A 55251-nucleotide genomic window follows, 5' to 3' on the forward strand; every position below is an offset into this window, starting at 1 on the left:
TTCAATCCGGGCGACTACTGGGCCGTTGCCGGGACCGGGGATTTCGACGGCGACGGCAAGTCCGACATCCTCTGGCGCGGCCATGGCGGCGAAGTGACGGTCTGGCAGATGAACGGCAACCAGATCAGCGGCGGCGGCAGCGTGGACTTCAATCCGGGCGACTACTGGGCCGTTGCCGGGACCGGGGATTTCGACGGCGACGGCAAGTCCGACATCCTCTGGCGTGGCCAGGGCGGCGAAGTGACGGTCTGGCAGATGAACGGCAACCAGATCAGCGGCGGCGGCAGCGTGGACTTCAACCCCGGTTCCTACTGGTCCATCACCGGGGTGGGGGATTTCAACGGCGACGGGAAGTCCGACATCCTCTGGCACGGCCAGGCCGACGAGGCGGAGATCTGGGAGATGAACGGCTCGCAGCTGACCAGCGGCGCCCAGGTCAGTATCGATCCCGCTTCCCATTGGGCGGTGGTCGGCTGACCTGACGCACCAGGCGTCGCGCCCTGGGCCCGGTCGACGGTGCTCCAGGGCGCGGCCCAACGCGCGGCCTCGGGACCTGCGGGCTTCGGTCCGCTGGGATGAGGCCGCGAGGGCGTCCAGGCGGTGGCCAAGCGACACCGTGATCTGAACCCTCGCCGTCCAGGCTCGTTGACATCGCGCAACCGCCCCGCAGCCCCGGGACGGGCCCAGACCTGGACCGTGCCGCCATGCTTCTCCCCTTCGCCCCCCGTGGATCCGCCCGCAGCCTGCCGCCCGACCTGGCCGGCCGCAGCCCAAGCCTGGTCGCCTTCCGCCCCGGCCAGCGCGACGGGGTAGTCGAAGGCGCCGTCCTGCGCGGCGAGCGCGAGCGCTACACCATCGTCCTCCGCGCCGGGCAGCGGCTCTCGGTCGAGCTGCGCTGCCGCGAGCAGAATGCGGTCTTCGACATCCGCCTGCCGGTGCCCGTCGGCACCGCCCCGATGCTGGCCGATCTCCGCATCTGGAGCGGCATCGCCCCAGTGACCGGCCCCGTCCTCATCGAGGTCAGCCCAGTCTACGGCAACGCCACCTACCGCATGCATCTCCGGCTGGACTAGGGCCCGTTCGACAAGGCCGGCGGTTGAGGGCCGGCGAGGGATTTTTCGGCCGACGCGCCCAGGGCGAAAAAGACCCAGCGGATGGCCCTGGACCGACCCGATCGGCCTTGTCTCACGGAAGCCGCTCTAGCTTGTTGTCTGGACGAGCAAATTACTTCGATCAGGTGATCCCACCTGATCGAAGTTTGCTCTAGGCGGCGCAGTCAGCCCGCCGGGACCGCCGCCATCCGCCGGGCCTTGCGGCCGGCGAGGCCCAGGATCCAGCGCTGCACCGGCACCTCGATGAAGCGCCAGGCGGCCCAGCCCAAGGCCTGGCTGGCGGCGAAGCCGGCCACCATCAGCAGCAAGCGCAGGCCGAGCCCTGGCTGGCCGAGCCGCAGCACGCCGACCAGCACGGCCTCGATGAAGACCCAGCAGAGATAGGTGCCGAAGGACGCCTCGCCGAGGCGCAACAGCAGGTCCGGCCGCACCGGTGCCAGCTGGTCGCGCCCCGCATGCCAGATGGCCGGGATCAGCGCCGCCAATCCGGTGGCGGACAGCGCATCCAGGCCGAGCAGAAGGCCGAGCGGGAGGGCCACCACGCCAGCCCTTGCCGCGGCGGCAGGGATGCATCCCGCCATGGTCGCGCGACCCAGCAGCAGGCCAAGGCCGAATTCCAGGCCGAAGCGAACCAGTCCGAGATGCAGCGTGTAATTCAGCCCGATTCCCGGCTCCAGCAGCGACAGGGCCCAGAGACCGATCAGGAGCAGCCCTGCCGTCCCGAGGCAGGCGGCCAGCGGCAGGCGGATGACGCCAGCCAGCAGCAGCGGGAAGGCCAGATAGCCCGCCCATTCCGCCGACAGCGCCCAGCTGGGGGAGTTCCAGGCCAGCTGCCCGGTTGTCTCCCAGGCATTGAGCAGCGCCAATTGCAGCAGGAATTGGCCCGGGGCGAAGCGTTCAGGCTCCCTGACCTCCGCACCGCAGGCCACCGCAAGGCCGACGAGCGCGGCCAGCGCCAGCAGCGCCAGCGCATGGAGCGGCCAGGTCCTGGCGAAGCGGCGCAGCAGGAAGCGGCCAATGCCAGCGGAACCCTGCGGCGGGCGCGAGCCGTAGCCGAGCCACAGCACGAAGCCCGACAGCAGGAAGAATCCGTCCACCCCCAGATAGCCGCTGCGGATCACGGGCCGGAGCCAGGCCAGGTCCACCGTCACGCGCAGCAGCAGATCGAGGTGATAGAGAACCACCCAGCCGATGAAGAGCAGCCGCAGCCGTGCCAGGCCGGCATGGTGCGGGGGGAGGGCGGCGACCTGCACCGTCACCCGGATGCCGGCCGGACATGGCGCACGACGTCGGTGATGCCGAAGGAGATCTCGAGGACGAGACGCCTCCCCTCCGTCACCAGCGTGCCGGTATGGTAGCCGAAGGGATCCTCGACGAAGCCCGTGCCGGCCGGTCCGGTGATCATCTGCACCGCCTTGCGGCCATAGGCGCCGATGATCTGCCGGTCCGTCTTCGCGCTGAAGAGCGGGAAATGATGGGCGAAAGGACGGTGCGCATGGCTGCCGCGGACATAGAGATGCGGGCCGCCGCGTTCGTCCACATCCGTCAGGTAGAAGAAGAACTTCATCTGATGCCAATCGGCCAGATCGAAGTGGAAGGAGTCCTGGGCCGCGAGGCTCAGATCCGTCCGGCTCGGGGCCTGGCTCGGGAAGCTCCACCACAGCCGGACATCGATGACCCGCGGCTCCGCGCCGAGATAGCGTGCCGCGATGTCCTGGAGCCAGCGATTGCGGACGAGTTCGGCAACCTCGGGGCAGTTCTGCATGGGGTCGCGCAAGGAGCCGACCAGGAGCTTGCACCCGTGCTGCCGCTCCGCCTCGGCATGGCCATCGATGGTGAACGGGGTGGTCCAGTGCCGTCCGCCGTAGCAGGTATTGGTCTCGGCATAGGCGCGGATGCGCGTGACCATATCGGGCGGAAGCCGGAGTCCGGTGGCAATGCCCTCGGCCTTCACCGCGGCGGCGACGGTGGCCGAGTCCCAGGGCGCCAGGGCTTCGCCTGGTCCCGGGGCCGCAACCTGCCTGCGCCGTGCGATGGCGATCAGCCCCTGCACGCCCCGACGCGCCATGGGGCAGCGGCCCAGCACGAAGAACACCAGCCAGGCCGGATGTGCCCTCAGATCCTGCCACAGCCGTGGCAGACGGGCCATGAAGCGTCGAAGACGGCTCCAGCCTTCGTCACCACTGATCGATAGCGAGAGCATCCCGACCCTCCAGTCGCATACCGACCCAATATTACGGCAAGCAAATGCAACCCGCTCTCAATTGAAACGGAGTTCATTGCGGGAGGAGTACACAGCTGCGTGCTTGGCCGGGCGGGCTCGCCCATCTCACGGGCATATCGCCACGCCCGATCGGCATGCCATCCTCCGGCCGAACACCGGAGGAAACGCCATGCCCGAAGGCTCCCTCGCGCGCGGGGCGGCGGCGGCCGTCCATGTCGCCGATGTCCTCGTCCTCGGCGCCGGCTCGGCCGGCTGCGTCATCGCCGCGCGCCTGTCGGAAGACCCGGCCACCCAGGTCGCGCTGATCGAGGCCGGGCCCGCCGCCTGGCGCGACCCCTGGATCCGCATTCCCGCCGGCTTCGCCCGGCTCTATGCCTCCGGCAAATACGACTGGCGCTTCCACACCGAGGCCGAGCCGGGGCTCGAAGGCCGCAGCATCCATTGGCCACGCGGCAAGGTGGTCGGCGGCTCCGGCGCGGTGAACGGCCTCGTCTTCCTGCGCGGCAGCCCGCGCGACTATGACCGCTGGGCGCAGTCCGGCGCGCGCGGCTGGGGCTATGACGACGTGCTGCCCTTCTTCCGCCGGATGGAACGCTGGGCGGGCGAGCCTTCGCCCGAGCGCGGCACCGAGGGCCCGATCCATGCCAGCGAGGCGCGCCACACCTCGCCGGGCGCCGAGGCCTTCGTCGCCGCCGCGCTGGCCATGGGCCATAAGCGGGTGAGGGATTTCAACGGCGCCTGGCATGAGGGCGCCGGGCCGATGCAGATGAATGTGAAGGGCGGCTTCCGCAGCCATTCGGGCGACATGTTCCTCCGCCCCGCCCGCGGCCGGCCCAATCTGCGGATCATGCCGGAGCGCACCATCCTCCGCCTGCTCTTCGAGGGCACGCGCTGCACCGGCGCCTTGGTCCAGGGCCCGGCGGGGCCCGAGCGCTGGGAGGCGCGGCGCCAGGTCGTGCTCTCGGCCGGCGCCATCGGCACGCCGCATCTCCTCATGCTGTCGGGCATCGGCGATGGCGCGCATCTGCAATCGATGGGGATCGAGACGCGGCTGCATGCGCCCGGCGTCGGGCAGAACCTGCAGGACCATTTCCTCCAGCGCATGCGCTACCGGGTGAAGCCCTGCGGCACGGTGAATGAGCTGGTGCGGGGCCCGATGGGCAAGCTGCGCATGGCCGCGCGCTATGCCTTCGACCGGCGCGGCCCGATGAGCATCGGCGCCGCCGAGGCCAACCTGTTTGCCCGCGTGCTGCCCGGCGCCGAGGAGCCGGACATGCAATACCTCTTCGTCAATTTCACCGTCACGACCTATGACCAGGGCCCCGACCCTTGGCCCGGCTTCATGTTCAGCGCCTGCCAGTGCCGCCCGGACAGCCGCGGCACCATCACGCTGCGCAGCCCCGACCCTGCCGACAAGCCGGTGATCCGCGCCAACTACCTGGAAGCCGCGAGCGACCGCCGCCTGATGGTCGAGGGCGTGAAATATGCCCGCCGCCTCGCCGCCGAGGCCCCGCTCGCCGCGCTGATCGAGGAGGAGCTGACGCCCGGCCCGCGGGTGCAGTCCGATGAGGAGATACTGGCAAAAATCCGCCAGGACGGCGGCACCGTCTACCACCCCTGCGGCACCGCCCGGATGGGCGAGGATTCGATTGCCCCGGTGGATCGCCGGCTGCGGCTGAAGGGGGTGGAGGGGCTGATGGTGGCGGATGCCAGCGTCATGCCCCTCATTCCCTCCTCCAACATCCAGCCGGCGGCGCTGATGATCGGGGAGAGGGCGGCGGCGCTGCTCACCGCCCGCTAGGATGCGTCCGCGGCTGAACAGCCCATGACGGTTGGACGCAGCCCCCGGTGATCGGTCGGTGTCGCCTTGCTCCCGTATGGCCCATCGGCATCCGGACGACCCAAGGCTGTTATTGCCAGGGTTCCGAATATCTTTTCGGAATCAGCCCGGGCCTCGCAATCTTGGGAGATTACTTGCCGCAGTTTCATCTGGCGGCCAGCGCCGGATATGACACCCTTCGCCCGCCGGGTATTGCAGCTGCGGCGGTTCACCGCCCATGGCCGGCCACGAAATGGAACGGCTCCAGGCGGACACTCCGGTCCGGCGCAGGGTCGCCAGTGGATCCCCGCCGGCCCCCATCTGATGGAGGCTGGTGGCCAAGCGGTGCGGTCCGTGGCGGGTTACCCACGGATGCCTGATCCCGACACCGCGCGCCCCTCCATGATGGGGATCGGCTCGCCCTACGAACACCTGAAGATCTCTATTCGCTGACACGGTACATGGCGCGGCGGGCCAGGCAGGCGAGCAACGAGAGGCGGCGGGATGGCGCTTGATGCACGGGCCTTCACGGCATTCGAAAGTTCGGCGCATGACCGCATCGCCGGCCGCTACGCGAAGCACTTCGCTCCCCTGACCGGCCTCGCGCTCGGGCCGCTGCTCGACGCGGCGCGGGTTGCGGCGGGGCGGCGGGTGCTGGACGTCGCCACCGGCCCCGGCGTAGCCGCCGCGGCCGCGCTCGGCCGCGGGGCGGCCGTCACGGGCCTGGACGTCTCCCCGGGCATGGTCGCCCTGGCGCAGCAAGCTCATCCCGGCGCCACGTTCCGGGTGGGCGACGTGGTCGCGCTGCCCTTCCCGGACGGTGCCTTCGACGCGGTGCTCGGCAACTTCGCGCTCGGCCACTTCCCCGAGCCCGAGGCGGCGCTGGTCGAGTGCGTGCGCGTCCTCGTGCCAGGCGGCGTGCTCGCCTTCAGCTGGTGGGACCGGCCGGAGCGCCAGCGCGTGCAGGGGTTGTTCAGGGAGGTGATCGCCGAGTTGGGGCTGCCGCCGCACCCGGACGTGCCGCAGGGTCACGACACCCTGCGCTTCTCCGAGCCGGAGGCCTTCGCCAGGCTGCTGCGCGGGGCGGGGCTCGGCGGGGTGGATGTCGCGGCGCACCGCACCACCCACGCCCTGCCGGATGTCGAGGCGCTATGGCGGGCGGGCATGGGCGGCATGGCGGTGACCGCCAGCGCGATCGCGGTACAGGACGCGGCTACCCAGGCGCGGGCGCGGGACGTCCTCGCCAGGCGGGCCGAGGTCTACCGCGGCCCGCGGGGGCTCGACATCCCGATCGCCTACTTCATCGGCACGGGCCGGAAGTCCTGATACGCGAAGCCTAACGGGCTCAGCCTCCGTTCAGTCCCCGAAGCCCTCCAGCACCACCTTGCCGCGCGCCTTGCCGCTTTCGACCGCGGCATGGGCGCGGCGGAGATTGGCCGCGTCGATCCGGCCGAAATTCTCCGCCAGCGTCGTCCGCAGCGTCCCGGAATCGAGCATGCGGCTCACCTCGGCCAGCAGCCGGTGCTGCTCTTCCATGTCGGGGGTGTGGTGCATGGCGCGGGCGAACATGAACTCCCAATGCAGGGAGGCCGATTTCGGCTTCAGCATGCGGAAGTCGGGCGGGACCTTCGGGTCGTCGATCAGGCAGACCGCGCCCTGCGGCGCGACGATCTCGCAGATGGCGGGCCAATGCACCTCGCTATGCGTGGTGGCGAAGACATGGGGCACCGGCAGGCCGAGCGCCCGCACCTGCGCCACCAGGTCGCCGCCATGGTCCAGCACCGCATGCGCGCCCATGCCGCGCACCCAGTCCATCGTCTCCGGCCGGCTGGCGGTGGCCAGCACCTGCAGGCCCGTCAGCTGCCGCGCCAGCTGCACGGCGATGGAGCCGACGCCGCCGGCGCCGCCGATGATCAGCACCGCCTCCTGCCGCGGCGCGGGGTCGCGGGCAATGCCGAGCCGGTCGAACAGCGCCTCCCAGGCGGTGATCGCGGTCAGCGGCACGGCGGCGGCCTCGGCGAAGGACAGGCGGGCGGGCTTCGGCCCGACGATCCGCTCATCGACCAGGTGCATCGCGCTGTCGGTGCCGGGGCGGGTGATGTCGCCGGCATAGAAGACCGCATCGCCCGGCCGGAACAGCCGCGCCTCCGGCCCTACCGCGCGCACCACGCCGGCGGCGTCGTAGCCGAGAACCTTCGGCGTGCCGCCCGGATCGGTCCGCATCCGCACCTTGGTATCGACCGGGTTCACCGAGACGGCGCGCACCTCGACCAGCAGGTCGCGGCCGGTGGGTGCCGCCGGATCGGGCAGGGTCACGTCCTGGAGCGAGCCGGGATCGGCGATCGGCAGGCTGCGGGTATAGGCGACGGCTTTCATGGTCCTGGTCTCCAATGGCGGGCGGCAGGGTGCATCCGCGGAATCGAATTGAAAATCGGGCCCTTGAGCGAAACACTTTCAACCGATGCTCAGCAATCCGCCCTTCGACCTGCCCGATCTCCGCCTGCTGCAACGCATCGCCCAGGCTGGCAGCCTCTCCGCCGCGGCCGGCGCGCTCGGCCTGACCCCGGCCGCGGCCAGCCGGCGGCTGGCGGTGCTGGAAGGGCGGCTCGGCCTGCGCCTGTTTGCCCGCACCACCCGGCGCCTGCGCCCGACGCCCGAGGGCGAGGCCTTCCTGCCGCATGTCGAGCGCATCCTGGCCGCCGCCGCCGAAGCCGAGGCGGCGCTGCCCGGCGGCAGCGGCGCGCTGTCCGGTACGCTGCGCCTCACCGCCCCCGCCACCTTCGGACGCAAGGTTCTGGCCCCGGTCCTGGCCGAGCTGCTGGCGGCCCATCCAGGCCTGCGGCTCGACCTGCTGCTGACCGACAGCCAGCTCGACCTCGTCGCCACCGGCTGCGATGCCGCGGTGCGGATCGCCCCGCTCTCGGGCCAGACCCTGGTGGCGCGGCGCCTCGCCTATAATCACCGGGTGCTCTGCGCCGCCCCGGCCTATCTCGCCCGCTGCGGCACGCCGCACAGCCTCGCGGAGCTGGCGCGGCATGATGCGCTGGTCCTGCACGGGGTCGAGGCCTGGATGCTGGTCCCCGAGGGCGGCGGCCCGGCCCGGCGCGCCCGGCTCTCGCCCCGCGTGGTCAGCAGCAGCAATGAGGCGCTGCGCGAGGCCTGCCTGGCCGGGCTCGGGATCGGGCTGCACTCCACCTGGGATGTCGGGGAGCATCTGCGCCGTGGCGAGCTGGTCGCCCTGCCGCCGAGCCTCGGCCAGCCGGAACAGCTCGGCATCTGGCTGGTCTTTCCCGGCCATGGCGCCGCCCCGGCCCGGCTGCGCGCCCTGACCGAGCTGCTGGTGCGGCATCTCGGCCCCGTGCCGCCCTGGGAGAGGTGAGGTGAGGGGAGGGGGCGCCGCTCAGCCGGGCAGCGCCTGGGAGAGGCTCTGGCCGGCGAGGCGGGCGGTGGCGAGGAGCCGGTCCAGCCCATGCCCGCTGCGGGACTTGGCCGAGAGGCCGGCCATGGTGGTGCAGACGAAATCCGCGAGCCGCTCGGCCTCCGCCGGATGGCGGGCGGCGATGTAGCGGCGGATCACCTCCTCCGCCGCGAGGTTGGTGGCGCAGGCGGCACCGCGCGCCTCCGGGTCGTTGCAGCGGGTGCCTTCCAGGACCAGGCAGCCGGCGGCCTCGGGATCCGCGGCGTAATACCGGGCGGCCGCCTCCAGCAGCGTGGCGAGGCATTCGGCCACCGGCCGGTCGGGCCGCAGGATCTCGGCAAGGGGGATGGCGCCGGCCTCGGCATAGCGGGCGAGGATGCGGGCATAGAGCCCCGCCTTGCTGCCGAAGGCGGCATAGAAGCTGGGCGGGTTGATGCCGAGCGCTTCGGTGAGGTCGGCGACGCTGACGGCGTCATAGCCGCGGGCATGAAACAGGCGCTGGGCGGTGGCGACCGCCTGATCGGGATCGAAGCGGCGGGGCCGGCCGCGGGGGCGGGGAGTATTTGTAGCCATTGATACAAAAATGCCTTGACGGGGCCTTCCTGGGGTTTATGTAGCGGCAACTACGTTAACTCTCAAGGAGGGCCCGATGGCCATGTTTCAAGGGAAGTCCGCGTTGGTGCTCGGCGGCAGCCGGGGGATCGGGGCGGCGATCGTGCGGCGCCTCGCGGCGGAAGGCGCGGGGGTGACCTTCACCTATGCCGGCTCGAAGGAAGCGGCGGAGCGGCTGGCGGGCGAGACCGGCGCCAGGGCCGTGATGACCGACAGCGCCGACCGCGACGCGGTGATCGCCCGGGTGCGCGACAGCGGGCCGCTCGATGTGCTGGTGGTGAATGCCGGCGTCGTCGTCTTCGGCGACCCGCTGGAGATGGACCCGGACGCGGTGGACCGGCTGATCCGCATCAACATCGCCGCGCCCTACCACGCCTCGGTCGAGGCGGCGCGGCGCATGCCGGAGGGCGGGCGGATCATCGTCATCGGCTCGGTCAATGGCGACCGGGTCTCCTTCCCCGGCGTGTCGGCTTATGCGATGAGCAAATCGGCGCTGCAGGGCATGGCACGCGGCCTGGCGCGGGACTTCGGGCCGCGCGGCATCACGGTGAACGTCGTCCAGCCCGGGCCGATCGACACCGACATGAATCCGGCGGACGGGCCATTCAAGGACCTCGTCTACCCCGCCATGGCCTTCAAGCGGCATGGGCGGCCGGAGGACGTGGCCGGGATGGTCGCCTGGCTGGCAGGGCCGGAGGCGGGCTTCGTGACCGGCGCGATGCACACCATCGATGGCGGCTTCGGCGCCTAGCAAGTGCTTCCGGTCAGGCGGAATCGCCTGACCGGAGGGGCTGGTCCGGCCTGCGGTTGGTCCGCGCGGCTTCCCGGCTGCCAGTGAGGTGCGAGCGCAGCGTGGTCCCAGGCCATCGGCGCAACCCCCCATGGTCATGGCGCCAGCGCCGCCTCCGCTTCGACCACGGGATCGTTGAAGGTCCAACGGGGAAGCGTGCGGATGCGGTCGAGGTCGGCGAAGATGCGCGCGATGTCGGCGCCATCCGGCGAGTCCCGGAGCGCGGCTGCGAATTCCTGGCCGAAGCCGTTGAAGCCGCCGGCATCCACCTCGCAGAGATGAATCTGGTTCCAGTCGATCCTGAACGCCGGAGCGCGGTAGAGCACCGCCGCCGTCTCCATGGCCCTGAACGTCCCGAACCTGTTCGCCTGGACGAGCTTCGCGGCGGCCGGACCGCAATATCGGCGCATGACCTCCCGGTATTCGGTGAGATGGGCCGCTTGCACGTCGATATATTCCAGCGACACCGGCCGATCGGCCGAGCCCTGCCAGGCGCGCGGCAGCACGAAGGATGCGGGCGTAGTCAGCAGCAGCTCCGCGCGCAGCAGGTCCGTCCCCGCCGGCTGCGGATCCTGCACGAGGTTGACGATGGCCTCGGCCGGGATCAGCCCGCGGAAGTAGCTCAGTTCGAGATGGCTCCAGACGGGCGCTTCCGCAGCGCTCCGCACGACACTGCGGTGCCGGTAGAGCGCTTGCCCGAGGCAGGTCTCCCCGAAGCGCGTCCAGTGGACGGCGCTGTCCCTGAGCGCGGCCTCCGCTTCGGGGTGCCGTGCCTGCATGGTCCGGGCGAGCACCACGAGGCGGTCCTCGGGCTCGATCCGGACCAGATGCGGCTCACGACGGGGACGGATGATCGCAACCATGGGGCACCTCGGTCATGAGGTTAGCCGCTGTCGGCGCCCCGGTGCCAATCCAGCTCTGCCCACGCGGTGAAGGGCCGAGGCGTGGTGGTGCTGACGGATGGGCGCTGGGCTGGGCTGGTGCTGGCCCGGCCTGCCGCGCCGGGATGGTCCCGGGGCCTGAACGCCGCGGCTGCCTTGCCGAGCACAGGCTAGATGTAGCGACGCAGATGCTGGCCCGGAAGCAGGTCATAGGGTGGTTTCCAGCCGGGCAAAGCGGCGATGCGGCCAAGCCAAGTGGCGATGGCGGGGAAGCGCGCGGCCAGGTCGTAGCCGCTCTCCTCCGGCGGGAACATCAGGTAGCCGCACATGGAGATGTCGGCGACGCTCGGCCGATCGCCGGCGATGAAGGGGCGGGTGGCCAGCTCGCCATCGAGGATGCCGAGGAAGTCGTCGATCCGTCCACGCATGTAGTCCTGCACCCGCGGATCGGGATCGGGGGTGAAGGCACGGCGGTAGCGGTAGGCCGCCATGAAGCCGCTGAGCTTCTGGTTGTCCCAGAACAACCAGCGCAGGATCTCGAATTGCTCCTGCTCTTCCCTGCCGCCGAAGCGGCCATGGCGATCCGCAAGACGGAGCAGTATCGGCGCGGTCTGGGTCAGCCTGGTGCCATTCTCCTCCAGCACCGGGATCTCGCCCATGGGATTGACCCTCGCGCGCCAGGCGGCGGTGCGGGTCACGCCGGCACCGAAATCTGTCCAGACCGGCTCGAACTCCTGGCCGCAGAGGGTGAGCATCAGCGCGAGCTTGTAGCTGTTGCCGGATTCCGGGAAGTAGTGCAGCCGGTACTCGGTCATGGGTGGCTCCGCTCCGCGATGGGACGCGGATGCTAGACGACCGGCAGGACAAGCAGCATTCAGTTCGCGGCCCTGGGGCTTCAGCCTGCTGCAAGCCGGAAGGAGGCCGCTTCCTCGAGCAGCCAATTGCGGAACAGCAGGAAGGCCCGGCTTTCCTCGCGGCCATGGTGGCGGAGGAGATGAAAGCGGCGGGGCAGCGGCACGGCGGGGAAGAGGGGCCTGAGGCGGCCGGCCTCCACATAGGGCGCCACCACGGGCGCCAGGCCGAGCGCGATGCCAAGGCCGGCGGCCGCGGCCTCATAGACGAGTTGCAGGTTGTCGAAGCTCTGGCTCTGCTCGGGGCACGCATCGACGCCCTGGGCGGCGAACCAATCCTGCCAGAATACCGGCTGGTGGTGCGTGCCGATCAGGCCATGCGCCAGGAGGTCTTGGGGGTGCCGGAGCCGCGGCAGGGCGGATACCAGGCCGGGGCTGGCGACAGCGAAGCCTTCCACCGACAGGAAGGCCAGGCCGGTCGCCCCATCCCAGGGCCCCAGGCCGAGGCGGATGGCACCGTCGAGATCCGGCCGCGCTGCGAGGTCGACCGGCTCGGGTGAGGTTTCGAGCGTGAGGGCGATGTCCCGGCAACGGGACTGGAAACGCCCCAGGCGGGGCACCAGCCAGTTTGCGGCAAAACTCGGCATGATGCTCAGCCTGAGGGTATTGGGTTGGCGACGGGCGGCTTCCGTGGCGCTGTGGATGGCCTCCCAGGCGGGCGCGAGCGAGGCGAAATAGGCCTCCCCCGCCTCAGTCAGCCGGAGGCCGCGCGGCAGGCGGTGGAAGAGCGGCGTGCCGAGATGCGCCTCGAGCTGGTGGATGCGGCGGCTGAGGGCAGGTACCGTGAGGTGCATCGCCGTGGCCGCCTTGGCGAGGCTCTGCGACCGTGCCACCACAGCGAAGGCTTCGATGGGTCCGAGGGGAATTCGCCGCATGGACCGAGCCTAGGGCCCGTGGGCGCCTGGGCCAATCGGCTGCGGCGGCTTGGGATGGCGGGCCCCTAGCCCTCCTTCCCCTCCCAATCCTGCTCCGCCTCGATCTCCGCCGCCGTGCCGCGCAGCGGAAAGGCGATCTTGCAGACCAGCCCGGTCGCCTCCCAGGTCATGGTCAGGCTGCCGCCGAGCTGGGTGCGGATGGTGGCGTTCAGCACGCGGGAGCCGAAGCCCCGCCGCTCCGGCGGCGCCGCGGCCGCCGGCCCGCCGCGCTCGGTCCAGCGCAGCCGGAGCTGCTCGCCCTCCACCGCCCAGTCCACCGTGACCAGGCCCTCCGGCGCCGAGAGCGCGCCGTATTTCGTGGCATTGGTCGCCAGCTCATGGATCGCCATGGAGAGGGGCTGCGTCGCCGGCGCCGGCAGGCTCAGGCGCGGGCCATGCAGCGCCGCCTGCGGGCCTGCGCCGGCGCGGTTCAGGAAGGGCGCCAACTCCCCGCGCAGCAGGCTGTGCAGGTCCGCCCCCGACCAGCGATCCGCCGCCAGCAGCACCTGCGCCCGCGCCAGGGCCGCCACCCGGCCCTCGATGGCGCGGATGAAGCTCGGCGTGTCCTCCGCCCGGGTCAGCCGCAGCGCCGCGTGGACCACGGCCAGCATGTTCTTCGCGCGGTGATCCACCTCCCGCGTCAGCAGCGTCTGGCGCTCCGCCGCGCGCACCTCCTGGTCGACATCGACGATCACGACCAGCGCCGCGGCGACCTCCCCCATCGGGCCAAGCACCGGGATGCCGCTGACACGCCGCCAGCGCGCACCCTCCGGCGCGCCGGTATGAAGGAAGTCCAGGTTGAGCAGGGCCTCGCCGCGCAGCGCCCGCGCCGCGGGGTAATCCGCCGGCGCCACCCGCTGCCCGTCCGGATAATAGGCCGTCCATTCGCTGCCGACTTCGGAATCCACCGAGGGGATCATCGGCCGCGGCAGCAGCCGGCGGAATTCCGGATTCGCCACCAGCACCCGGCCATCGGGCGCCACCAGCGCGGCGCCGATCGGCAGGTGCGACAGCACGGTCTTCATCGCCTCCAGCTGGCGCAGCGCCGCCTGCGCCTGCTCGCGCTCCGCCGCCTCGGCCTCCAGCGCAAGGCTGCGCTCGGCCACCCGCTGTTCGAGGTCGCGGTTGCTGTCCCGCAGCTCGCCCAGGACCCGCAACCGCTCCACCGCCGCGGCGAGGAGGTTGGCATAGCTCCGGAGGAAGGCGATGTCGGCGGCGCCGAAATCCCGCCGCACCTTGCTGTCCACCTGGAGGATGCCGAAGGGCGGCCGCCCGGTGGCGCCGAGGATGATCACATTGGCGAAGGCGTGGACGCCGTGCTCGCGCAGGAAATCCGGGCAGCGGAAGCGCGTCTCGGCCTCGAGGTCGGGCGTGATCACCGGCACCTGCTGGGTCAGCGCGAATGCCTCCGAGGTTCCCTCCGACAGGCTCAGCCGGACCTCGCCGACGACGCCCGGCTTCCAGCCGACGCCGGCCCGGACCAGCAGCGTCTCGCCATCCGGCCGCAGCTCGACCACCTTGGCCAAATCGGTGCCGAGCGCCTCCCCGACCAGGCGGCAGGCCTCGTTCAGGATCTCGTCGAGGGACTCGGATCGCAGCGCCAGCTCCCCGAAGCGGGCCAGGGCCCGTTGCTGCCGCAGCGCTTCCCGATGATCGGCATCCTCACCGCCCAAACCGTCCCTCCGATCCATTGCCGGGGCTAACGCAGGTCCCAGGCGGAAGCTCCGCCGTCCCCCTTGGCCCCGCCGCCCCGGCCCCCGCATACTCGGCCCAACCACGAATGGGGAGACGACCGCGATGCTGGGCCTGATGCAGGACCGCCCCCTGCTGATCTCGATGCTGCTGGAGCATGCCGCCCGCAACCACGCAGGCGCAATGATCACCTCCGTTCGGCCCGATGGCAATCTGGTGCGGCATAGCTGGCCCGAAATCGCCGCCCGCGCCGCCCAGCTCGCCCATGCGCTGGCCGCCCGCGGCGTCCGGCAGGGGGAGCGGATCGCGACCCTCGCCTGGAACGACCACCGGCATCTGGAGGCCTATTACGGCATCTCCTCCATGGGGGCGGTGCTGCATACGGTGAACCCGCGCCTCTTCCCCGCGCAGATCGCCTTTATCCTCGCCGATGCCGAGGACACGCATCTGCTGGTGGACCCGACGCTGCTCGCGGGCGCCGAGGCGCTGGCCGACAAGCTGCCGCCCAGCCTCAGGACCATCATCGTCATGGGGACCGAGGCCGACCTGCCCGCCGAATGCCCGCTGCGCGGCCGGTTCGAGCTGCTGGCGATGGAAAGCCTGATCGCCGGCCAGCCCACGACCTATCCCTGGCCCGAGCTCGATGAGCGCAGCGCCTCCTCGCTCTGCTACACCTCGGGCACTACGGGCGAGCCGAAGGGCGTGCTCTACAGCCACCGCTCCACCGTCATCCATGCCATCAGCACCCTGCAGAAGGACTGCTTCAATATCGGCGCGCAGGATGTGGTGATGCCGGTAGTGCCGATGTTCCATGTGAATGCCTGGGGCATCCCCTATTCCGGCGCGGCCGCCGGCGCCTCGCTCGTGCTGCCGGGACCGAAGCTCGACCCCGCCAGCCTGCATCGGCTGATCGAGGAGACAGGCGTCACCTTCTCGGCCGGCGTGCCGACCATCTGGACCGCGCTGCTGAACTGGATGCGCGCCGACCCGGCGCGGCGCTTCACCCAGCCGCCGCGGCTGGTGGTCGGCGGCACGGCGCTGCCGACCGCGATCAATGCCGGCTTCCTGAAGGAATACGGCGTCCCCATCCTGCATGCCTGGGGCATGACGGAGACCAGCCCGCTCGGCACCACCAATGCGCGGAAGCCGGAGAATGCGGATTGGGATGCCGACCGCTTCCTCGACTACGCGCGCAAGCAGGGCCGGCCGCTGTTTGGCGTCGAGATCCGGGTGCGCGACGGCAATGGGCAGGAGATCGCGCATGACGGCCAGGCCTTCGGTGAGCTGGAGGTGCGCGGCCCCTGGATCGCCGCGCAATACTTCAACCGCCCCGGCGATGCCGCCTTCACCGCGGATGGCTGGTTCCGCACCGGCGATGTGGTGACGGTCGATGAGCTCGGCTGCATGGAGATCGTCGATCGCGCCAAGGATGTCATCAAGTCGGGCGGCGAGTGGATCAGCTCCATCACCCTCGAGAACCTGATCATGGGGCACCCGGCGGTGCAGGAGGCGGCAGTGATCGCCATGCCGCATCCCAAATGGGACGAGCGCCCGCTGCTGCTGGTCCAGCCCAAGCCGGGCATGACGCCAACCGCCGAGGAACTGCTGGCCTTCTATGATGGCAAGGTGGCGAAGTGGTGGATTCCCGATGCGGTGGAGTTCGTGGACAGCCTGCCCCACACCGCGACCGGCAAGCTGTGGAAGGCGGAGCTGAAGACGCGCTACCACGACCCGCGCAAGGCAACGGGGTAGGGGGCTACCCCGCGGCGGGACGGCCGGGGAATTCGGTGTCCCGCTTCGGGATCAGGTCATAGGGCAGGGCGAAGCCCGGCAGCGCCGCCAGGCGCCCGGCCCAGCGTTGCAGATGGGGCCAGCGCGCGATCTCGATCCCGCCTTCGGCCATGAAGACCATGCGGCCCCAGCAGCCGATATCGGCGATGCTGGGCGCATCCCCGCCGACCAGCCAGTCCCGCCCATCGGCGAGCGTCCGGTCGAGGAATTCCAGCGCCGCCTCGGCCAATGGCAGGAAGTAGTCCATCACCGCCGGGTCCACCGCGCGGAAGCGGCGGTAGTGCCGGACCTTGGCGATGTTGGTGATCGCATCCGCTTCCCAGGAGAGCCAGGAGCGGGCTTCCCACCGCGCCTGGTCGGTGGCGCCGTCGAACTGCCCGGTCGCGCGCGCCAGGTAGTCGAGGATGACGTTGGACTGGATCACCGTCAGCCCGCGATGCTGCAGGGTCGGCACCTGGCCGTGGCGGTTCAGCGCGAGATACTCCGGCGTCCGCTGCGCCCCCGTCTTCAGGTTCACCGTGCGGAAGCTGAAGGGCAGGCCGGAGAGCGAGAGGAAGAGCATCGGCTTGTAGCTGGAGCTGCTGGTGAAGCTGCCGAAGAGGGTGGGGTGGTCGGGGTCGGTGGGGGCGGTGTTGACCATGGGCTTGCTCCTCAGCGGGCTGCGTGGCCGACGCCCGGTGCTGCGGGCGGAGGAGTGTCGCCGCATTCGCGGCGCCTTGCCCATCCCGGCATCGAGCCGAAGCGGATGCCCAAGGTGCCAGCCGCCTGGCAGCGTACGTCCGGGACTTTCGTTCTGCTGCCGCATCCCAGTCGAACCATAAATAATACTCTATTTCACTCAGTATTGCGCCTGCGCCTGGGGCCCGGGACGTTAAGGCCATCGCAGCGTGTTCGGCGCGTGGTTTTGGCGTTTGTGGTGGGGCGGAGCGCATGTCTTTCAACTATAAAGTTAATCTCAATGACACGGTTGGGTATTCGTCCGATGCTCAACTTGTCGGTGCGCTCAATGAGGCACTCGGTGACTTCTCCGACCATTTGGCGGGAGCGGGCACCCTGGTCGTCCAGCTCAACATCGACGAAACGCCAGCCGGGCGCGCCGAGGCTTCACCCACGGCCAGCATTGCCAATGGCGTCACGGAATCCGGGGCGACCCTGGTTCAGACCAGCGGCGTCTACGCCCTGCAGAAGGGCGAGCACGTGCCGGGGACGACCTCTGACATTACGGTCACGGTCGATCCCGGCTACCTCCCGGAACTCCATTTCGGCGACGGCCCGGTGCCGAACGGCCATGTGGATGCCTCGTCCGTCTTCCGCCATGAACTCGCCCATGGTTTCGGCGTCAGCGGTTTCCTGCAGCAGGATGGCCAGCCCTCGGCGAATGGGCTGTACGTCACGCCGTACGACACCCTCATCGATCGGCATGACGATGGCACGGCCTTCTTCACCGGTCCCACGGCCGAGGCCGTCTATGGCGGCCCGGTGCCGCTGACCACGGTGAGCACCACGCAGAACTTCTACCACCTCGCCAATTTCAGCAGTGACCTCCTGGCCGATGATCTGATGAACGGCGTCTCCTTCGGGGGCCGCTCCTTCCCGATTACCAACCTCGACCTGGCCATCCTCAAGGATGTCGGCGCTCCGGTGACCGACCTGAACGGAGTCGATTTCCACGGTGTCGGGCACGGCACGGACCCGGACATCCAGGCTCCCTCCGGGAATACCGGTGGGGCCGTGCAGGCCAGCCTCGACTGGGACGCCATCGGCGCCGCGATGAGCCATTACAACGAGGCGACCGGAGACTGGTGGAACGGCAGCTACGACATGCTGCTGGCCTGGGATGCCGGGCATGCAGGGTCCAGCGGCGAAGCGCCGCTTCAGGCACCGATCGTGGAGGCCCAACCGGACTGGGACGCCATCGCCGCAGCGGTCACCCAGCACTACCTCGAGACTGGCGTCTGGGCTTGATCCACTGCAGGTGAGGGGCTGGGGGAAGCGCCGAGGGCGCCGGTCATCGTGGCGCCGGTGCCCAAGCCCGGCCGGACTGCAAGCCGCTTCCCCGAGCACTCACTGACTGTCCGGAAGGTCCTGGCGGCGCGCAGCACCGTCCGGTTTCGGGCCACGGACGCGTTTGCAGACGGCCAGTGACCACCATCCGAAAAGTCCAGGCTTGGTCAGTACGGCCTTTATCCGCCGCCGCTCCGCCCTTGCCTTTTCACTTCGTTCCCGATATGTTCTCTCCGCCCCCACCGCCGAGCCCAACCCCATGCTCCTCTTCCGCCGCAAGCGCCGCCGCCCCGATCCCGTCCCACCCGGCATCTTCCCCGTCGATCTCGTCACCCGCCACGACCTGTTCCGCCGCCTCTATCTCGACCCGCTCACCTGCCTCACCCCCGCCCGCCCCTGGGCGCCGATGACGGATGCCGAATGGGCCGAATTGGCGCCCCTCCTCACCCATATGGGCTGCGGCCTCTCCGACCGCGGCCGGCCGCTGGACTGCACCCCGCGCGAGCGGCTGGACGCCATCTTCCGCTGGGCCACCACCAAGCATCGCGGCGGCCGCGCGCCCTGGCGGATGCTGCCGGCCGAACACGGCAAGCCGGATACCGTCAGCCGGTCCTATCGCCGCTGGGCCCGGGCCGGGCTCTGGCCGCGGCTGCTGGTCGCCGTCGCGCTGCATCCGCAGCGCCTGGCGTCGCTTGCGCATCGCATCTGCTGCGCCTTCCGCCGCGCCATCCGCCTCTGCGGCGGGCTGCATGCCATCGTGCTCGCCCGGCGGCTGAAGCTGTTCTCGGCGCTGCCGGCGCCCTCGCAATGCCTGCCCGATCCGGATTTGTCCGAAATCTACCGCCCCATCCATCTGGCCTTCGCCGACTCCATGCTGAAGCGCCTCTGGTTCCCGTCGCGGCGTGTCTGGCGCACCCTGCATGCGATGCACCGCATGGCCGGCGGCCGCGCCCGCATCCCCCGCTGGATGGAACCCGCCTGATGTTCCGCTTCGACCATGTCCATCTCCGCGCCCGCGACCCGGACGCCATGGCCCGCTTCTTCGCGGGCCTCTTCGGCGCCAGCGCGCAGCCGGAGGGGCGGCCTGGCCGCTGGGTCCTCCGCCTCGATGGCCAGACCCTGCTGGTCGGCCCGGCCAATCCGGACCATCCGCCGGCGCCGGCCCCGGCCTTCCCCTATTGCGGGCTGGAGCATATCGGCCTCGGCGTCGCCGATCTCGACGCCGCCCTGGACCATCTCCGGGCGCTCGGCGCCGATGTCGCCATCGGCCCGCTCCAGGCCGGCCCGCTCCGCCTCGCCTTCATCCGCGGGCCGGAGGGGGTGATGGTGGAGTTGCTGGAACGGCGCGAGCACGATCCTTGCTAGGGCAGGGGGCATCCGATGAGGAGTAGCCCGCTTGCGCCTTGCCACCCGCCTCGCCCTTCTCGCCAGCCTGGCCCTGCCATTCAGCGCCGGCGCGCAGCAACCCAAGGTCTTGCGCATCGCGATGACCGCCTCCGACGTGCCCACCACCTCGGGCATGCCGAACAACGGGTCGGAGGGGATGCGCTTCCTCGGCTTCCCGGTCTTCGAGCCGCTGGTCGATTGGGACCTCACCCAGGCCGAGCGGCCGGCCGATATGCGCCCCGGCCTCGCCACCGCCTGGGAACAGGATGCCGCCGATCCGCGCAAATGGCGCTTCACCCTGCGCAGCGGCGTCACCTTCCACGACGGCACGCCCTTCACCGCCGAGAGCGTGGTGTGGAACCTCGACCGCTTCTACAGGAACGACAGCCCGCAATTCGATGCGGCCGGCGCGGCGCTGGCCCGCGGCCGGGTCTCGATCATGACCGGCTACCGCAAGCTGGAGGATGGCCGGGTCGAGATCGAGACCGCCCGCCCGGTCTCCTACCTGCCCTATCTCCTCACCTGGATCCTCTTCACCTCGCCGCAGAGCTTCGAGGCCAATGGCCGCGACTGGGGCAAGGTGGCGGCGGCCGGCGCCGCCGGCACCGGGCCCTTCCGCATCAGCCGCTTCGTTCCCCGCCAATCGGCCGAGCTCTCGCGCAACGACGCCTATTGGAACCCGGAGCGGAAGCCGAAGCTCGACCGCATCCTGCTGCTGCCCATGCCGGAGGCGAATACCCGCCTCGCCGCGCTGCGCAGCGGTCAGGTGGATTGGATCGAGGTGCCGCCGCCGGATGCCATCCCCTCGCTGCGGCAGGGCGGCTTCCAGGTGGTGACCAACTCCTACCCGCATGTCTGGCCCTGGGTCTTCGCCGCGGGCAAGGCGGGCAGCCCGACCGCCGATGTGCGGGTGCGCCAGGCGCTGAACTACTGCATCGACCGCGACGGGATGCTGGCGCTGCTGAACGGCACGGCGGAACCCTCGGTGGGCTTCTACAAGGCGGGCGACCCGCTGTTCGGCCAGCCGCAGAACCGCTACCGGCTGGACGCCGCCCGCGGCAAGGCGCTGCTGGCCGAGGCGGGCTACGGGCCGCAGCGCCCCTTGAAGCTGACCATCGGCATCTCGACCAGCGGCTCCGGCCAGATGCTGCCGCTGCCGATGAACGAGTATCTGCAGCAGAGCCTGAAGGAGAATTGCGGGGTCGAGATCGCCTTCCAGGTGGTGGAGTGGAACACGCTGCTGGCCGGGCTGCGGGCCGAACCGACCGCGCCGCAATGGCTCGGCGCCGATGCGCTGAACATCAGCCTGGTGTCGTCCGACGCCTCGCAGATGGCGCGCTGGTTCCTCTCATCCAATGCGACGCCGGTGGGATCGAATGCGGGGCATTGGCGCGACGCGGAATTCGATGCCGCCTTCGCCGCGGTCGAGACCGAGCGCGACCCGGAGCGCATCCGGGCGGCGCTGCGGCGCGCGCATGAACGCCTCGTGGACGGCGCGCCCTGGCTCTACATCGTCCATGACCTCAACCCGCGCGCCATGTCGCGGCGCGTCCGGGGGTTCGTCTCGGCCCAGTCCTGGTATCAGGACCTGACCCGCGTGGACCTGCAATGACCGCGCGCTGCCGCGCTTTTGGGCAGGGGCGGGTTGCCGGCCCTGCCGCAGGGCCGGGCAGCGCCGCTTGCACGCCGCTTGCATCCCACCCGGGGACCAAACCGGGGATGGGACCACAGATGAAGCGACTGGGACTGATCGGCGGCCTCGCGCTGGCCGCCCTGCTCGGGGCCTCGCCCGGCGATGCGCAGCAGCCGAAGGTGCTGCGCATCGCCATGACCGCGGCCGATGTGCCGACGACCACGGGCGCGCCCAATAACGGGTTCGAGGGGGTTCGCTTCCTCGGCTACCCGGCCTTCGAGGGGCTGGTGCTCTGGGACCTCTCGCGGGCCGACCAGCCGGCGACGCTCCGCCCGGGCCTCGCCGAGCGCTATGAGCAGGATCCGGCGGACCCCAAGACCTGGATCTTCCACCTGCGCCAGGGGGTGAAGTTCCATGACGGCACGCCGCTCACGGCCGATGCGGTGATCTGGAACCTCGACCGCTACTTCAAGACCGACAGCCCGCAATTCGAGCCGGCGGGCAGCGGCATCACCCGCGCCCGCGTCCCCATCATGGGCGCCTATCGCAAGATCGACGACCGGACCGTGGCGATCACCACCACCCGCGTCGCCAGCTACTTCCCCTACATGGCCGTCTATATCCTGATGACGAGCCCGCAGAGCTTCGAGCAGGGCGGGCGGGACTGGGCCAAGGTGGCGCAGCTGCCACCCGCCGGCACCGGGCCCTTCCGCCTCTCGCGCTTCACCCCGCGCGTCTCGGCGGAGCTGTCGAAGAACCCGGAGTACTGGGACCAGGCGCGGGTGCCGAAGCTCGACCGGGTGCTGCTGCTGCCAATCCCGGAGGCGAATAGCCGCCTCGCCGCGCTCCGCTCCGGCCAGGTGGATTGGATCGAGGTGCCGCCGCCGGATGCGATCCCGAGCCTCAAATCGGCCGGGTTCAATGTGGTGACCAACAGCTATCCGCATGTCTGGCCCTGGTTCTATCAGACGGGCGGCAGCACCACCCCCTTCCGCGATGTCCGGGTCCGCCAGGGGCTGAACTACTGCGTCGACCGCGCCGGGCTGGTCGAGCTGCTGAACGGCACGGCGGAGCCGAGCGTGGGCTGGCTGAAGCCCTCCGACCCGCATTTCGGTCGCCCGCAGAACCGCTATGGCTTCGACCCCGCGAAGGGCAAGGCGATGCTCGCCGCGGCCGGCTTCACGGCGCAGAACCCGTTGCGTTTCAAGGTGATGATCTCGGCCAGCGGCTCCGGCCAGATGCTGCCCCTGCCGATGAACGAGTTCCTGCAGCAGAACCTGAAGGAGGCCTGCGGTGTTGAGGTCTCGTTCGAAGTGACGGAGTGGAACACCCTGCTGACCGCGGTGCGCCAGGCCCCGGATGCCCCGATCCTCAACGGCTCGACCTCGGTCAACCCGTCCTCGCCCTCCTCCGATCCGGCGGTGGCGGCGCGCTACTTCCTGCAGGCCTTCGTCCCGCCCAATGGCTTCAACTGGGGCCAGTGGAACGACCCGCAATTCGAGGAAGCCTTCGCCGCGCTCGAGAATGCCCGCGACACGGCGAGCTACGACGCCGCCTATGCGAAGGCGCATGAGCGGCTGGTGGACAATCCGCCCTGGCTTTTCATCGTCCACGACCTGAACCCCCGCGCCATGTCGCGGCGGGTGCGCGGGTTCACCTCCGCGCAGTCCTGGTTCCAGGACCTCGTGACGGTGGACCTGCAATAAGCGGGGCGGGGTGATCGGCGCCCTCGCAACGCTCCTCTCCTGCCAGCTGGCGGGGGAGGTCCTGGCGAGGGCGCTGCACCTGCCGGTCCCGGGGCCGGTGATCGGCATGGTCCTCCTCTTCGCCGCTCTCCTGCTGCGCCGGCAGGAGGCACCGCCGGCGCTGGCGGCCACGGCCGATGCGCTGCTCACCAATCTCGGCCTGCTCTTCGTGCCGGCGGGCGTCGGGGTGGTGCTCTACCTGCCGCTGCTGGCGCGGGACTGGGCGCCGCTCTCGCTCGCGGTGCTGGTTGGAACGCTCGCCGCCATCGCGGTGACGGGGCGGCTGGCGCAATGGCTGCTGCGCCGGCGATGAGCGAGCTCGGCGAGATCTGGGTCTATCTGGCGCGGGAGCCGCTGGCGGCGCTGACGGCGACGCTGCTTGCCTGGATCGGCGCGCTGCGGCTGCAGCGGGCGCTGGGGCGGCATCCGCTGGCCAATCCTGTGCTCTTCGCGGTCGCCATCCTGGCGGCCGCACTGCTTCTCACGGGAATCGACTACCGCGCCTATTTCGAGGGGGCGCAGTTCGTGCACTTCCTGCTCGGCCCGGCGACCGTGGCGCTGGCCGTGCCGCTGCACCGGCAATGGGCGGCGGTGCGGCGCTCGGCGGCCTTGGCGGCGCTCTCGGTCGTCACCGGGGGGCTCTTCGCGGCGGCGGTCGGAGTCGGGATCGCCCTCGCGCTCCGGGCAGCGCCCGAGGTGGTGGCCTCGCTCGCCCCCCGCTCGGTCACGACTCCGGTAGCGATGGGCATTGCGGAGCGGATTGGTGGGCTGCCCTCCCTCACGGCCGCCCTCGTCATCTGCAGCGGCATCACCGGCGCGGCGCTCGGCCCGCTCGTTCTCGACCTGGCAAGGGTCCGCGACATGCGCGCGAGGGGACTCGCCATCGGGACTGCATCGCATGGGATCGGCACCGCCCGCGCGCTCTCGGTCAGCGCCGCCGCAGGGGCCTTCAGCGGCCTTGCAATGGGATTGAATGCCTTGGCTTCGGCCCTGTTGCTGCCGCTTCTGTGGCATCTGGTCTTCGGTTGAGGGCTCCGAAGGGGTTTTCCACAAGAATCCGCTGCCGCGACATCCGCCAGAACTTGTGGCCTCACCACGCGATATCCTACCGTATCTTGTGGGTGGCGACATCTGGTAGGTCGAGGCAGGGGAGAACCACATGGAGTGGACGGCAGAGGCAATCGACCAGCTTCGGGCCTATTGGGCCGAGGGGCATTCGACCGCCGAGATCGGCCGACGCATGGGCATCTCGAAAAATGCCGTCGTCGGCAAGGCCCATCGCCTCAACCTCGATGCGCGCCCGAGCCCGATCCGCCGCGAGGCCGAGGCCGCCGAGCGCCCCGCCGCGCCGCGCCGCATCGCCTCGCCGCGGGAGGTGGCGCCGCGCCGGCCGGAACAGCCCTCCGCCGTGGTGCGGCCCTTCCCGCGCGCCTCGCTGCGCAGCTGCTGCTGGCCGCTCGGCGAGCCGGGCACGCCGGAATTCCGCTTCTGCTCGGCCGAGGCGGCGAGCGGGAAGCCCTACTGCCAGGAGCATGCCTCCGTCGCCTATGTGAAGGCCCGCGACCGCCGCGAAGACGCCGCCTGATCCGCCTCCGCCTGCGCGCCGCGGCTTGCCCCGCGGCGCCGGCGGGGCGATCCTGACGAAATGGTCATCCATTCTGCCAGCCGGTGACCGGCTGGCTTGCCGGGCTGGCGCTGCAGGTGGCCGCGCTCGCCGTCTTCGTCTGCATGGACACGCTGCTGAAGCTGCTGACGGCCCATTACGCCGTGCCGCAGCTGATGTGGGCGCGCTTCCTGTTCAGCCTGATCGCGGTGGCGCTTCTGTTTCGCCTCACTATGGGGCGGCTGCCCTGGCGGTCGCGGGCGCCCTGGCTCCAGGCCTGGCGCAGCATGATGCTGGCCTGCGCGAATTTGATGTTTTCCTCCGCCCTGCCGCATCTGCCGCTGACCGATGCGACGGCGATCGGCTTCGCCTCGCCCCTGCTGACCGTGGCGCTGGCGGCGGTGTGGCTGGGGGAGAGGGTCGGCTGGCGGCGCTGGCTCGGGGTCGGCATCGGCCTTGCCGGCGTGCTGCTGGCGCTGCGGCCGCCCTTCCTGACCGGGGCGGAGCCGCCGCATTGGGCCGCTATCCTGCCACTCGGCAGCGCCTCGGCCTTTGCGGTCTACCAGATTCTTACGCGCCGGCTGGCGGCGATCGATGACCCGCGCACCACCATCCTGCATACGGGCTTTGCAGGCGCGGTGGTGACCAGCCTGGTGCAGCCGCTGGTCTGGACCTGGCCGCCGCTGGGGGATTGGGGGCTGCTGGTCATGCTCGGCCTGCTCGGGGCACTCGGCCATGGGCTGCTGGTGCTGGCCTATGCCCGGGCGCCGGTCAGCCTGCTGGCGCCGCTTTCCTATACCCAGCTGGTCTGGGCGACGCTCTCGGGCGTGCTGGTCTTCGGCGATTGGCCGGATCGCTGGACCTTGATGGGTGCCGCGATCATCGCCGCCGGAGGAATCCTGGTTGCCCTGCCGGACCGGAGGTAACGGCACCCGCTTGCGTCCTGCGCCCCATTGGTCTAGCGCAGGGGCCTGCCACCGGAGGAGAGCGGGGCCATTTCGCACGCCAGGCTGCAACAGCCGCACCGCAAGCCCATCGACCGCGAGGGACATCCCCGGGCCGCACTCGATGCCGGCGCCGTGCGGGATGCCTATCGCCGCTGGGCCGGAGTTTATGACGAGGTGTTCGGCGGCGTGTCCGGCGCCGGACGCCGCCGCGCCGTCGCCGCTGCCAACCGGCTGCCCGGAACCCGGGTGCTGGAAGTCGGGGTCGGCACCGGCCTCGCCCTGCCGCTCTACGATCCGCGCAAGCGGGTGGTGGGCATCGATCTCTCGCGCGACATGCTGCGCCGCGCCCGCGACCGGGTGGCGCGCGAGCGGCTGAGCAATGTGATCGGCCTGGTCGAGATGGATGCCGAGGCGATGGCCTTCGAGGATGCCAGCTTCGACATCGCCGTCGCCATGTTCACCGCGACCGTGGTGCCGGATGCGCGGCGCCTGTTCCGCGAGATGCGGCGGGTGGTCCGGCCGGGCGGGGAGCTGCTCTTCGTCAACCATTTCGCCGCCGAGGGCGGGCTGCGCTGGTGGGCCGAGCGGACGCTCGCCCCGCTCTCGCGCGTGCTCGGCTGGCATCCGGATTTCGCCCTGACGGATCTGCTCGAGGATCCGCGGCAGGCCGTCGAGATCGATCCCTGCCCGCCCTTCGGGCTATTCACCCTGGTGCGCGTGCCGAACCTGTCGCTCGCCTGACAGCGCCCGAGCAGGCGAGGCGCGGCCGGGCCGCGCCGCCGCCGCGCCGGATCACCAGGGAGGGCTGACGACCGGCGGCGCAAAGGCCGACGAGGCTGCGCGCCGCGAGCGGCACCGCCCCGCCCGCCGCCCAGGCCGTGCCGAGCCGCGCCAGCACAACCCGCCGCTGATAGCCGGCGCCGCGTTCCGGATCGGCCGAGTGGTATTGCGCGATGGCGTCCGCCCAATTGCCGGTCTGTGCCCTCAGCGCCTTCAGGAAGCCGATCGCGTAGCGGATATTGGTCGCCGGATCGAAGCCCTCGGCGAGGCCGGGGAAGGCGTCCGGGTGGTGCAGCAGGTTCACCTGCATGCAGCCGATATCGATGGAGCGGCGCCCGCCTTCCTGCGCGGCCCGGACGGCGGCCAGCGCCGCCTCCTTGCTCGGCTCGGCATGGCCTTCGCCGCCGGTATTCCAGCTCCAGGGCCAGGGCTCGAAGCGGCCGCTGCGCGGGTCGCCGCGGCCGGTCTCGACCAGGGCGATGGCCAGCAGCAGGCCGGGCGGCAGGCCGGAGCCGTGCTCGGCGGCCGTAATCGCGCGGCGGCAGGCGGTCCAGTGATCCTCCTGCGCCGCGGCCGCCAGGGGGAGAAGGAGCGGGAGCAGGCCGAGCAGCAGGAGCAGGAGGGGGAGGCGCATGGGGCGCAGCCTACCCCGCCAGGATCCCCCAGAGCAGTTTGAGGTTCAGCGCCACGATCACGACCGTGCTGGCCCAGCCGAGCAGGAGCTGCCAGCGCGGCGCAGCCTCCGCCCCCAGCCGCCGCCGGTCCCCGGCGAAGAGCATCAGCGGGATGACGGCGAAGGGGAGCTGGAGGCAGAGCACCACCTGGGAGAGGACGAGGAGCTGCGCCGTGCCGCTTTCCCCCTGCAGCCAGGTCACCACGATGGCCGGGATGATGGCGACCAGCCGGGTGATCAGCCGTCGCACGACGGGGGGCAGGCGCAGGCCGAGGAAACCCTCCATCACCACCTGGCCGGCGAGCGTCGCGGTGACCGTCGCATTCAGCCCGCAGGCCAGCAGCGCCACGGCAAACAGGGTGGCGGCGAGGGTTGTCCCGACCATCGGCGCCAGCAGCGCATAGGCTTCCTGGATCTCCGCCACCTCGGTGCGGCCGCCGGCATGGAAGACCGCGGCGGCGGTGACCAGGATGGCGGAATTCACCAGCAGGGCGAGGCCGAGGGCAAGGCTGCTGTCGATGGCGGCGAAGCGGATCGCCTCCCGCCGCTCGGCTTGGCTGGCGCCGACCGCGCGGGACTGCACCACGGCGGTATGGAGATAGAGGTTGTGCGGCATCACCGTGGCGCCGAGGATGCCGATGGCGATGTAGAGTTGCGCCTCATCTGCCAGGATCGAGCGCTGCGGGATGTAGCCGGCGAAGACCGCCGCCCAGTCCGGCTGGGCCAGGGCGAGCTGGACGGCGAAGCAGCCGAAGATCATCACGATCAGCCCGGCCACCAGCGCTTCCAGCCAGCGGACGCCGCGATGCTGCAGCCAGAGGATCAGCAACGCATCGAGCGCGGTGAGCACGACGCCGAGGAGGAGCGGGATGCCGAAGAGGAGTTCGAGCGCGATGGCCGTGCCGATCAGCTCCGCGAGGTCGGTGGCGCAGATCGCCACCTCGGCCAGCAGCCAGAGGGCGTAATTGACCGGGCGGGGGAAGCGGTCGCGGCAGAGCTGCGCCAGGTCCCGCCCCGTGGCGATGCCGATCCGCGCCGAGAGGGCCTGCAGCAGCATGGCCATGAGGCAGGAGAGCAGGGCGACCGAGAGCAGCGTGTAGCCAAAGGCCGAACCGCCGGCGAGGGCGGTGGCCCAGTTGCCGGGATCCATATAGCCGACGGCGACCAGGTAGCCCGGGCCGAGGAAGGCGGAGAAGCGGCGCAGCCAGCCCGCGGCATCCGGCACGCGGACGCTGCGGTGCATCTCCGGCAGGCTGACCTCGGGCGGCGGCTCGACGCGGGTCAACATGGGCCATCGGCGGCGCGGATGGCTGAACAGGTCTTCAACTGTTCAGAGGTTCCTTGTTTTTCAGAGGGTTAAGTCAGGATCGCAGTTGCGCTCGCGAGGCTTTCCTGTCAAGGCGCAAGCACGAGGGTGAGGGCCAGATGCGCGGACGAATCCGGATCGGCGACGACCAGGTGGTGGAGCTGGCGGAGATGTTCCGCCTGATGAGCGACCCGACGCGGCTGAAGATCATCCTCGCCTGCCTCGACGCGGCGGCGGCGGTGGGGGAGATGGCGGAGCGCCTGGGCATCTCGGCCTCGCTGGTCTCGCACCATCTGCGGCTGCTGCGCGCGGCGCGGCTGCTCCAGGCCGAGCGGCGCGGCCGGCAGGTCTTCTACGCGGTTCAGGACGAGCATATCCGCTCCATGCTCTCGGATATGGTGGACCATGTGGCCGAGGTCGATGCCGAGGCCGAAGCCGGCAGCTGATTTCTACCGCGCCAGACGGGCGACTTGCGGTTCCGCGGCGGACCCTCACTTGTGCGGTGCGGTGCTGGGCGACTATGGTCCGGCCGGCCGGCGTCCCCCAGGGAATCTCCATGCGGGGGACCTGCGGGCATGGCGGCACTCAGGCGATGCGCGCACCGCGCGCGAGCGGGCGGGATACGGAATGCAGCGGGTCATCGGTCGTTGGTTGGGGTGGGCTTCGGGGCTGGCGCTGGCGGCCCTGCTTGGCATGGTCGGGCCTGCCCTGGCGCAGGGTAGCGGCGCTTCCGGCGGGGTTGTGGGGGAGACCCATACCGATCTGGGCGGGCCGGTCCCCTGGGGGCTGGGGCTCCAGGCCGCGGGCGGCCCGGTGAAGGAAGCGATCCACGACTTCAACACGCTGGTGCTGTGGATCATCGTCCTCATCACCATCTTCGTCATGGTGCTGCTGGCCTATGTGATGTGGCGCTACCGCGAATCGGCGAACCCGAATCCGTCGCGGACCAGCCACAACACGCTGATCGAGATCGCCTGGACCGTGGTGCCGGTGCTGATCCTGCTGATCATCGCCATCCCGTCCTTCCGCCTCATTTATTATGAGGACCGGGCGCGCGATGCGGACCTGACGATCAACGTCCAGGGCCGGCAGTGGTACTGGCACTATGCCTATCCGGACAATGGCGACTTCGCCTTCGACAGCCGGCCGATTCCGGATGAGGACCTCAAGCCCGACCAGCCGCGCAACCTCGCGGTGGACGAGCCGCTGGTGATCCCGGTGGGCGCCAATATCCGGGTCCTGACCACAGGCCAGGACGTGATCCACAGCTTCTTCGTCCCCAGCCTCGGCGTGCAGAAATACACGATCCCGGGCCGGACGCTGGAGACCTGGTTCCGTGCCGACCGCCCGGGCACCTATTACGGCCAGTGCAACCAGATCTGCGGGACCAATCACTGGTTCATGCCGATCATGGTCCGCGCCGTGCCGCAGGCCGAGTTCCAGGCCTGGGTCGAGGAGGCGAAGAAGAAATACGCGGCGGAGGGCAGCCCGGCCGAGACCGGCACCCGCATCGCCGAGCTGAGCCGCTGAGCGGCGGCTGACCTAATCAAGCTACGAGGCGGATCCATGGCGCACGCCACAGACGCACATCACGACGGCCACCACGACCACACGCCCGGTTTCGTGGCGCGCTGGCTGTTCAGCACCAACCACAAGGATATCGGCACCCTCTATCTCATCTTCTCGGTCTTCGCCTCGGTCATCGGCGTCGGCCTGTCGATGCTGATGCGGATGGAGCTGCAGCAGCCGGGGCTTCAGTTCTTCGGCAGCGGCCAGGCCTGGAATACGGTGGTCAGCGCCCATGGCCTGATCATGGTGTTCTTCGTGGTCATGCCGGCCCTGATCGGCGGCTTCGGCAACTGGTTCGTGCCGCTGATGATCGGCGCGCCGGACATGGCCTTTCCGCGGATGAACAACATCAGCTTCTGGCTGCTGGTCCCGGCCTTCCTGCTGCTCGGCGCCAGCATGTTCATCGGCGAGGGCGCCGGCGCGGGCTGGACGATCTACACCCCGCTCTCCGACAGCGCCTACCACCCGGGCCCGTCGATGGACCTCGCGCTCTTCGCGCTGCACCTGGCCGGTGCCAGCTCGATCATGGGCGCGGCGAATTTCATCACGACCATCTTCAACATGCGCGCCCCGGGCATGACGCTGCACAAGATGCCGCTCTTCGTCTGGTCGATGCTGGTAACGGCCTTCCTGCTGCTGCTGGCGGTGCCGGTGCTGGCCGGCGCGATCACCATGCTGATTACCGACCGCAACTTCGGCACGGCCTTCTTCAACCCGGCGGGCGGCGGCGACCCGGTGCTGTTCCAGCACCTGTTCTGGTTCTTCGGCCACCCCGAAGTCTACATCATGATCCTGCCGGGCTTCGGCATCATCAGCCACGTCGTCTCGACCTTCAGCCGCAAGCCCGTCTTCGGCTATCTCGGGATGGCCTATGCGATGACCGCGATCGGCGTCGTGGGCTTCGTGGTCTGGGCGCACCACATGTTCACCTCGGGCATCGATGTGGACACGCGGGCCTACTTCATGGCCGCGACGATGGTCATCGCGGTGCCGACCGGCATCAAGATCTTCTCCTGGATCGCCACCATGTGGGGCGGCTCCATCAGCCTGAAGACGCCGATGCTGTTCGCCATCGGCTTCATCTTCCTCTTCACCCTCGGCGGCGTCACCGGCGTGAAGCTGGCCAATGCCAGCGTCGACGTGATCCTGCACAACACCTATTACGTGGTGGCGCACTTCCACTACGTGCTGTCGCTGGGCGCCGTCTTCTCGATCTTCGCCGGTTTCTACTACTGGATCGGCAAGATGAGCGGGAAGCCCTACCCGGAGTTCTGGGGCAAGGTCCATTTCTGGACGTTGTTCATCGGCGCCAACCTGGTCTTCTTTCCGCAGCACTTCCTGGGCGCCCAGGGCATGCCGCGCCGCTACCCGGACTATCCGGACGCCTTCTGGGGCTGGAACCTGGTCTCCTCCCTCGGCGCCTATCTCTCCACCGCCTCGATGTTCGTGTTCTTCTATGTCTGCTGGAAGACCTTCACCTCGAAGGAGCATCTGGCGGACAACTACTGGGGCGAGGGCGCGACCACCCTCGAGTGGCAGGTGAGCAGCCCGCCGCCCTTCCACACCTTCGAGGAACTGCCGCACGTTCGCTAAGGCAGGACCCGACCACCACCGAAAGCGCCACATCCCGAAGCCGGGGTGTGGCGTTTTCCGCTTCCAAGGCCTACATCGCAGCCATGAGCGACGTCACCGCAGCCGCCCCGCAGCAGGACCTGTCCGAGGTCAAGGACTGGGTCACCCTCCTGAAGCCGCGCGTCATCTCGCTGGTGGTCCTCACCGGCCTCTGCGGGCTGCTCGTGGCACCCGGCCACCTGAACCCGGTGCTGGCCATCGCCGCCGTGCTCTGCATCGCGCTCGGTGCCGGTGCCGCGGGCGCCATCAACATGTGGTACGACCGCGACATCGATGCGGTCATGCGCCGGACCCAGCACCGCCCCATCCCGGCCGGACGGATCGAGCCGGGGGCGGCGCTGGCCTATGGCGTCGGCCTCGCCGTCGCCTCCGTCCTCATCATGGGGTTGGCGACCAACTGGGTCGCGGCCGGAGTGCTGGCGGTCTCGATCGGCTTCTACGTCTTCGTCTACACCGCCTGGCTGAAGCGGCGGACCTCGCAGAACATCGTCATCGGCGGTGCGGCCGGGGCCTTCCCGCCGGTGATCGGCTGGGCGGCGGTGACCGGCGACGTGACGCTGGCGCCGATGCTGCTCTTTGCCATCATCTTCTTCTGGACCCCGCCGCATTTCTGGGCGCTCAGCCTCTTTGCCCATGCCGATTACGAAAAGGTCGGCGTGCCGATGCTGCCCGTCACCCATGGCGCACGGGAGACGCGGAAGCAGGTCCTGCTCTATACCCTGCTGCTGGTGCCGCTGACGCTGCTGCCGACGCTGCTCGGCTTCGCCGGCTGGCTCTATGCCGCGGCGGCGCTGCTGCTGGGGGCCGAGTTCCTGCGCCATGCCGTCGCCGTCTGGCGCGACCGGCAGGATGCCGAAGGGCGCAGCCTGACCAAGGACGCGCCCGCCCGTAAGGCCTTCCGCTACTCGCTGCTCTACCTCGCGCTGCTCTTCCTCGCGCTGGTGGTGGACAAGGCGGTCCTCGGCTGATGACGCCCGAGCAGCGCACCGATCTCGACCGCCGGCGGCGGCAGAAGAACTGGGCCGTGCTTGGCGTATTGGTCGTCCTGGTGGCCCTGTTCTTCGCCATCAGCGCCGCCCGCGTCCTGAGGGGATGAACCGATGACCCCGCGTGACCAGCTTCGCCGCCGCAACCGCCGGCTCGGCCTGGCGGTGGGTGGATTCGTGGCCGGCATGGTCGGCCTCGCCTTCGCCTCCGTCCCCCTCTACGACATGTTCTGCCGCGCCACCGGCTATAACGGCACGGTGCAGGCGGGCGGGCCGGCGGCCCCGGGGGCGGGGGAGCAGGTCATGACGATCCGCTTCAACGCCACCACCCATCCCGGCCTGCCCTGGCGCTTCGGGCCCGAGACGCCGAGCATGCGGCTCCGCGTCGGCGAGGAGGGGATGGGCTTCTACCGGGCGGAGAACCTCTCCGGCACGCCGGTCACCGGCGTCGCCACCTACAACGTCACGCCCGAGGTGGTGGGGAAGTATTTCCACAAAACCGCCTGCTTCTGCTTCGACGAGCAGACGCTGGAGCCGGGGCAGCGGGCGGATATGCCGCTCTCCTTCTGGGTCGATCCGAAGATTGCCGATGACCCGAATACGCGCGGCATCCGCACCATCACCATCAGCTATACCTTCTTCCGCAGCCTCGACGATGCGGCCCGGTCCGGGGCGCTGGCCAATGCCGGCGAACATGTGGGGCCGCGGCGCACCGCAACGCCCTGATCCAGGGCCCAACCGGGCTTGATCCGGCCGGGGTTTTGGGGATTGATGCGCCGCAACCGGCGGGGCCTTCCTCCCGCCCGTGATCAGGACGCGCCATGGCCAGCTCCTCCGATATGACGGCGACCGCGGAAGCCCCGCCGCTGCACAAGCACCCCTACCACCTGGTGGACCCGTCCCCCTGGCCGCTGGCTGGCGCCTTCGCCGGCGGCGCGCTGGTGCTGGGGATCGTCCTGCTGGCGCATTACGGCATCTGGTGGATGCTCTATCTGGGCGTCGCCGGCGTGCTGGCGACGATGTTCTTCTGGTGGCGTGACGTCATCCGCGAATCGCGGACCCCGGGGATGCATACCCCGATCGTGCGGATCGGCCTGCGCTACGGGATGATGCTGTTCATCGCCTCCGAGGTGATGTTCTTCGTCGCCTTCTTCTGGGCCTATTTCCACTTCGCGCTCTATCCGCAGCATGTCTCCGGCGCGACCGAGGCGGTGTGGCCGCCGCATGGGGTGCTGACCTTCGACCCCTTCGGCCTGCCCTTCCTGAACACCATGATCCTGCTGCTGTCGGGCTGCACGGTGACCTGGGCGCATCACGCCCTGCTGCACAACGACCGCAAGTCGCTGATCACCGGCCTGGCGCTGACGGTCCTTCTCGGCCTCTCCTTCACCTCGCTGCAGGCGGTGGAATATGCCGAGGCGCCGTTCAAGTTCACCGGCGGCGTCTATCCCTCCACCTTCTTCCTTGCCACCGGCTTCCACGGCTTCCATGTGATCGTCGGGACCACCTTCCTGCTGGTCTGCCTGATCCGCGCCATGCGCGGCCATTTCACCCCGAACCGGCATTTCGGCTTCGAGGCGGCGGCCTGGTACTGGCACTTCGTGGACGTGGTCTGGCTGTTCCTCTTTGTCTGCATTTACTTCCTGGGCGCCGGCGAGATCGCCGAGCACTAGACCACGATCCGCGGTCATGGGATCGCGGAGCATGGTCTAGTCCGTTGTTTGGTCGCGTGATTCACGCCTTCGGCTGTTCCAGCCTCCGGCGATCACGCTCTGGCCGCCCACGAGGCTTGCCTCCGGCAGGGGCCGCTGTCCGCATCGCGGCAGCGGCCCTTTCTTTTGGCGGCGGCCGCTGTTGCCCCCATATCGGACCGTGATGCGCCGCTTCCTTCCCATCCTCGCCAGCCTGCCGGTGCTGGCCGCGCTGATCGCGCTCGGCACCTGGCAGGTCCATCGCCTGCACTGGAAGACCGACATGCTGGCGCGGATCGCCGCCGCCGAGGCGGGGCCGCCCCGCCCGCTGGCGGCGACGCCCGAGCCCTATGCGAAGGTCGTCGCCACCGGCCGCTTCGACCATGGGCGGGAGGTGCTGCTGGGCATCGAGCTGCGCGGCACCACGCTCGGCGCGCATCTGGTGACGCCGCTGCTGCGGCCGGAGGCGCCGCCGCTGCTGGTGGATCGCGGCTGGGTGCCGCTGGAGCGGGACCGCCCGCTCGACCGGCCGGAGGGCGAGGTGGCCGTCACCGGATATGTCCGGGGGGTCGATACCCGCGACTGGAACAGCCCGCGCGACGATACGGCTGGGCGGCGCTTCTGGGTCTTCGACCCGGCCGTGATCGGCGCCGCGCTCGGCCTACCGCCGCCGGCGCCCTTCGGGCTGGTCGCGCTGGTCGGGCCGGGCGCTCCGGTCGGGCAGCTGCCCGCCGCCGCGCGGAGCCTGCCGCGGCCGGACAACCCGCATCTCGGCTATGCCATCACCTGGTATGGGCTCGCCGCCGCGCTGGTCGGCGTGGTCCTCGCCTTCATCCTCCGCCGCACCCGGGAGTCCGCCGCATGAGCGAGGCCTATGCCCGCCTGAAATCCCGCTTCGCCCGCATCGCCACCCTCGGCGAGGCGAGCGCCATGCTGCATTGGGATGCGAGCGCGATGATGCCGCCCGCGGGCGGCGCCGCGCGGGGCGAACAGCTCGCGGTGCTGGCCGGCCTCGGGCACGAACTGCTGACCGCGCCCGAGGTGGCGGAGGACCTGGCCGCCGCCACGGCCGAGGGCAAATGGGATGCGGCCAACCTTGCCCTGATGCGCCGCGCCCATCGCCGCGCGACGGCCCTGCCGACCGCGCTGGTCGAGGCGCGGGAGCGGGCGAATGCCGCCTGCGAGAAGGTCTGGCGCACCGCCAAGGCCGGGGCCGATTTCGCCCTGGTCCGCCCCTATCTCGAGGAGGTGGTGGCGCTCCAGCGGGAGACGGCGGCGGCGCTCTCCACGGCGCTCGGCCTCTCGCCCTATGACGCGCTGATGGATGGCTACCAGCCCGGTATCGGCGCCGCCGATGTCGAGCCGGTCTTCACCGCCTATGAGGCCTTCCTGCGCGAGGCTCTGCCGAAGGCCGAGGCGATCCAGGAGCGCCGTGGCGCGCCGCTGCCCCTGCCGGGGCCCTTCCCGGTCGAGACGCAGCGGGTGCTCTGTCGCGCCCTCTCGGCCCGGCTCGGCCTCGATTACGATGGGGCGCGGCTGGATGAGAGCCTGCATCCCTTCTGCGGCGGGACGCCGACCGATATCCGCATCACCACCTTCTACGACCCGGAGGAGGTCGGGAAGGCGCTGATGGGCGTGCTGCACGAGACCGGGCATGCGCTCTATGAGGCCGGGCTGCCCGCCGCCTGGGCCCGCCAGCCGGTCGGCGAGGCCTCCGGCATGGCGGCGCATGAATCGCAGAGCCTGATCATCGAGATGCAGGCCTGCAGGTCGGATGCCTTCCTCGGCTTCCTCGGCGGCGAGTTGCACCGGGCCTTCGGCGGCGACCCCGCGGCCTATGCGACGGCCAATCTCGCCCGGCACTGGCGCCGCGTCTCCCGCGGCTTCATCCGCGTCGATGCGGATGAACTGACCTATCCGGCCCATATCATCCTGCGCTTCCGGCTGGAGCGGGCGCTGATCGGTGGCGAACTGGCGGTGCGCGACCTGCCGGGCGCCTGGGCGGAGGGCTTCCGGGCGCTGCTCGGCATCGCGCCACCGGACGATGCCAAGGGCTGCCTGCAGGACATCCATTGGCATGACGGCGCCTTCGGCTACTTCCCCAGCTACACCCTGGGCGCCATGGCGGCGGCGCAGCTGATGGGCGCGGCGCGGCGGGCGGTGCCGGGTCTCGATGCGGCGATGGGGCGCGGCGAGATGGCGCCGCTGGTCGGCTGGCTGCACACGCATGTGCATGGCCAGGGCTCGCGGCTCGGCTTCCAGGACCTGCTGCGGGCCGCGACGGGCAAGCCGCTCGACACAGCCGATTTCACCGACCACCTGCGGCGGCGCTACTTGCAGGAGGCGTGACCGCCGGCGCCGCCGGGGTGCGTGGCGCAGCGGGAACGGATAGAAGGTGCGCATGCCGCACCACATCCCGCTCATCACCACACTGGCTGCGGCGCTGACGGCGGCGCTGCTGCTCGGCGTCCTTGCGCGCAAGCTGCGCCTGCCGCCGCTGGCCGGCTACCTGCTGGCGGGGGTATTGATCGGCCCGCACACGCCGGGCTTCGTCGGCGACCAGGCCCTGGCCGGGGAGCTGTCCGAGATCGGCGTCATCCTGCTGATGTTCGGCGTCGGGCTGCATTTCTCGCCGCGGGAACTGGCCGAGGCGCGCGGCGTCGCGGTGCCGGGGGCGCTGGTGCAGATGGGCCTGGCGACGCTGCTCGGCTGGGGCCTGGCGCGGCTCTGGGGCTGGACGGATGGGCAGGGGCTGGTCTTCGGCATCTGCCTCTCGGTCGCCAGCACGGTGGTGCTGCTGCGCGCCTTGCAGGAACGCGGCGCGGTCGAGAGCCATGCCGGCAAGGTCGCGGTCGGCTGGCTGGTGGTGGAGGATCTGGCGATGGTCCTCGCCCTGGTGCTGGTGCCGGTCGGCGCGGCGCTGCTGGATGGGCGGGTGCCGGCCGGGATGCTGACCGGCGTCGGGGTGGGGCAGGGGGACATCCTGCTCTCGCTGCTCATCACCCTTGGCAAGGTTGCGGCCTTCGTGGCGCTGATGCTGGTGGTGGGCAGCCGGGTGCTGCCCTGGCTGCTCTCGCTGGTCGGCGGGCTGCGCTCGCGGGAGCTGTTCTCGCTGGCGGCGCTGGTCGCCGCGCTCGGCGTCGCCTTCGTCGCCTATGCGGCCTTCGGCGTCTCCTTCGCGCTCGGCGCCTTCCTCTCGGGGCTGGTGCTCGGCCAGTCGGCGCTGAGCCAGAAGGCCGCCGAGCAGACCTTGCCGCTGCGCGACGCCTTCGCGGTGCTGTTCTTCGTCTCGGTCGGCATGCTGTTCGACCCGGCGATCCTGCTGCGGGAACCGGTGGCGGTGCTGGCGGCGGCGCTGGTGGTGATGTTCGGCAAATCCGCCGCCGCCTGGGGCATCGCCCGGCTGCGCGGGATGAGCCAGGGCGAGGCGCTGATGATCGCCGCCTCCCTCGCCCAGATCGGTGAGTTCAGCTTCATCCTGGCCGGGCTCGGCGTGGCGGAGCGGGTGATGCCGGCGGTCGGGCGTGACCTGGTCCTGGCGGTGGCGCTGCTGACCATCGCGCTGAACCCGGTGATGTTCTGGCTGGCGGACCGGCTGGCGGCGCGGGGCCAGGTGGCAGGCGGGGCGGGGGCCTGATCGGCCAAGTCTTCACGCTGCCAGATCGGTTTGCTAGAGAAGACATCCCACATCTGCAACGGGATGCTATGTACGATCTCCTCGGCCTCGCGCGCATCGCCGACGACGTCTATGGCGATGCCAGCAACTCCGTCATGCTCAAGGATTGGCATACGGACCACCTGCAGGACCTCCACGAGAACGACAATTTCCGCGTCCGCGCCTATTGGCGGGCGAAGGGGCGGATCGCCTGCGTCTGCTTCCGCGGCACGGCGAATGGCAAGGATGCGGTGGTCGCCGATCTCGGCGGCATTGGCCTCGGCCTGAATGCGCTGGCGATGAAGCTGAATGACGCGGTGGAGTTCACCGCCAATGTCGCTCGCCGGACGGAGGTCTGCTGGCTGACCGGCCATTCCCTTGGCGGGGCCTTCGCCCAGCTCGTTGGTGCCATCTGCCAGATGCCGGCGGTGACCTGGAATGCGCCGGGCGCCCTGGCCCTGCTGAACCAGATGTCGGGCAACCCGATCCGGGCGTTGGTCGGCGGCGCCGGATCGGCCGGGGCGAGCGTCCTGGCCAGCCTCGCCAGCTTCGGCCTCGGCGGCCAGGTCGTGAGCTATTTCAACAAGGCCGCGGCCGGCATGGGCAACGACGCCTTTCCGCCGGTGGCCAATTTCCGCGGCAACATGGACCCGGTGAGCCTGCTCGGCGTCCATATCGGCACCCCGGTCCAGACCATCGACTGCCCGACGCAGCTGCCGCATCCGCACAGCATGCTGCCGCTCATCGCGGCGCTGGAACGCCGGAAGACCTGAACCGGGGCTTGCCGCCCGGCCGTGATGGCGACAGGCTACAGGCCTTGGGGAGGAAGGCCATGTCCGGGCTCCATGAAGTCACCGCCCGCAACCTCTCGGCCACATCCGAGAACAAGATCCATGACGATGCGGTAGCGCGACGCTTCGGCTTCACCGGGGCGCTGGTGCCGGGGGTGGAGGTCTATGCCTATGCCGTCCATCCGGCGGTCGAGCGCTGGGGCCATGACTGGCTGGCGCAGGGCGCGGCCGAGATCCGCTTCCAGTCGCCGGTCTATGACGGCGACCGCGTCACCGCCGAGGCCGGCGAGGCGGAGGAGGGGCTGAGCCTCGCCGTCCGCCGCGGCGAGGATGTCTGCGCCACCGGCCGGGCCTGGATACCCGCCGACCCGCCGCAGGTCCCGCGCGAGGCGGAATGGCGCGCCCCGCCGGCTGAGCGCCCGCCGGCCAGCGAGGAAAGCCTCGCCCCCGGCCTCTGGCTCTGCACCCGGCCGCTCGAGGTGACGCCGGCGCTGGCGGCGGAATACCTCGCGGCGGTGGGCGAGACGGATGAGCTCTATGAGACGGAGGGCCTGGTCCATCCCGGGCTGGTGCTGCGGCAGTGCAACCAGGCGCTGGTGCAGAATGTGCGGCTCGGACCCTGGATCCATGTCGGCTCGCGGGTGCGGAACCTGGCGCCGGCGCAGGTCGGGCAGGTGCTGGAGGTCCGGGCCCTGATCACCTCCAACACCGAGCGCAAGGGGCACCGGATCGTCGAGCTGGAGGCGATGGTGTTCGACGGGCAGGGGCTGATGCTGGCGATGGTCGCGCATACCGCGATCTGGCGGCCGCGGCAGGTTGGCTAGAGCGGTTTCCGTTCGCACTGGCTCACGGACCTCGCTCTAGCTTGTTGTTTTGGCGAGCAAATTTCTCCGACCAGATGATTCCATCTGATCGGAGTTTGCTCTAGTTGACCCCGACCGCGCCGCCGAGCACGTCGCCGATGCCGCGATGGATGACGAGGTCGGCGATCTCGTCCAGCCCCGTCTCCTGGTTGTTCACGATCGCAAGCTGCGCGCCGGCCCGCTTCGCCAGCTCCGGAAATCCCGCCGCCGGATAGACCACGAGGGAGGAGCCGAGCACCAGGCAGAGATCGGCCGCCAGCACCTCCTCCTCGGCCCGGACCATGGCGGCGGCCGGCATGGACTGGCCGAAGCTGACCGTCGCGGTCTTGATGAGGCCGCCGCAATGCCGGCAATCCGGCACGTCGCCATCGCGCTCGAAGGCGCCGCGCAGCTCCTCGATCGAATAGCGGCTGCTGCAATCGAGGCAGGCGCCATAGGTGGTGTTGCCATGCAGCTCGATCACCTGGCGCTCCGGGATGCCGGAGGCCTGGTGCAGCCCGTCGATATTCTGGGTGATGACGGCGGCGACCTTGCCCTCCCGCACCAGCCGGGCGACGGCGCGGTGGCCGCGATTAGGCTCGGCGGTGCGCAGGGTCGCATCGGCGGCGAAGCGGCGGCGCCAGCTCTCGCGCCGGGCGGCGGCCGAGGCGAGGAAGTCCTGGAACATGATAGGCTTCATCTGCTCCCAGACGCCGCCCGGGCTGCGGAAATCGGGGATGCCCGATTCCGTGCTGATGCCGGCGCCGGTGAAGACCACGGCGCGGCGCGACCCTTCCAGCAGGCGCCGCAGCGCCGCGATGTCATCCCCCATGGCCCATATCCTCCCGGATCATGGCCGCCCCTTTCTCGCCGATCATGATGGTCGGCGCATTGGTGTTGCCCGTGGTCAGCGTGGGCATGACCGAGGCATCGATGACGCGGAGCCCGCCGATGCCGCGCAGCCGGAGCCGGCTATCCACCACGCTGGCCGGATCCTCGCCCATGCGGCAGGTCCCGACCGGGTGATAGATGGTGGTGCCATACTGCCGCATGCAATCCAGCAGCGCGTCGTCGGTTTCGCAGCCGGGGCCGGGCACGATCTCGAAGGCGCTGTGCCGGGCGATGGCGGGGGCGGCGAAGATGCGCCGCGCCGCGTGCAGCCCGGCCATCATCACCTGCTGGTCGGAACGCTGGCTGAGATAATTGGGCTGGATCGCCGGTGCCTCGAAGGGGTCGGCGGATCTGGCCAGGATGGTGCCGCGGCTGTCCGGCCGCACCGGGCAGACGGCGCAGGTCATGCCCGGCTCCCGCTCCAGCACGCCGAATTGCTGCGGGTCGTAGCTGGCCGGGGTAAACAGCAGCTGGAGGTCGGGGCTCGCCAGCCCCTCGCGCGAGCGGCAGAAGACCTGGGCGGTGGTGACGCCGAAGGTCAGCGCGCCGCGGCCCTGGAAGGCGAAGCGCAGCGCCTCCCCCGCCAGGCGGATGCCGCGCGCGAGCTGGTTGGTGGAGACGGCATCGCGCACCCGGTGCTGCACCCGGGCGACGTAATGGTCCTGCAGGTTGTGGCCGACGCCCGGCACATCCAGCAGCGCCTCGATGCCGATCGAGCGCAGATGCTCGGCCGGGCCGATGCCCGAGACCTGGAGGAGATGCGGCGAATTCACCGCGCCGCCGGAGAGGATCACCTCCCGCCGCGCCCGCACCTCATGCTCGGCGCCGTCACGGCGGAAGCGGGCGCCGATGCAGCGGCGGCCCTCGAAGATCAGGCGGGTCGCCGGCGCATCCGTCTCGACCCGGAGGTTCTGGCGGCCGCGGGCGGCGGCGAGGAAGGTACGGGCGGTCGAGCCGCGGAAGCGGCCGATCCGGGTCATCTGCGAATAGCCGACGCCCTCCTGCTCCTCGCCATTCAGGTCGCGGCGGAAGGCGTGGCCGGCCTGCTGCGCGGCTTCCACGAAGCGGTGGGTGAGGGGGAGGATGGTGCGGTAGTCCTCGACCTTGAGGACGCCGCCCTGGCCGCGATAGGCGGGGTCGCCGCCCTGCACGTAGTGCTCCGACTGGCGGAAGAAGGGCAGGACATCCTCGAAGCTCCAGCCGCGGCAGCCCATCTGCGCCCAGAGGTCGAAATCGGCCGGGTTGCCGCGGACATAGAGCATGCCGTTGATGGAGCTGGACCCGCCGAGGACGCGGCCACGCGGCCAGCGGATCGGCCTTCCGGCGCTGCCGGGGCCGGGCTCGGACATGTAGTTCCAGTTGACCCTTGGGTTGTAGATCAGCCGCAGCATCCCGGCGGGGATATGGATCCAGGGATAGGTGTCGCGCGGCCCGGCCTCGAGCAGGGTCACCTGTGCGCCGGTCTCGCTGAGGCGGCTGGCGACCACGCAGCCGGCCGAGCCGGCGCCGATCACCAGGTAGTCGGTCTCGATCATCGCTTCTCCCCCTGGCATCCAGGGTGGCGCATCAGCCGGGGCGCCGGAAGACCAGGGTGAGGTTGTTGGCCGGCATCTCTTCGGCGACTGGTGGGCCGAAGCCCTGCGCGGCGGCCGCGGCGGCGACGGATTCGAGGTCCCGGACGCCCCATTCCGGGTCGCGGGCGCGGAGATCCGCATCGAAGGCGGCATTGCCCGGCGCGGTATGGGCGCCGCCGCGGCGGTAGGGGCCATAGAGGATCAGCGGCCCGCCGGGCGCGAGGCAGCGCGCCGCGCCGCGCATCAGGCCGAGCGTCGCCGCCCAGGGGGCGATATGGATCATGTTGATGCAGAGCACGGCATCGGCCGCTGGCCAGTCCTCGCCGGTGGCATCGAGCGCCAGGGGTGGGCGGAGATTGGCGAGGCCGGCGCCCCAGGCGGCGATGCTGGTGCGCGCCGCGGGCTCGGGGTCGCTCGGCTGGAAGGTAAGCCCGGGCAGGGCGGCGGCGAAATGCGCGGCATGCTCGCCGGTGCCGCTGGCGACTTCCAGCACCAGCCCGGCCGGCGGCAGGTGGCGGCGCAGGACGGCGAGGATCGGCTCGCGGTTGCGCAGCGTGGCGGGGGCGTAGCGGCGGGCGTCGGTCACGGGCTGTCCCTGCCGCGCTCCCGTGCGGCCGCCTCCAGGGTCGCCCAGAGCCAGTCGTCGAGTTCGACCATGATCGGTCCATTCATGGCGGGGCCTTCCTGCCGGGAAACGCGGACGAGCCTAATCCGGCCTGATCCCCGCCGTCTTCACCACCGGCCCCCAGACCGTGGCGAAATCCGCCACCACCCGCTGATAGGCCGCCGCATCCAGCGGCCGGGCCGGCGGATAGAGCCCCGCCGCCTCCAGCCGCCGCGCCAGGTCGGGGGCGGCGGTGATGCGATTCACCTCGGCATTGATGCGCGCGACCAGTGCCGGCGGCAGGCCGCGTGGCCCGCTGATGCCGGTCCAGGAGGTGGCGGTGAGCTGCGGGAAGCCGAGCGCGGCATAGGTCGGCACGCCAGGCAGCGCCGCGAAGGGCTCGGCGCTGCTGACCGCCAGCGCCCGGGCCTGGCCGCCCGCCAGCGCCCCGGTGGTGCCGGCCAGCGGCGTCAGCAGGCTGTCCACCTGGCCGCTGACCAGATCCTGCAAGGCGGGGCCGGTGCCGCGATAGGGCACATGGATCAGGCGCGCGCCGGTCAGCCGCGCCAGCAGTTCCCCCTGTAGGTGCTGCAGGCTGCCGATGCCGGTACTGGCGAAGCTGAGGCCCTGCCGCCAGCTCTCGGCGGCACGGAGGTAGTCGGCGAAGCCATGGAAGCGGCTGCCGGCCGGCACCAGCAGCACCGTCGGCGTCTCGGCCACCAGGACGATATGGGTGAAGTCGCGGTCGCTGTCATAGGGCGGCCTCTCCTGCGCCAGGGGCACGATCCCATGCGGCGAGGTGTTGGAGATGCCGAGCGTCGTGCCATCCGGCGCCGCGCGGGCGATCGCCTCCGCCCCCAGCATCCCGCCGGCGCCGGGCCGGTTCTCGATCACAATCACCCGGCCGAGCGCCGCGGCCAGCGGCGGCACCACCAGCCGCGCCGTGGTGTCCGAGGCGCCACCGGGCGCGAAGGGGACGATCATGCGGATCGGCGGCCCGCCCTGCGCCGCGGCGGCGAGCGGGACGAGCAGCAGCAGGGTCAGCAGGGCGCGCATGGAACCTCCATCCATTGCACGGCCGCTGCAAGCCGCGTGCCGCGAGGCCTAGCGAAAGGCCAGGCCGTGCCGCGCCACATACACCTCCAGGTACAGCGGGTCCTGGTTGGCCCAGGCGAGGCCGACATGCCCATCCGGCCGGACCAGATAGGCGGCGTCGCGTTGCAGCCCTGCTTCCTGCGCCGCCTCGCCCCAGGGATAGGCCGCGGCGGCAAGGCCAAGCCGCTGCGACGCATCGGCGAGGGCGGGTGCCAGCGCGCCATGCACCTCGAGCCGCCAGTCGAAGCGGTCGTATTCGGCCCCCGGCACCCAGGGCATGCGGTCCCCGGCCGCGACCTCGCCGCCCTCGCCCTCGCTGAGCGGGCTCTCGGGATAGGCGATGCGGATCTGGGAGACGGTGCTGAAGAAGGCGTGACGCACCGGCACGAAGCCGGTGAGGAGGGGCAGCAGGCGCGGCACCAGCCAGCGTCGGAGGAAGCGGCTGCCGCCGCCGCTGCCGGTCATGGCCTGGAAGGCGCGGTCGGTGGTCCGAACCAGGCTGCGGGCGAAGCCGATCCGCTCGGCCTCGTAGCTGTCGAGGAGTGCGGGCGCGGCCCGGCCCCCCTGCACGGCGGCCAGCTTCCAGGCGAGGTTCAGCGCATCGCCGATGCCGGTATTCATGCCCTGGCCGCCGGCCGGGCTGTGAATATGCCCGGCATCGCCGGCGATGAAGGCCCGGCCGCTGCGGAAATGCGCGGCGACCCGGTGATGGACATGATAGGTCGAAAACCAGTTCACCGCCTCGACCCGAATGCCGAGCAGCGCCTCGACCTCGGGCTGGATCGCCTCGAAGCGGAGATCCTCCTGGTCGGCCAGCCGCTCAGGCAGGAGGCCGAGCAGGCGCTGCATGCCGCTGCTGCGGACCGGGAACATCAGGGTGAGGCCGCGTTCGGCCAGGTTGACGGTAAGGTCGGTCTGGAAGGGGCCGGCGATCCGCACATCGGCGACATAGAAGCGCTGCGGATAGGTGCCGCCGGGGAAGCCGGGCGCCAGCGCCTCCCGCACCCGGCTATGGGCGCCGTCGCAACCGCAGATCCAAGCGGCGGAGCACTCAGAATCGGCGCCGCCCTGGCGCAGCCGCGCCCGCACCCCGGCCGCATCCTGGGTGAAGCCGAGCAATTCGGTGTTCCACTCCACCCGGATCCCGATCCCCTCCAACGCCGCGACCAGCAGGCGTTCATGGTCGTCCTGGGGGAAGGCGAGGGCGAAGGGGTAGGGGCTGAGGCCCTGGCCGAAATCCTCGAGCGAGAATTGCGCCACCTCCGCACCCTCTTCGCGCAGATGCACCGCCCGCACCGGGATGCCGCCGGCGAGGACGGCATCGGCGATGCCGAGCCTGCGGTAGAGTTCCAGCGTCCGCGCCTGGACCGCCATGGCGCGCGAGGCCCGGCCGGGGCCGGGAGCCTTGTCGATGATCCGGAAGGGCTGACCGAGCCGGGCAAGGGCCAGGGCGAGCACGAGGCCGGTCGGGCCAGCGCCGACGATCAGGATCTGGGCTTCGGACATGGACATTCCCTCCCACCAGTGGCCTAAACTGACCCAATGGTCAGTCCAGCGGCAAGTAAAAATGACCTCAGGGTCAGCAAGCCCGCGCGATCGCGCGGCCCGAGCCCGGCCAAGACCGCCCGCACACGGGAGGCCATCATCGCCGCAGCGCTCGACCTGTTCCTGGAAGGCGGCTTCGCCGCCACCCGCATGGCCGATGTCGCGGCGCGGGCGGGCATCGCCAAAGGCACGCTCTACCTCCACTTCGCCGACAAGGCGGCGCTGTTCGAGGGCGTGCTGCAGCAGGTGATCGCCGAGCCGCTCTCCGGCCTCGTGGGCGCCGTGATCGGGCCGGAGGAGAGGGTGCGGGACTTCCTGTGGCGCATGGCCGGGCCGGTGCTGCGGGACATGGAAACCTCCCGCCGCGGGCCGGTGCTGCGGTTGATCCTGGCCGAGGGCGGGCGCTTCCCCGTGCTGGCCGAGACCTATCGCCGCCTGGTCATCGATCCCGGCATGGCTGCCTTCCGTCACCTCGCCCGCCGGGCGCTGGAGCGCGGCGAGATCCAGAGCGATGCGCTGGCGCGTTTCCCCCAGCTCATGGCCGGGCCGGCGGTGCTGGCGGTGCTGTGGAACGGCCTCTTCGCCGGGGAGGATCCGATCGAGCCGGAGGCGATGTTCCTCGCCTGGCTCGACCTCGTCTTCGGCCCGCCCCTCCCGTCCGAGGGCGGGACAGGCTAGAGAAGGGCTGCATGCGCTATATCAGCACCCGCGGCGAGGCCGCGCCCCGCGATTTCGAAGGCGTCCTGCTGGCCGGCCTGGCCGAGGATGGCGGCCTCTTCCTGCCCGAGACCTGGCCCGGCCTCTCGCCCGCCGAATGGCGCGGGCTGCGCGGCCTGCCCTATGCCGAGCTCTCGGCCCGGCTGATCCACCTCTTCGCCGGGGAGACGCTGCGCTTCGAGACGCTGCGGGCGATGACCGGGGAGGCCTATGCCGGCTTCGGCCATCCGGCCGTCGCGCCGCTGGTGCAGCTCGACCACCGTACCTTCGCGCTGGAGCTGTTCCACGGCCCGACCCTCGCCTTCAAGGACATGGCGATGCAGCTGCTCGGGCGGCTCTTCGACCATGCGCTGGCGCGGCGGGGGGAGCGGATCACCATCGTCGGCGCGACCTCGGGCGATACCGGCTCGGCGGCGATCGAGGCCTGCCGCGACCGCCATGCGATCGACCTCGTCATGCTTCATCCGGAGGGACGGACCTCCGAGGTGCAGCGGCGGCAGATGACGACGGTGCTCTCGCCGAACATCGCCAACCTCGCCATCCAGGGCAGCTTCGACGACTGCCAGGACCTGGTGAAGGCGATGTTCAACGACTCGCCTTTCCGGAGGGAGATGCGGCTCGCCGCGGTCAATTCCATCAACTGGGCCCGGGTCGCGGCACAGATTCCCTACTACGCCTATGCCGCGCTCGCGCTCGGGGCGCCGGACCGGCCGGTGGCCTTCAGCGTGCCGACCGGCAATTTCGGCAATGTGCTGGCGGCCTGGGCGGTGCGGCGGATGGGACTGCCGGTGGAGCGCCTCATCATCGGTGCCAACCGCAACAACATCCTGGCCCGCTTCCTCGCCGCGAACGACATGTCGATCCGCGGGGTGGAGCCGAGCTTCTCACCCAGCATGGACATCCAGGTCAGCTCGAATTTCGAGCGGCTGCTGTTCGAGCTGCTGGGCCGCGACGGCGCCGCGACGGCGGCGGTGATGGGCCGCTTCCGGACCGAGGGCCATATGCCGGTGCCGGATGCCGCCTGGCGGGAGGCGACGCAGCTCTTCCACGGCTTCAGCCTGGACGATCCGGGGACGCTGGCGGAGATTCGGCATCTCTGGACCACGGCCGGCTATCTGGCCGATCCCCACACCGCCGTCGGCACCGCCGCCGCCCGGGCCAAGGCGCCGGAGGATGCGGCGATCCCGGTGGTGGTCGCGGCCACCGCGCATCCGGCGAAATTCCCGGATGCGGTGGAACGGGCGACCGGCCTCCGGCCCCCTCTGCCGCCGCGGTTGGCCGACCTATATGAGCGGGAGGAGCGCTATGCCGTCCTCCCCGACGCGCTCCCGGGCGTGGAGGCATTCGTCCGTGCCCATGCCCGCCGCAACATGACCTGAGCGAAAGAATCTGCACCGTATGACCGAAGCCGTCCGCGTCACCCGCCTGCCCAACGGCCTCACCATCGTCTCCGAGACCATGCCGCGCGTCGAGACCGTGTCCTTCGGCGCCTATGTCTCCGCCGGCACGCGGAACGAGAGCGAGGCGGAGAACGGCGTCTCCCATTTCCTCGAGCACATGGCCTTCAAGGGCACCGAGCGGCGCGACGCGGCGACCATCGCGCGCGACATGGAGAATGTCGGCGGCCACCTGAACGCCTATACGGCGCGCGAACAGACCGCCTACTACGCCAAGGTCCTGAAAGAGGACCTGCCGCTCGCCGCCGATATCATCGGCGACATCCTGACCCATTCCACCTTCATCCCGGATGAGCTGGAGCGCGAGCGCGGCGTCATCCTGCAGGAGATCGGCCAGGCCAACGACACGCCGGACGACATCGTCTTCGACCATTTCCAGTCCACGGCCTATCCCGGCCAGCCCATGGGCCGCCCGACGCTCGGCACCGAGGACATCATCAAGCGCATGAAGCGCGAGGTGCTGACCGGCTACATGCAGCACCATTACGGACCGGAGCGCATGGTGGTCGCCGCCGCCGGCGCGCTGGAGCATGACCGGCTGCTGGGACTGGTCGAGCAGCATTTCCGCGACCTGCCCACGGTGGCCCCGCCGCCGCCCGAGCCCGCCCGCTACCAGGGCGGCGAGTTCCGCGAAGAGCGGGACCTCGACCAAGTGCATATCGTCCTCGGCTTCCCCGGCTGCGGCTACAACCACCGCCTGCATTACCCGAGCCTGCTGCTGAGCACGCTGCTCGGCGGCGGCATGTCCTCCCGCCTGTTCCAGGAGATCCGGGAGAAGCGGGGCCTCGTCTATTCCATCTATTCCTTCGCCCATCCCTTCGCCGATGGCGGGCTCTTCGCCGTCTATGCCGGGACCGGCGAGACGGAGGCGGAGGAGCTGGTGCCGGTGACGCTGGAGGAGCTGCGCAAGGTCCAGCGCGACGTGACCCAGGATGAGCTGGACCGCGCCAAGGCGCAGCTCCGCGCCAGCCTGCTGATGAGCCTCGAGAGCACGGGCAGCCGCACCGAGCAGCTCGCCCGGCAGATCCAGGTGCATGGGCGGGTGATCCCGATCGAGGAGACCAAGGCGAAGATCGCCGCCGTCACCATCGAGCAGGTCCAGGAAGCCGCCGCCGAGGCCTTCCGCGGCACCCCGACCCTGGCCGCGCTCGGCCCGGCCACCAAGGTTCCGGGCGTCGCCGAAATCGCCGCGAGGCTCGTCGCATGACCTCCCACGCCGAAACCCTCCAGGATCTGGTCGCCGCCGCTCGCCGGGCCGGCGCCGATGCCGCGGATGCGCTGCTGGTCGCCTCGGCCTCCCTCTCGGTCGGGCGCCGGCTCGGCAAGATCGAGCAGCTGGAACGCGCCGAGGGCTTCGACCTCGGGCTGCGCGTCTTCATCGGCCAGCGGCAGGCGGTGGTCGCCTCGACCGATCCCTCGCCGCGCGGCTTCCAGGCGCTGGCCGAGCGTGCCGTCGCCATGGCGAAGGTGGTGCCGGAGGATCCCTTCGCCGGCCTGCCCGAGGCGCCCGACGGGCTGATCGCCTCGGCGCTCGAGCTGGAGGACCCGGCCGAGCCGAGCGCCGAGGACCTCATCGCCCGCTGCGCCGCGGCCGAGGATGCCGCGCTGGCCATCGCCGGCGTGACCAATTCCGAGGGCGCCGAGGCCGGCTTCTCCCGCTACACCATCGCCCTCGCGGCCTCGAACGGCTTCGCCGGGGAATATGCCCGCACCAGCCATTCCATCTCGGCCACCGCGCTGGCGGGGCAGGGGACGGGGATGGAACGGGACTATGACTATTCCAGCGCCGTCTTCCTCGCGGACCTGGAGGACGCGGCCGCCATCGGCCGCCGCGCCGGGGAAAAGGCGGTGGCGCGGCTGAACCCGACCCGACCGAAGACCGCCCGCCTGCCGGTGGTCTATGACCCGCGCGTGGCGACCTCGCTGCTCGGCCATCTGGCCGGTGCCATCAACGGTGCCGCCGTGGCGCGGGGGACCAGCTTCCTGCGCGACCGGCTGGGCCAGCGCGTCATGGCCGCGGGCCTCACCGTCATCGACGACCCGACCCGCCGCCGCGGCTTCCGCAGCCGGCCCTTCGACGGGGAGGGGATGCAGGGCATCCGCCGGTCCATCGTCGAGGATGGTGTGCTGACCACCTGGATCCTCGACTGGCGCAGCGCCCGGCAGCTCGGCATGACCTCAACCGGCCATGCCAGCCGCGGCACCGGCGGCCCGCCCGGCCCGGCGCCGTCCAACCTCTATCTGGCCGCGGGCAGCATGACGCCGGCGGCGCTGATGGCCGATATCCGCGAGGGCCTCTACGTCACCGAGCTGATCGGCATGGGGGTCAATGGCGTCACCGGCGACTATAGCCGCGGCGCCGCCGGCTTCATGATCCGCGATGGGGCGCTGGCCGAGCCGGTCTCCGAGGTGACCATCGCCGGCAACGTCAAGGAGATGCTGCTGCACATGACGCCGGCCGACGACTTGGAATTCCGCCGCGGCACGGACAGCCCGACCGTGCGGGTGGAAGGGCTGACCATGGCGGGCGGCTGAGCCCGCCCGCGCCTTCACCGAAAATTAGGCCGGATCGGCCCACTCTCGATCGCGATCAAGAGAGGGCTGATGATGCTGGCGTCCCTGCGCATTCGTGAAAAGGTGGGTTTGGCCCTGGCGGTCCTAGCCCTCGCGGCCTGCCTGCTCGGCGGCTTCGCCCTTCTCCGTTTTTCGAGTCTCGCGGGCGCCTCGAACGAGATCGCCACGAATTGGCTGCCCAGCGTGCAATCCGCCGGCCGCGTCACCACCCTGGCCCAGCGCTACCGCTCGCTCCTGCCGCTGCACATCCTGAACACCGACGAGGGCCGGATGGCGCAGCTCGACCGGGAGATCGCCGATGCCCTGCGCCAAGTCGAGGAGGCAAGGCGCTCCTATGCCCGGTTGATCAGCTCGGCCGAGGAACGGGCCATCTACGAGGAGTTCGGCCGGCGCTGGGCCACCTACACGGCGCTCGCCGACCGCATCCTCGGCCTGTCCCGGCGGAACGCGAACAGCGAGGCAACGGCGCTCTATCAGACCGAGGCGCTCGGCATATTCGGTGAGGCGATGGTGACGCTCAACCGGCTGACCGAGCTCAATGCCGAGGGCGCCGACCATGCCGTCGTCGTCGCGGCGCAGGAGGTGCGGAGCGGCTTCGCCGTGATCCTCGCCATGCTCGGCCTCTGCGTCTTGACCGCGGCCGGCGCCGCCATCTGGATCATGCGCGGCCTGCACCGAGACATCGACGCGGTGGCGCGGCCGATGGAACGCCTGGCCGCCGGCGACCTTTCGACCGAGGTCCCGGCCTTGCCGGCGCGGACCGAGATGGGCGGCTTCGCCCGGCGGCTCGCCAGGTTCAAGGCCGACCTGGTCGCCAAGCAGCAGGCCGATGCCGCCGCCGCCGCGGAAGCGGAAGCCAAGGCCCGGCGCGCCGAGGCCCTGGCCGGCCTGATCGCCCGGTTCGAGACCAATGCGGGCGGCGCCTTCGGCACGGTCGCCGAGGCTCTGGGTGAGCTGGAGCAGATGGCCGGCAGCATGACGGAGACGGCCCGGCGCGGCGAAACCCAGGCGGAGGGCGTGGCCCATGCGGCCGGCGAGGCCTCCCAATCCGTCGGCACCGTCGCCTCCGCTGCCGAGGAGCTGGGGGCTTCCATCGCCGAGATCACGCGGCAGATCAGCAGCACGGCGCAGATCGCCCGCCAGGCCGCCGAATCCGCCGCCGCCAGCAACGCCACGGTGAATGCCCTGTCGGACAGTGCCCAGCGGATCGGCGATGTGGTGCGGCTGATCAGCGACATCGCCGCCCAGACCAACCTGCTGGCGCTGAACGCCACCATCGAATCCGCCCGCGCCGGGGAGCATGGCAAGGGCTTCGCCGTCGTCGCCGGGGAGGTGAAGCAACTCGCCGCCCAGACCGCCAGGGCAACGGAGGAGATCGGCGCCCAGATCGGCGGCATGCAGGCCCAGACCACCGCCGCTGTCCAGGCGATCCGCGAGATCGCGGCCCGCATCGACAAGGTCGAGGGGATCGCCGTCCAGGTCGCCGCCGCCGCCGAGCAGCAAAGCAGCGCGACGCAGGAGATCATCCGCGCCGTCTCCGGCGCTGCCGCCGGGACCGAGGAGGTGGCGCGCTTCGCCGGCGACCTGACCCAGGGCGCGACGGCGACCGGCGCCGCCGCCACCCAGCTCCGGGCTTCCGCCGCCGAACTGGCCCGGCAATCCGACCTGTTGCGGGGCGAGGTGGACGGCTTCCTCGATGGCGTCCGCGCCGCCTGAGGCGGCGGCAGAGCGACCCATCGCAATTGGGGCAGCGGCCCCCTATATTGCCGATCGGTCATTTTTCAGGAGAGCCCCGCCCCATGCGTCGCCCCGCCCTGTTTTTTACTGCCGCCCTGCTGGCGCTGGCCCCTGCGCTCGCGGATGCGCGGCCGGGCAGCGGCTCCTCCGTGGGCAGCCGTGGCAGCCGCACCTATAGCGCCCCGCCCACCACCAATACCGCGCCCAATGCGGCGCGGCCGATGGAGCGCTCCATTGAGCCGGCCCGGCCGGCCACGCCCTATGGCCAGGCCACCAACCGCCCGCCGATCGGCCAGCCCAACCCGGCCGGCGGCTTCTTCTCCCGCTCGCCCTTCATGGCGGGGCTGATGGGCGGCCTGATCGGCGTCGGCCTCGGTGGGTTGCTGTTCGGCCATGGGCTGTTCAGCGGCTTCACCGGCATCGGCTCCTTCTTCGGCCTGCTGCTGCAGATCGGGTTGATCTTCCTGCTGGTCCGGCTGGTAATGGGCTTCTTCCGCCGGCGCCAGGCGCAGCCGGCCATGGCGGGCATCCCGGGCGGGATGGCGCGCCAAGCGGACGGCCCGCTGCCGGCCGGTGGCGGCGGGGGTGGCGCGCCTTCCTCCGCGATCCAGCTCGCCCCGGCCGATTTCCAGGCCTTCGAGCAGACGCTGCAACGGGTGAACGAGGCCTGGAACCGCCAGGACGAGGCCGGCATGCGGGCGGTCGCGACGCCGGAAATGCTGCGCTATTTCGGCGATGACCTGGCCAATCTCGCCGGTCGCGGCCTCCGCAACGAGACCCGCGACGTCAAGCTGGAGCAGGGCGACCTGGCCGAGGCTTGGCGCGAGGGCAGCCGTGAATTCGCCACCGTCGCCATGCGCTTCTCGCAGATCGACGTGACCCGGCGGATCAGCGACGGCGCGGTGGTGGAGGGCGATCCGAATCGCCGCACCGAGGCGACCGAGCTCTGGACCTTCATGCGGGTGCAGGGCGGGCCCTGGATGCTCTCGGCGATCCAGCAAACCGGCTGAGGCCGCCCGAACACTCCACACGCTAACGATATTGTGCCGCCGTCGTCCCCTCTCCGGGGGCGGCGGCGGTGTCGTAATTGTGGCCGAGCGGGGCCAAATCATGGCATAAGGATGGCAACTGTCACAAACCGACTGTTACGAACTACAGGGAGGCCTTGATGATTCCACTCTGCTTCATGGCCGTGATTGCCGCCCTGGGCGGGTTGGCCGCGGTGGGGCTGGCGCTCGGGCCGATGGCCGCTATCGCCTCCTCGGCCCTTGTCGCCGCTCCGGCGCTCGGCGCCGTATCCCTGGCCTCCGGCCTCGCCGCCGCGGTGGTTGCGCTGCGTCGTTACGGCTGAAGGATTGCCGGAGAATGAGCTGAAGCGCGCATTCTCGGCCCCGCCTATTCCGGCCGCGGATGGGGCGTGCTAGGGGCGCTGCTGCGCCCATGCTCCGACCGTCATGTTCCGCCGCCTGATCCGGCACCCCGCCAGCCAGGCCGCCTTCGCCTGGGCCCTCGGGCTGTATCTCGCCCTGGTCTTCCGCACCACGCGCTGGACGCTGGAGGGACAGGCCCATCTGGCCGCCGCGCTGGGGTCGGAGGGGCGGCCGATCCTCGCTGCCTTCTGGCATGAACGCCTGCCGATGATGCCCATGCTCTGGCTGCGCGCCCGCGCCGCAGAGCCGCGGCTGGCCGGCGTCCGCGCGCATGTCCTCGTCTCCCGCCACCGCGACGGCCGCTTCATCGGCGCCGTCGTGCGCCGCTTCCGGCTGGAGCTGGTGCATGCCTCATCCTCGCGCGGTGGGGCGTCCGGGCTGCGGGCCATGCTGCGGGTGCTGGGGCAGGGGGATATGGTCGTCATCACCCCGGACGGGCCGCGTGGCCCGCGGCGCCGGGCAGCGCCGGGCGTCGCCCAGCTTGCCGCCACGGCCGGGGTGCCGGTGCTGCCCTGCGCCGCCCGCACCAGCCGGCTCCGCATCCTCGGCAGCTGGGACCGCATGCTGCTGCCGCTGCCCTTCGCCCGCGGCGTGCTGGTGATGGGGCCGCCGGTGCCGGTGGATCGGGCCGCGCCGCTCGCAGCCCTGCCGGCCATCGAGGCGGCCCTGACCGCGGCCTGCGACGCCGCCGATGCCCGGATCGCCGCGTGAGCGCCGCTGCCATGCTCTGGCGCTGGGGCGCCAGCCTCGCCGCGCCGCTGCTGCCGGCCTATCTCCGCCGCCGCCTGGCGCGGGGGAAGGAGCTGGCGGGGCGGCTGGAGGAACGGCGCGGCTTCGGCGCCGCCCGCCCGCCCGGCCCCCTGGTCTGGCTGCATGCAGCGAGCGTCGGGGAGACGCTCTCCCTGCTGCCGGTGGTCGAGACGCTCGCGCCGCGGGTCCAGATCCTGCTGACCACCGGCACCGTCACCAGCGCGGCGTTGCTGGAGCGGCGCCTGCCGCCCGCCTTGCGCGCCCGGGTGCGGCACCGCTTCGCGCCGCTCGATGTGCCGTCCTGGGTGAAGCGCTTCCTTGATGGCTGGCGGCCGGATGTGGCCGCCTTCGTCGAATCCGAGCTTTGGCCGAACATGATCCTCGCCGCCCGGGCGCGCAGCCTGCCGCTGGTGCTGCTGAATGCCCGGCTCTCGCCCCGCTCCGCCCAACGCTGGCGGCTGGCGCCCCGGCTGGGGCGGGAGCTGATGGGGGCCTTCGCCCTGGTCCTGGCGCAGAGCGAGGGCGATGCCGCGCGCCTCGCCGCGCTGGGTGCGCCCGAGGTGCGGGTGCCGGGCAACCTGAAGGAGGCGGTGCCGCCGCTGCCCGCCGATCCGGCGGCGCTGGCGGCACTGCGCGCGGCGATCGGCGGCCGGCCGGTGCTGCTCGGCGCCAGCACCCATCCGGGGGAGGAGGCCATCCTTCTCGAGGCCCATCGGCTGCTGGCCGGGGCGCATCCCGGCTTGCTGACCATCCTGGCGCCGCGCCATCCGGATCGCGGCGCGGAGGTGGCGGCGCTGGCCGAATCGCTGGGCCTCGCTGCCCGGCGGCGGGGCGAGGGGGCGCTGCCCGAAGCGGAAACGGCGGTCTATGTCGCCGATACGCTGGGCGAGATGGGGCTGTTCTACCGGCTGGCCAGGGTGGCGCTGGTCGGCGGCTCGCTCGTGCCGCATGGCGGGCACAACCCGCTGGAGCCGGCGCGGCTCGGCTGCCCGATCCTGCTCGGGCCGCATACCGCGAATTTCGCCGATCTGGCGGCGCGGCTGCTGGCGGCGGGCGGGGCAGGGCTGGTCGAGCCGCCCGAGGCGGCGGCGCTGGCGGCGGCCGCGGATGGCGTGCTATCCCATCGCGATCACGGCCGCCGCCTGGCCGAAGCCGCCGCCGCCGCCCTGGCGCCGGCGGAGGGGTTGCCGGGCGAGGTGGCCGAGGCGCTGTTGCGGCTGCTGCCCGCCCAGGGGCCGCAGTGGGGACAAGGACCGATCGACGCCTGATGCCCATCGAGACGAGCCAAGGCTGATGCGCGCGCCCGAATTCTGGGGCGGCGACGGCACCGGCCTGCTGCCGACCCTGCTCTCGCCCATCGCCGCGCTCTATGGCGCGGCGACGGCCCGGCGCATGGCCCGGCCGGGCTGGCAGGCGCCGGTGCCGGTGATCTGCTGCGGCAATGCCACCGCCGGCGGGGCCGGAAAGACC

Annotated in this window: 55 protein-coding genes (1 of these 55 running past the window's edge); 39 read left to right on the top strand and 16 right to left on the bottom strand. The window is 70.9% G+C overall.

Going from position 1 to position 55251, the window contains the following annotated elements; all coding sequences use genetic code 11:
• Positions 1-477 (top strand): FG-GAP repeat domain-containing protein (locus tag JMJ55_RS06005; protein WP_202824605.1); only part of this gene is annotated, 477 nt, incomplete at its 5' end.
• A 227-nt stretch (positions 478-704) separates the two neighbouring features.
• On the top strand, positions 705-1073 hold the full coding sequence (locus JMJ55_RS06010) for a hypothetical protein (RefSeq protein ID WP_202824606.1): 369 nt from the start codon (positions 705-707) through the stop codon (positions 1071-1073).
• A gap of 203 nt (positions 1074-1276) precedes the next feature.
• Here JMJ55_RS06010 and JMJ55_RS06015 read toward each other — a convergent pair whose 3' ends face one another.
• Together JMJ55_RS06015 and JMJ55_RS06020 are read right to left on the bottom strand one after the other, a co-directional pair.
• Positions 1277-2371, bottom strand: a complete 1095-nt coding sequence (locus JMJ55_RS06015; protein WP_202824607.1) for an acyltransferase family protein — start codon at positions 2369-2371, stop codon at positions 1277-1279.
• The gene (locus JMJ55_RS06020) at positions 2368-3261 is read right to left on the bottom strand and encodes a phytanoyl-CoA dioxygenase family protein (protein ID WP_202824608.1); all 894 of its coding nucleotides are present in this window, start codon (positions 3259-3261) and stop codon (positions 2368-2370) included. The genes JMJ55_RS06015 and JMJ55_RS06020 overlap by 4 nt, the downstream gene beginning before the upstream one ends.
• Positions 3262-3505: 244 nt before the next feature.
• Here JMJ55_RS06020 and JMJ55_RS06025 point away from each other — a divergent pair, with 244 nt between their 5' ends.
• Positions 3506-5137 carry a GMC family oxidoreductase gene (locus JMJ55_RS06025; RefSeq protein ID WP_202824609.1) on the top strand — a complete coding sequence of 544 codons (1632 nt, stop codon included), beginning with the start codon at positions 3506-3508 and terminating at the stop codon, positions 5135-5137.
• A 522-nt stretch (positions 5138-5659) separates the two neighbouring features.
• Positions 5660-6481 carry a class I SAM-dependent methyltransferase gene (locus tag JMJ55_RS06030; protein ID WP_202824610.1) on the top strand — a complete coding sequence of 274 codons (822 nt, stop codon included), beginning with the start codon at positions 5660-5662 and terminating at the stop codon, positions 6479-6481.
• A 30-nt stretch (positions 6482-6511) separates the two neighbouring features.
• Here JMJ55_RS06030 and JMJ55_RS06035 read toward each other — a convergent pair whose 3' ends face one another.
• Complete coding sequence (locus JMJ55_RS06035; RefSeq protein ID WP_202824611.1) at positions 6512-7531, bottom strand: zinc-binding alcohol dehydrogenase family protein; 1020 nt, start codon at positions 7529-7531, stop codon at positions 6512-6514.
• 85 nt (positions 7532-7616) lie between these two features.
• On the opposite strand from JMJ55_RS06035, the gene JMJ55_RS06040 reads away from it, so the two are divergent.
• The gene (locus JMJ55_RS06040) at positions 7617-8534 is read left to right on the top strand and encodes a LysR family transcriptional regulator (RefSeq protein WP_202824612.1); all 918 of its coding nucleotides are present in this window, start codon (positions 7617-7619) and stop codon (positions 8532-8534) included.
• Positions 8535-8555: 21 nt separating this feature from the next.
• Here the strand turns inward: JMJ55_RS06040 and JMJ55_RS06045 are convergent, their stop codons facing one another.
• Complete coding sequence (locus JMJ55_RS06045; protein WP_202824613.1) at positions 8556-9146, bottom strand: TetR/AcrR family transcriptional regulator; 591 nt, start codon at positions 9144-9146, stop codon at positions 8556-8558.
• Positions 9147-9222: 76 nt separating this feature from the next.
• On the opposite strand from JMJ55_RS06045, the gene bdcA reads away from it, so the two are divergent.
• Positions 9223-9936, top strand: a complete 714-nt coding sequence (gene bdcA, locus JMJ55_RS06050) for an SDR family oxidoreductase (RefSeq protein WP_202824614.1) — start codon at positions 9223-9225, stop codon at positions 9934-9936.
• Positions 9937-10070: 134 nt separating this feature from the next.
• Here bdcA and JMJ55_RS06055 read toward each other — a convergent pair whose 3' ends face one another.
• The 4 genes from JMJ55_RS06055 to JMJ55_RS06070 all read right to left on the bottom strand — a co-directional run bounded on the left by JMJ55_RS06055 (position 10071) and on the right by JMJ55_RS06070 (position 14354).
• Positions 10071-10838: a hypothetical protein gene (locus tag JMJ55_RS06055; RefSeq protein WP_202824615.1), complete on the bottom strand. Its 768-nt coding sequence runs from the start codon at positions 10836-10838 to the stop codon at positions 10071-10073.
• A gap of 188 nt (positions 10839-11026) precedes the next feature.
• The gene (locus JMJ55_RS06060) at positions 11027-11671 is read right to left on the bottom strand and encodes a glutathione S-transferase family protein (RefSeq protein ID WP_202824616.1); all 645 of its coding nucleotides are present in this window, start codon (positions 11669-11671) and stop codon (positions 11027-11029) included.
• Between the two features lie 80 nt (positions 11672-11751).
• A complete protein-coding gene (locus JMJ55_RS06065; RefSeq protein ID WP_202824617.1) occupies positions 11752-12642 on the bottom strand; it encodes a LysR substrate-binding domain-containing protein in 891 nt (296 codons plus the stop codon).
• Positions 12643-12707: 65 nt separating this feature from the next.
• On the bottom strand, positions 12708-14354 hold the full coding sequence (locus tag JMJ55_RS06070) for an HWE histidine kinase domain-containing protein (protein ID WP_202824618.1): 1647 nt from the start codon (positions 14352-14354) through the stop codon (positions 12708-12710).
• A gap of 124 nt (positions 14355-14478) precedes the next feature.
• On the opposite strand from JMJ55_RS06070, the gene JMJ55_RS06075 reads away from it, so the two are divergent.
• Positions 14479-16125 carry a long-chain fatty acid--CoA ligase gene (locus JMJ55_RS06075; protein ID WP_202824619.1) on the top strand — a complete coding sequence of 549 codons (1647 nt, stop codon included), beginning with the start codon at positions 14479-14481 and terminating at the stop codon, positions 16123-16125.
• Positions 16126-16129: 4 nt separating this feature from the next.
• Here JMJ55_RS06075 and JMJ55_RS06080 read toward each other — a convergent pair whose 3' ends face one another.
• Positions 16130-16804 (bottom strand): glutathione S-transferase family protein, encoded by a 675-nt coding sequence (locus tag JMJ55_RS06080; RefSeq protein WP_202824620.1) that lies wholly within the window; start codon positions 16802-16804, stop codon positions 16130-16132.
• 290 nt (positions 16805-17094) lie between these two features.
• Between JMJ55_RS06080 and JMJ55_RS06085 the strand changes: the two genes are divergently transcribed.
• From JMJ55_RS06085 to JMJ55_RS06130, 10 genes are all read left to right on the top strand, one after another.
• Positions 17095-18129, top strand: a complete 1035-nt coding sequence (locus JMJ55_RS06085) for a hypothetical protein (RefSeq protein WP_202824621.1) — start codon at positions 17095-17097, stop codon at positions 18127-18129.
• A gap of 298 nt (positions 18130-18427) precedes the next feature.
• Positions 18428-19150, top strand: coding sequence for a transposase (locus JMJ55_RS06090; RefSeq protein ID WP_202824622.1), 723 nt, complete (start codon positions 18428-18430; stop codon positions 19148-19150).
• A complete protein-coding gene (locus JMJ55_RS06095) occupies positions 19150-19533 on the top strand; it encodes a VOC family protein (protein ID WP_202824623.1) in 384 nt (127 codons plus the stop codon). The genes JMJ55_RS06090 and JMJ55_RS06095 overlap by 1 nt, the downstream gene beginning before the upstream one ends.
• Before the next feature lie 31 nt (positions 19534-19564).
• A complete protein-coding gene (locus JMJ55_RS06100) occupies positions 19565-21166 on the top strand; it encodes an ABC transporter substrate-binding protein (protein ID WP_202824624.1) in 1602 nt (533 codons plus the stop codon).
• A gap of 119 nt (positions 21167-21285) precedes the next feature.
• Positions 21286-22893 (top strand): ABC transporter substrate-binding protein, encoded by a 1608-nt coding sequence (locus JMJ55_RS06105; RefSeq protein ID WP_202824625.1) that lies wholly within the window; start codon positions 21286-21288, stop codon positions 22891-22893.
• Positions 22894-22903: 10 nt separating this feature from the next.
• Positions 22904-23245, top strand: coding sequence for a CidA/LrgA family protein (locus JMJ55_RS06110; protein ID WP_202824626.1), 342 nt, complete (start codon positions 22904-22906; stop codon positions 23243-23245).
• A complete protein-coding gene (locus JMJ55_RS06115) occupies positions 23224-23961 on the top strand; it encodes an LrgB family protein (RefSeq protein ID WP_236033448.1) in 738 nt (245 codons plus the stop codon). The genes JMJ55_RS06110 and JMJ55_RS06115 overlap by 22 nt, the downstream gene beginning before the upstream one ends.
• A 130-nt stretch (positions 23962-24091) precedes the next feature.
• The gene (locus JMJ55_RS06120; protein ID WP_202824627.1) at positions 24092-24517 is read left to right on the top strand and encodes a GcrA family cell cycle regulator; all 426 of its coding nucleotides are present in this window, start codon (positions 24092-24094) and stop codon (positions 24515-24517) included.
• 83 nt (positions 24518-24600) lie between these two features.
• Positions 24601-25461, top strand: a complete 861-nt coding sequence (locus JMJ55_RS06125; RefSeq protein WP_202824628.1) for a DMT family transporter — start codon at positions 24601-24603, stop codon at positions 25459-25461.
• An 84-nt stretch (positions 25462-25545) separates the two neighbouring features.
• Positions 25546-26223 (top strand): class I SAM-dependent methyltransferase, encoded by a 678-nt coding sequence (locus JMJ55_RS06130; RefSeq protein ID WP_236033498.1) that lies wholly within the window; start codon positions 25546-25548, stop codon positions 26221-26223.
• Here JMJ55_RS06130 and JMJ55_RS06135 read toward each other — a convergent pair.
• Positions 26186-26896, bottom strand: coding sequence for a lytic transglycosylase domain-containing protein (locus tag JMJ55_RS06135; protein WP_202824629.1), 711 nt, complete (start codon positions 26894-26896; stop codon positions 26186-26188). The two genes, JMJ55_RS06130 and JMJ55_RS06135, sit on opposite strands and share 38 nt — an antisense overlap.
• Positions 26897-26906: 10 nt before the next feature.
• On the bottom strand, positions 26907-28223 hold the full coding sequence (locus tag JMJ55_RS06140; RefSeq protein WP_202824630.1) for an Nramp family divalent metal transporter: 1317 nt from the start codon (positions 28221-28223) through the stop codon (positions 26907-26909).
• Between the two features lie 137 nt (positions 28224-28360).
• On the opposite strand from JMJ55_RS06140, the gene JMJ55_RS06145 reads away from it, so the two are divergent.
• The 12 genes from JMJ55_RS06145 to JMJ55_RS06195 all read left to right on the top strand — a co-directional run bounded on the left by JMJ55_RS06145 (position 28361) and on the right by JMJ55_RS06195 (position 39389).
• Positions 28361-28687, top strand: coding sequence for an ArsR/SmtB family transcription factor (locus tag JMJ55_RS06145; protein ID WP_202824631.1), 327 nt, complete (start codon positions 28361-28363; stop codon positions 28685-28687).
• A gap of 181 nt (positions 28688-28868) precedes the next feature.
• Entirely contained in the window at positions 28869-29771 is a 903-nt protein-coding gene (gene coxB, locus JMJ55_RS06150; RefSeq protein WP_202824632.1) for a cytochrome c oxidase subunit II, read from the top strand.
• A gap of 36 nt (positions 29772-29807) precedes the next feature.
• Complete coding sequence (ctaD, locus tag JMJ55_RS06155; RefSeq protein WP_202824633.1) at positions 29808-31403, top strand: cytochrome c oxidase subunit I; 1596 nt, start codon at positions 29808-29810, stop codon at positions 31401-31403.
• Positions 31404-31486: 83 nt separating this feature from the next.
• Positions 31487-32410, top strand: coding sequence for a heme o synthase (locus tag JMJ55_RS06160; RefSeq protein WP_202824634.1), 924 nt, complete (start codon positions 31487-31489; stop codon positions 32408-32410).
• Entirely contained in the window at positions 32410-32538 is a 129-nt protein-coding gene (locus JMJ55_RS31530; protein ID WP_268885253.1) for a hypothetical protein, read from the top strand. The genes JMJ55_RS06160 and JMJ55_RS31530 overlap by 1 nt, the downstream gene beginning before the upstream one ends.
• A gap of 4 nt (positions 32539-32542) precedes the next feature.
• Positions 32543-33154: a cytochrome c oxidase assembly protein gene (locus JMJ55_RS06165; protein WP_202824635.1), complete on the top strand. Its 612-nt coding sequence runs from the start codon at positions 32543-32545 to the stop codon at positions 33152-33154.
• 95 nt (positions 33155-33249) lie between these two features.
• Positions 33250-34101 carry a cytochrome c oxidase subunit 3 gene (locus tag JMJ55_RS06170; protein WP_236033449.1) on the top strand — a complete coding sequence of 284 codons (852 nt, stop codon included), beginning with the start codon at positions 33250-33252 and terminating at the stop codon, positions 34099-34101.
• Between the two features lie 202 nt (positions 34102-34303).
• On the top strand, positions 34304-34984 hold the full coding sequence (locus tag JMJ55_RS06175; protein ID WP_202824636.1) for an SURF1 family protein: 681 nt from the start codon (positions 34304-34306) through the stop codon (positions 34982-34984).
• Positions 34981-36468 carry a carboxypeptidase M32 gene (locus JMJ55_RS06180; protein ID WP_202824637.1) on the top strand — a complete coding sequence of 496 codons (1488 nt, stop codon included), beginning with the start codon at positions 34981-34983 and terminating at the stop codon, positions 36466-36468. Before JMJ55_RS06175 ends, JMJ55_RS06180 begins: the two co-directional genes overlap by 4 nt.
• A 52-nt stretch (positions 36469-36520) precedes the next feature.
• Entirely contained in the window at positions 36521-37756 is a 1236-nt protein-coding gene (locus JMJ55_RS06185) for a cation:proton antiporter domain-containing protein (RefSeq protein ID WP_202824638.1), read from the top strand.
• 68 nt (positions 37757-37824) lie between these two features.
• Positions 37825-38547 carry an alpha/beta hydrolase family protein gene (locus JMJ55_RS06190; protein WP_202824639.1) on the top strand — a complete coding sequence of 241 codons (723 nt, stop codon included), beginning with the start codon at positions 37825-37827 and terminating at the stop codon, positions 38545-38547.
• Between the two features lie 59 nt (positions 38548-38606).
• A complete protein-coding gene (locus JMJ55_RS06195; RefSeq protein WP_202824640.1) occupies positions 38607-39389 on the top strand; it encodes a hotdog family protein in 783 nt (260 codons plus the stop codon).
• 100 nt (positions 39390-39489) lie between these two features.
• On the opposite strand, the gene JMJ55_RS06200 is transcribed toward JMJ55_RS06195, so the two are convergent.
• The 5 genes from JMJ55_RS06200 to JMJ55_RS06220 form a co-directional block, all read right to left on the bottom strand.
• Positions 39490-40239: an SIR2 family NAD-dependent protein deacylase gene (locus JMJ55_RS06200; RefSeq protein ID WP_202824641.1), complete on the bottom strand. Its 750-nt coding sequence runs from the start codon at positions 40237-40239 to the stop codon at positions 39490-39492.
• Complete coding sequence (locus JMJ55_RS06205) at positions 40229-41833, bottom strand: GMC family oxidoreductase (protein ID WP_202824642.1); 1605 nt, start codon at positions 41831-41833, stop codon at positions 40229-40231. The genes JMJ55_RS06200 and JMJ55_RS06205 overlap by 11 nt, the downstream gene beginning before the upstream one ends.
• 31 nt (positions 41834-41864) lie before the next feature.
• Positions 41865-42458, bottom strand: a complete 594-nt coding sequence (locus JMJ55_RS06210) for a DUF938 domain-containing protein (RefSeq protein WP_202824643.1) — start codon at positions 42456-42458, stop codon at positions 41865-41867.
• A gap of 120 nt (positions 42459-42578) precedes the next feature.
• Positions 42579-43532, bottom strand: a complete 954-nt coding sequence (locus JMJ55_RS06215; RefSeq protein WP_202824644.1) for a Bug family tripartite tricarboxylate transporter substrate binding protein — start codon at positions 43530-43532, stop codon at positions 42579-42581.
• Between the two features lie 48 nt (positions 43533-43580).
• Positions 43581-45077 (bottom strand): FAD-dependent monooxygenase, encoded by a 1497-nt coding sequence (locus JMJ55_RS06220; protein WP_202824645.1) that lies wholly within the window; start codon positions 45075-45077, stop codon positions 43581-43583.
• Between the two features lie 36 nt (positions 45078-45113).
• Here JMJ55_RS06220 and JMJ55_RS06225 point away from each other — a divergent pair, with 36 nt between their 5' ends.
• From JMJ55_RS06225 to lpxK, 10 genes are all read left to right on the top strand, one after another.
• Positions 45114-45794, top strand: coding sequence for a TetR/AcrR family transcriptional regulator (locus tag JMJ55_RS06225; RefSeq protein WP_202824646.1), 681 nt, complete (start codon positions 45114-45116; stop codon positions 45792-45794).
• An 11-nt stretch (positions 45795-45805) separates the two neighbouring features.
• Positions 45806-47212, top strand: coding sequence for a threonine synthase (gene thrC, locus JMJ55_RS06230; protein WP_202824647.1), 1407 nt, complete (start codon positions 45806-45808; stop codon positions 47210-47212).
• Between the two features lie 19 nt (positions 47213-47231).
• Complete coding sequence (locus JMJ55_RS06235) at positions 47232-48497, top strand: M16 family metallopeptidase (protein ID WP_202824648.1); 1266 nt, start codon at positions 47232-47234, stop codon at positions 48495-48497.
• Positions 48494-49825 (top strand): TldD/PmbA family protein, encoded by a 1332-nt coding sequence (locus tag JMJ55_RS06240; RefSeq protein ID WP_202824649.1) that lies wholly within the window; start codon positions 48494-48496, stop codon positions 49823-49825. Before JMJ55_RS06235 ends, JMJ55_RS06240 begins: the two co-directional genes overlap by 4 nt.
• A gap of 69 nt (positions 49826-49894) precedes the next feature.
• Positions 49895-51580, top strand: a complete 1686-nt coding sequence (locus JMJ55_RS06245) for a methyl-accepting chemotaxis protein (RefSeq protein ID WP_202824650.1) — start codon at positions 49895-49897, stop codon at positions 51578-51580.
• Positions 51581-51663: 83 nt separating this feature from the next.
• Positions 51664-52611 carry a TIM44-like domain-containing protein gene (locus JMJ55_RS06250; protein WP_202824651.1) on the top strand — a complete coding sequence of 316 codons (948 nt, stop codon included), beginning with the start codon at positions 51664-51666 and terminating at the stop codon, positions 52609-52611.
• 158 nt (positions 52612-52769) lie between these two features.
• Complete coding sequence (locus tag JMJ55_RS06255) at positions 52770-52952, top strand: hypothetical protein (protein ID WP_202824652.1); 183 nt, start codon at positions 52770-52772, stop codon at positions 52950-52952.
• Positions 52953-53055: 103 nt separating this feature from the next.
• Positions 53056-53742 (top strand): lysophospholipid acyltransferase family protein, encoded by a 687-nt coding sequence (locus tag JMJ55_RS06260; RefSeq protein ID WP_202824653.1) that lies wholly within the window; start codon positions 53056-53058, stop codon positions 53740-53742.
• Positions 53739-55049, top strand: a complete 1311-nt coding sequence (locus tag JMJ55_RS06265) for a 3-deoxy-D-manno-octulosonic acid transferase (protein ID WP_328702576.1) — start codon at positions 53739-53741, stop codon at positions 55047-55049. Before JMJ55_RS06260 ends, JMJ55_RS06265 begins: the two co-directional genes overlap by 4 nt.
• A 25-nt stretch (positions 55050-55074) precedes the next feature.
• Positions 55075-55251: the 5' portion of a tetraacyldisaccharide 4'-kinase gene (gene lpxK, locus JMJ55_RS06270; RefSeq protein WP_202824654.1), read on the top strand. Its footprint extends 813 nt past the window's final position; only the first 177 of its 990 coding nucleotides appear in the window; it begins with the start codon at positions 55075-55077; its stop codon lies beyond the right edge, outside the window.

This window comes from Belnapia mucosa (genome assembly GCF_016775475.1).
Lineage (GTDB): Bacteria > Pseudomonadota > Alphaproteobacteria > Acetobacterales > Acetobacteraceae > Belnapia > Belnapia mucosa.

Bases quoted from the DNA above. Each gene is read 5' to 3' on its own strand.
- JMJ55_RS06060 (WP_202824616.1), bottom strand. From the start codon at position 11,671: ATGACCGAGTACCGGCTGCACTACTTCCCGGAATCCGGCAACAGCTAC.
- JMJ55_RS06205 (WP_202824642.1), bottom strand. From the start codon at position 41,833: ATGATCGAGACCGACTACCTGGTGATCGGCGCCGGCTCGGCCGGCTGC.
- JMJ55_RS06010 (WP_202824606.1), top strand. From the start codon at position 705: ATGCTTCTCCCCTTCGCCCCCCGTGGATCCGCCCGCAGCCTGCCGCCC.
- JMJ55_RS06180 (WP_202824637.1), top strand. From the start codon at position 34,981: ATGAGCGAGGCCTATGCCCGCCTGAAATCCCGCTTCGCCCGCATCGCC.
- JMJ55_RS06215 (WP_202824644.1), bottom strand. From the start codon at position 43,532: ATGCGCGCCCTGCTGACCCTGCTGCTGCTCGTCCCGCTCGCCGCCGCG.
- JMJ55_RS06245 (WP_202824650.1), top strand. From the start codon at position 49,895: ATGATGCTGGCGTCCCTGCGCATTCGTGAAAAGGTGGGTTTGGCCCTG.
- JMJ55_RS06030 (WP_202824610.1), top strand. From the start codon at position 5,660: ATGGCGCTTGATGCACGGGCCTTCACGGCATTCGAAAGTTCGGCGCAT.
- JMJ55_RS06220 (WP_202824645.1), bottom strand. From the start codon at position 45,077: ATGTCCGAAGCCCAGATCCTGATCGTCGGCGCTGGCCCGACCGGCCTC.
- JMJ55_RS06195 (WP_202824640.1), top strand. From the start codon at position 38,607: ATGTCCGGGCTCCATGAAGTCACCGCCCGCAACCTCTCGGCCACATCC.
- JMJ55_RS06140 (WP_202824630.1), bottom strand. From the start codon at position 28,223: ATGTTGACCCGCGTCGAGCCGCCGCCCGAGGTCAGCCTGCCGGAGATG.
- JMJ55_RS06255 (WP_202824652.1), top strand. From the start codon at position 52,770: ATGATTCCACTCTGCTTCATGGCCGTGATTGCCGCCCTGGGCGGGTTG.
- JMJ55_RS06105 (WP_202824625.1), top strand. From the start codon at position 21,286: ATGAAGCGACTGGGACTGATCGGCGGCCTCGCGCTGGCCGCCCTGCTC.
- JMJ55_RS06135 (WP_202824629.1), bottom strand. From the start codon at position 26,896: ATGCGCCTCCCCCTCCTGCTCCTGCTGCTCGGCCTGCTCCCGCTCCTT.
- JMJ55_RS06025 (WP_202824609.1), top strand. From the start codon at position 3,506: ATGCCCGAAGGCTCCCTCGCGCGCGGGGCGGCGGCGGCCGTCCATGTC.
- JMJ55_RS06225 (WP_202824646.1), top strand. From the start codon at position 45,114: ATGGTCAGTCCAGCGGCAAGTAAAAATGACCTCAGGGTCAGCAAGCCC.
- JMJ55_RS06165 (WP_202824635.1), top strand. From the start codon at position 32,543: ATGACCCCGCGTGACCAGCTTCGCCGCCGCAACCGCCGGCTCGGCCTG.
- JMJ55_RS06145 (WP_202824631.1), top strand. From the start codon at position 28,361: ATGCGCGGACGAATCCGGATCGGCGACGACCAGGTGGTGGAGCTGGCG.
- bdcA (WP_202824614.1), top strand. From the start codon at position 9,223: ATGGCCATGTTTCAAGGGAAGTCCGCGTTGGTGCTCGGCGGCAGCCGG.
- JMJ55_RS06080 (WP_202824620.1), bottom strand. From the start codon at position 16,804: ATGGTCAACACCGCCCCCACCGACCCCGACCACCCCACCCTCTTCGGC.
- JMJ55_RS06115 (WP_236033448.1), top strand. From the start codon at position 23,224: ATGGCTGCTGCGCCGGCGATGAGCGAGCTCGGCGAGATCTGGGTCTAT.
- ctaD (WP_202824633.1), top strand. From the start codon at position 29,808: ATGGCGCACGCCACAGACGCACATCACGACGGCCACCACGACCACACG.
- JMJ55_RS06120 (WP_202824627.1), top strand. From the start codon at position 24,092: ATGGAGTGGACGGCAGAGGCAATCGACCAGCTTCGGGCCTATTGGGCC.
- JMJ55_RS31530 (WP_268885253.1), top strand. From the start codon at position 32,410: ATGACGCCCGAGCAGCGCACCGATCTCGACCGCCGGCGGCGGCAGAAG.
- JMJ55_RS06235 (WP_202824648.1), top strand. From the start codon at position 47,232: ATGACCGAAGCCGTCCGCGTCACCCGCCTGCCCAACGGCCTCACCATC.
- JMJ55_RS06065 (WP_202824617.1), bottom strand. From the start codon at position 12,642: ATGCGGCGAATTCCCCTCGGACCCATCGAAGCCTTCGCTGTGGTGGCA.
- JMJ55_RS06260 (WP_202824653.1), top strand. From the start codon at position 53,056: ATGTTCCGCCGCCTGATCCGGCACCCCGCCAGCCAGGCCGCCTTCGCC.
- JMJ55_RS06200 (WP_202824641.1), bottom strand. From the start codon at position 40,239: ATGGGGGATGACATCGCGGCGCTGCGGCGCCTGCTGGAAGGGTCGCGC.
- JMJ55_RS06160 (WP_202824634.1), top strand. From the start codon at position 31,487: ATGAGCGACGTCACCGCAGCCGCCCCGCAGCAGGACCTGTCCGAGGTC.
- JMJ55_RS06085 (WP_202824621.1), top strand. From the start codon at position 17,095: ATGTCTTTCAACTATAAAGTTAATCTCAATGACACGGTTGGGTATTCG.
- coxB (WP_202824632.1), top strand. From the start codon at position 28,869: ATGCAGCGGGTCATCGGTCGTTGGTTGGGGTGGGCTTCGGGGCTGGCG.
- JMJ55_RS06045 (WP_202824613.1), bottom strand. From the start codon at position 9,146: ATGGCTACAAATACTCCCCGCCCCCGCGGCCGGCCCCGCCGCTTCGAT.
- JMJ55_RS06190 (WP_202824639.1), top strand. From the start codon at position 37,825: ATGTACGATCTCCTCGGCCTCGCGCGCATCGCCGACGACGTCTATGGC.
- JMJ55_RS06185 (WP_202824638.1), top strand. From the start codon at position 36,521: ATGCCGCACCACATCCCGCTCATCACCACACTGGCTGCGGCGCTGACG.
- JMJ55_RS06090 (WP_202824622.1), top strand. From the start codon at position 18,428: ATGCTCCTCTTCCGCCGCAAGCGCCGCCGCCCCGATCCCGTCCCACCC.
- JMJ55_RS06250 (WP_202824651.1), top strand. From the start codon at position 51,664: ATGCGTCGCCCCGCCCTGTTTTTTACTGCCGCCCTGCTGGCGCTGGCC.
- JMJ55_RS06175 (WP_202824636.1), top strand. From the start codon at position 34,304: ATGCGCCGCTTCCTTCCCATCCTCGCCAGCCTGCCGGTGCTGGCCGCG.
- JMJ55_RS06170 (WP_236033449.1), top strand. From the start codon at position 33,250: ATGGCCAGCTCCTCCGATATGACGGCGACCGCGGAAGCCCCGCCGCTG.
- JMJ55_RS06240 (WP_202824649.1), top strand. From the start codon at position 48,494: ATGACCTCCCACGCCGAAACCCTCCAGGATCTGGTCGCCGCCGCTCGC.
- JMJ55_RS06035 (WP_202824611.1), bottom strand. From the start codon at position 7,531: ATGAAAGCCGTCGCCTATACCCGCAGCCTGCCGATCGCCGATCCCGGC.
- JMJ55_RS06055 (WP_202824615.1), bottom strand. From the start codon at position 10,838: ATGGTTGCGATCATCCGTCCCCGTCGTGAGCCGCATCTGGTCCGGATC.
- JMJ55_RS06095 (WP_202824623.1), top strand. From the start codon at position 19,150: ATGTTCCGCTTCGACCATGTCCATCTCCGCGCCCGCGACCCGGACGCC.
- JMJ55_RS06075 (WP_202824619.1), top strand. From the start codon at position 14,479: ATGCTGGGCCTGATGCAGGACCGCCCCCTGCTGATCTCGATGCTGCTG.
- JMJ55_RS06020 (WP_202824608.1), bottom strand. From the start codon at position 3,261: ATGGCCCGTCTGCCACGGCTGTGGCAGGATCTGAGGGCACATCCGGCC.
- thrC (WP_202824647.1), top strand. From the start codon at position 45,806: ATGCGCTATATCAGCACCCGCGGCGAGGCCGCGCCCCGCGATTTCGAA.
- JMJ55_RS06040 (WP_202824612.1), top strand. From the start codon at position 7,617: ATGCTCAGCAATCCGCCCTTCGACCTGCCCGATCTCCGCCTGCTGCAA.